The 42,952-nt window shown below is 69.5% G+C and carries 39 protein-coding genes and 1 pseudogene (1 of these 40 only partly in view); 9 read left to right on the plus strand and 31 right to left on the minus strand.

Translation table 11 applies throughout. The annotated features are described in order from the left end of the window. From AB0915_RS07745 to AB0915_RS07760, 4 genes are all read right to left on the minus strand, one after another. A protein-coding gene (locus AB0915_RS07745; protein WP_366690212.1) for an amino acid ABC transporter permease crosses the window boundary here: on the minus strand, nucleotides 1-506 show its 5' portion. It extends 139 nt beyond the left edge of the window; only the first 506 of its 645 coding nucleotides appear in the window; it begins with the start codon at nucleotides 504-506; its stop codon lies off the left edge, out of view. Nucleotides 507-523: 17 nt separating this feature from the next. Beyond that, nucleotides 524-1,435: a glutamate ABC transporter substrate-binding protein gene (locus AB0915_RS07750; RefSeq protein WP_366690213.1), complete on the minus strand. Its 912-nt coding sequence runs from the start codon at nucleotides 1,433-1,435 to the stop codon at nucleotides 524-526. Nucleotides 1,436-1,449: 14 nt separating this feature from the next. After that, complete coding sequence (locus AB0915_RS07755) at nucleotides 1,450-2,193, minus strand: amino acid ABC transporter ATP-binding protein (RefSeq protein ID WP_366690214.1); 744 nt, start codon at nucleotides 2,191-2,193, stop codon at nucleotides 1,450-1,452. Nucleotides 2,194-2,480: 287 nt separating this feature from the next. Next, nucleotides 2,481-2,921 carry a DUF6278 family protein gene (locus tag AB0915_RS07760; RefSeq protein ID WP_366690215.1) on the minus strand — a complete coding sequence of 147 codons (441 nt, stop codon included), beginning with the start codon at nucleotides 2,919-2,921 and terminating at the stop codon, nucleotides 2,481-2,483. 566 nt (nucleotides 2,922-3,487) lie between these two features. On the opposite strand from AB0915_RS07760, the gene AB0915_RS07765 reads away from it, so the two are divergent. Further along, a complete protein-coding gene (locus AB0915_RS07765) occupies nucleotides 3,488-4,720 on the plus strand; it encodes a Cmx/CmrA family chloramphenicol efflux MFS transporter (protein ID WP_366690216.1) in 1,233 nt (410 codons plus the stop codon). 61 nt (nucleotides 4,721-4,781) lie between these two features. After that, nucleotides 4,782-5,054 carry a mycoredoxin gene (locus tag AB0915_RS07770; RefSeq protein ID WP_366690217.1) on the plus strand — a complete coding sequence of 91 codons (273 nt, stop codon included), beginning with the start codon at nucleotides 4,782-4,784 and terminating at the stop codon, nucleotides 5,052-5,054. A gap of 85 nt (nucleotides 5,055-5,139) precedes the next feature. Here the strand turns inward: AB0915_RS07770 and AB0915_RS07775 are convergent, their stop codons facing one another. From AB0915_RS07775 to AB0915_RS07800, 6 genes are all read right to left on the minus strand, one after another. Beyond that, nucleotides 5,140-5,919, minus strand: a complete 780-nt coding sequence (locus AB0915_RS07775) for an exodeoxyribonuclease III (RefSeq protein ID WP_366690218.1) — start codon at nucleotides 5,917-5,919, stop codon at nucleotides 5,140-5,142. Nucleotides 5,920-5,967: 48 nt separating this feature from the next. Then, entirely contained in the window at nucleotides 5,968-6,624 is a 657-nt protein-coding gene (locus AB0915_RS07780) for an MBL fold metallo-hydrolase (protein WP_366690219.1), read from the minus strand. 13 nt (nucleotides 6,625-6,637) lie between these two features. Next, nucleotides 6,638-7,900, minus strand: a complete 1,263-nt coding sequence (locus AB0915_RS07785) for an alpha/beta fold hydrolase (protein WP_366690253.1) — start codon at nucleotides 7,898-7,900, stop codon at nucleotides 6,638-6,640. A 426-nt stretch (nucleotides 7,901-8,326) separates the two neighbouring features. Further along, a complete protein-coding gene (locus AB0915_RS07790) occupies nucleotides 8,327-8,863 on the minus strand; it encodes a hypothetical protein (RefSeq protein WP_366690254.1) in 537 nt (178 codons plus the stop codon). Between the two features lie 55 nt (nucleotides 8,864-8,918). After that, the gene (locus tag AB0915_RS07795; protein ID WP_366690220.1) at nucleotides 8,919-12,308 is read right to left on the minus strand and encodes a S8 family serine peptidase; all 3,390 of its coding nucleotides are present in this window, start codon (nucleotides 12,306-12,308) and stop codon (nucleotides 8,919-8,921) included. Between the two features lie 592 nt (nucleotides 12,309-12,900). After that, nucleotides 12,901-13,929 (minus strand): helix-turn-helix domain-containing protein, encoded by a 1,029-nt coding sequence (locus AB0915_RS07800; protein ID WP_366690221.1) that lies wholly within the window; start codon nucleotides 13,927-13,929, stop codon nucleotides 12,901-12,903. Between the two features lie 277 nt (nucleotides 13,930-14,206). Here AB0915_RS07800 and AB0915_RS07805 point away from each other — a divergent pair, with 277 nt between their 5' ends. Then, the gene (locus AB0915_RS07805) at nucleotides 14,207-15,328 is read left to right on the plus strand and encodes a PP2C family protein-serine/threonine phosphatase (RefSeq protein ID WP_366690222.1); all 1,122 of its coding nucleotides are present in this window, start codon (nucleotides 14,207-14,209) and stop codon (nucleotides 15,326-15,328) included. A 222-nt stretch (nucleotides 15,329-15,550) separates the two neighbouring features. On the opposite strand, the gene AB0915_RS07810 is transcribed toward AB0915_RS07805, so the two are convergent. The 6 genes from AB0915_RS07810 to AB0915_RS07835 form a co-directional block, all read right to left on the minus strand. Next, a complete protein-coding gene (locus AB0915_RS07810) occupies nucleotides 15,551-16,111 on the minus strand; it encodes an alpha/beta hydrolase (RefSeq protein WP_366690223.1) in 561 nt (186 codons plus the stop codon). Further along, complete coding sequence (locus tag AB0915_RS07815; RefSeq protein ID WP_366690224.1) at nucleotides 16,108-17,358, minus strand: MFS transporter; 1,251 nt, start codon at nucleotides 17,356-17,358, stop codon at nucleotides 16,108-16,110. Before AB0915_RS07815 ends, AB0915_RS07810 begins: the two co-directional genes overlap by 4 nt. 111 nt (nucleotides 17,359-17,469) lie before the next feature. Next, nucleotides 17,470-18,387: a TauD/TfdA family dioxygenase gene (locus tag AB0915_RS07820; protein WP_366690225.1), complete on the minus strand. Its 918-nt coding sequence runs from the start codon at nucleotides 18,385-18,387 to the stop codon at nucleotides 17,470-17,472. 86 nt (nucleotides 18,388-18,473) lie between these two features. After that, nucleotides 18,474-19,445, minus strand: coding sequence for a quinone oxidoreductase (locus AB0915_RS07825; protein WP_366690226.1), 972 nt, complete (start codon nucleotides 19,443-19,445; stop codon nucleotides 18,474-18,476). A 105-nt stretch (nucleotides 19,446-19,550) separates the two neighbouring features. Next, nucleotides 19,551-20,609, minus strand: a complete 1,059-nt coding sequence (locus tag AB0915_RS07830) for a 3-keto-5-aminohexanoate cleavage protein (RefSeq protein WP_366690227.1) — start codon at nucleotides 20,607-20,609, stop codon at nucleotides 19,551-19,553. Between the two features lie 374 nt (nucleotides 20,610-20,983). Then, nucleotides 20,984-22,006, minus strand: a complete 1,023-nt coding sequence (locus AB0915_RS07835; RefSeq protein WP_366690228.1) for an AraC family transcriptional regulator — start codon at nucleotides 22,004-22,006, stop codon at nucleotides 20,984-20,986. A gap of 473 nt (nucleotides 22,007-22,479) precedes the next feature. Between AB0915_RS07835 and AB0915_RS07840 the strand changes: the two genes are divergently transcribed. After that, nucleotides 22,480-23,985 carry a long-chain fatty acid--CoA ligase gene (locus AB0915_RS07840; RefSeq protein ID WP_366690229.1) on the plus strand — a complete coding sequence of 502 codons (1,506 nt, stop codon included), beginning with the start codon at nucleotides 22,480-22,482 and terminating at the stop codon, nucleotides 23,983-23,985. A 21-nt stretch (nucleotides 23,986-24,006) separates the two neighbouring features. On the opposite strand, the gene AB0915_RS07845 is transcribed toward AB0915_RS07840, so the two are convergent. The 7 genes from AB0915_RS07845 to AB0915_RS07875 form a co-directional block, all read right to left on the minus strand. Beyond that, entirely contained in the window at nucleotides 24,007-24,603 is a 597-nt protein-coding gene (locus tag AB0915_RS07845; protein WP_366690230.1) for a hypothetical protein, read from the minus strand. 13 nt (nucleotides 24,604-24,616) lie between these two features. Next, the gene (locus AB0915_RS07850; RefSeq protein WP_366690231.1) at nucleotides 24,617-25,780 is read right to left on the minus strand and encodes an ROK family glucokinase; all 1,164 of its coding nucleotides are present in this window, start codon (nucleotides 25,778-25,780) and stop codon (nucleotides 24,617-24,619) included. Between the two features lie 213 nt (nucleotides 25,781-25,993). Continuing rightward, a complete protein-coding gene (locus AB0915_RS07855) occupies nucleotides 25,994-26,848 on the minus strand; it encodes an ATP-binding cassette domain-containing protein (protein ID WP_366690232.1) in 855 nt (284 codons plus the stop codon). Continuing rightward, nucleotides 26,815-27,867, minus strand: coding sequence for an ABC transporter permease (locus AB0915_RS07860; protein WP_366690233.1), 1,053 nt, complete (start codon nucleotides 27,865-27,867; stop codon nucleotides 26,815-26,817). The genes AB0915_RS07855 and AB0915_RS07860 overlap by 34 nt, the downstream gene beginning before the upstream one ends. Next, nucleotides 27,864-28,847 (minus strand): sugar ABC transporter substrate-binding protein, encoded by a 984-nt coding sequence (locus AB0915_RS07865; protein ID WP_366690234.1) that lies wholly within the window; start codon nucleotides 28,845-28,847, stop codon nucleotides 27,864-27,866. The genes AB0915_RS07860 and AB0915_RS07865 overlap by 4 nt, the downstream gene beginning before the upstream one ends. Nucleotides 28,848-29,041: 194 nt before the next feature. Beyond that, nucleotides 29,042-30,058 (minus strand): substrate-binding domain-containing protein, encoded by a 1,017-nt coding sequence (locus AB0915_RS07870; protein WP_366690235.1) that lies wholly within the window; start codon nucleotides 30,056-30,058, stop codon nucleotides 29,042-29,044. Between the two features lie 92 nt (nucleotides 30,059-30,150). After that, nucleotides 30,151-30,909 (minus strand): GntR family transcriptional regulator, encoded by a 759-nt coding sequence (locus tag AB0915_RS07875; protein WP_366690236.1) that lies wholly within the window; start codon nucleotides 30,907-30,909, stop codon nucleotides 30,151-30,153. A gap of 218 nt (nucleotides 30,910-31,127) precedes the next feature. Here AB0915_RS07875 and AB0915_RS07880 point away from each other — a divergent pair, with 218 nt between their 5' ends. Next, nucleotides 31,128-32,135, plus strand: a complete 1,008-nt coding sequence (locus AB0915_RS07880; protein WP_366690237.1) for a Gfo/Idh/MocA family oxidoreductase — start codon at nucleotides 31,128-31,130, stop codon at nucleotides 32,133-32,135. Between the two features lie 141 nt (nucleotides 32,136-32,276). Here AB0915_RS07880 and AB0915_RS07885 read toward each other — a convergent pair whose 3' ends face one another. Genes AB0915_RS07885 through AB0915_RS07900 form a run of 4 tightly spaced genes read right to left on the minus strand, consistent with a single transcriptional unit; the run spans nucleotide 32,277 to nucleotide 35,894 of the window. Continuing rightward, entirely contained in the window at nucleotides 32,277-32,696 is a 420-nt protein-coding gene (locus AB0915_RS07885) for a PaaI family thioesterase (RefSeq protein ID WP_366690238.1), read from the minus strand. A 16-nt stretch (nucleotides 32,697-32,712) separates the two neighbouring features. Further along, nucleotides 32,713-33,891: a cytochrome P450 gene (locus AB0915_RS07890; RefSeq protein ID WP_366690239.1), complete on the minus strand. Its 1,179-nt coding sequence runs from the start codon at nucleotides 33,889-33,891 to the stop codon at nucleotides 32,713-32,715. 51 nt (nucleotides 33,892-33,942) lie between these two features. Then, nucleotides 33,943-34,677, minus strand: coding sequence for a response regulator transcription factor (locus AB0915_RS07895; RefSeq protein WP_366690240.1), 735 nt, complete (start codon nucleotides 34,675-34,677; stop codon nucleotides 33,943-33,945). Continuing rightward, nucleotides 34,674-35,894, minus strand: coding sequence for a histidine kinase (locus tag AB0915_RS07900; RefSeq protein ID WP_366690241.1), 1,221 nt, complete (start codon nucleotides 35,892-35,894; stop codon nucleotides 34,674-34,676). Before AB0915_RS07900 ends, AB0915_RS07895 begins: the two co-directional genes overlap by 4 nt. Nucleotides 35,895-36,039: 145 nt before the next feature. On the opposite strand from AB0915_RS07900, the gene AB0915_RS07905 reads away from it, so the two are divergent. Next, entirely contained in the window at nucleotides 36,040-36,243 is a 204-nt protein-coding gene (locus tag AB0915_RS07905) for a hypothetical protein (RefSeq protein WP_366690242.1), read from the plus strand. 18 nt (nucleotides 36,244-36,261) lie between these two features. On the opposite strand, the gene AB0915_RS07910 is transcribed toward AB0915_RS07905, so the two are convergent. After that, complete coding sequence (locus AB0915_RS07910; RefSeq protein ID WP_366690243.1) at nucleotides 36,262-37,179, minus strand: DMT family transporter; 918 nt, start codon at nucleotides 37,177-37,179, stop codon at nucleotides 36,262-36,264. 303 nt (nucleotides 37,180-37,482) lie between these two features. On the opposite strand from AB0915_RS07910, the pseudogene AB0915_RS07915 reads away from it, so the two are divergent. Then, nucleotides 37,483-37,770, plus strand: a pseudogene (locus AB0915_RS07915) (SDR family oxidoreductase); the annotation flags it as partial. Between the two features lie 88 nt (nucleotides 37,771-37,858). After that, nucleotides 37,859-38,689 carry an aldo/keto reductase gene (locus AB0915_RS07920; protein WP_366690244.1) on the plus strand — a complete coding sequence of 277 codons (831 nt, stop codon included), beginning with the start codon at nucleotides 37,859-37,861 and terminating at the stop codon, nucleotides 38,687-38,689. Between the two features lie 18 nt (nucleotides 38,690-38,707). On the opposite strand, the gene AB0915_RS07925 is transcribed toward AB0915_RS07920, so the two are convergent. The 3 genes from AB0915_RS07925 to allB all read right to left on the minus strand — a co-directional run bounded on the left by AB0915_RS07925 (nucleotide 38,708) and on the right by allB (nucleotide 41,654). After that, nucleotides 38,708-39,037, minus strand: coding sequence for a putative quinol monooxygenase (locus AB0915_RS07925; protein WP_366690245.1), 330 nt, complete (start codon nucleotides 39,035-39,037; stop codon nucleotides 38,708-38,710). 155 nt (nucleotides 39,038-39,192) lie between these two features. After that, nucleotides 39,193-40,308, minus strand: coding sequence for an allantoicase (gene alc, locus AB0915_RS07930; protein WP_366690246.1), 1,116 nt, complete (start codon nucleotides 40,306-40,308; stop codon nucleotides 39,193-39,195). 2 nt (nucleotides 40,309-40,310) lie between these two features. Then, nucleotides 40,311-41,654, minus strand: coding sequence for an allantoinase AllB (gene allB / locus AB0915_RS07935; RefSeq protein ID WP_366690247.1), 1,344 nt, complete (start codon nucleotides 41,652-41,654; stop codon nucleotides 40,311-40,313). Nucleotides 41,655-42,008: 354 nt separating this feature from the next. Here allB and AB0915_RS07940 point away from each other — a divergent pair, with 354 nt between their 5' ends. Beyond that, complete coding sequence (locus AB0915_RS07940) at nucleotides 42,009-42,809, plus strand: IclR family transcriptional regulator (RefSeq protein ID WP_366690248.1); 801 nt, start codon at nucleotides 42,009-42,011, stop codon at nucleotides 42,807-42,809. The last annotated feature ends 143 nt before the right edge of the window (nucleotides 42,810-42,952 follow it).

The following is a 42,952-nucleotide window of genomic DNA, read 5'->3' on the forward strand; positions in this document are numbered from 1 at the left end:
CCGAGCAGTTCGGTGACGCTGAACGCCCCCGCGATCGCCGAGTTCTTGGCGAGGGCGATGAGCGTCGAACCGACCGGGGGGATCACCGAGCGGAACGCCTGCGGCAGCACCACGTTGCCCAGCGTCTGTCCGAAGGTCATTCCGAGACTACGGGCCGCCTCGCCCTGCCCCTGCGGCACGGTGTTGATGCCGGAGCGGATCACCTCGCAGATGAACGCGGAGGTGTAGCAGCCCAGTGCGAGGATCGCGAAGATCTTGAACGGCAGGACCAGACCGAAGCGCGGCAGACCGAGCAGGACGGCGAAGAAGAGCAGGGTCAGAGGGGTGTTGCGCAGCACCGTCACCCAGACGGTGCCGAACACTCGCAGCGAGCCGACGGGCGCCACTCGGAACGAGGCCATGACGAGGCCGAGGAGCAACGCCAGGATCGAGGCGTAGACGGTGAGTTCGAGGGTGCCGAGGAAGCCTTTGGCGTAGAGTGAGAAGTTTTGTGTGAGTACGTCCATGGTCGTGGCCCGTCCCCTCAGGTCGCCGGGTAGCGGTCGATGGGCGGCGGAGTCGGCGCCGGCACTCCGGACAGGCCGAGCGTGGCCTCGAACGCCTTCTTCCAGTTGCCGTTCTTCTGGTTGGCCTCAAGGGCGTCGTTGAGCGCGAACCGGAGCGCGTTGTCACTGCGCGGGACGCCGATGCCGTACGGCTCCTCGGAGAACGGCTTGCCGACCACCTTCAGTTCCTTGGGCGCCTTGGCCGCGAAGCCCAGCAGGATGGCGTCGTCGGTGGTGACGGCGTCGACCTGGTACGTCAGCAGGTTGTCGACGCAGATCGAGTACGTGTCGTACGCGACCAGGATCGCCTTCGGGTAGTCGGCCGCGATGCGCTGGTACGGGGTCGAGCCCGCGGCCGAACAGACGGTCCTGCCGGCCAGGTCCTGCGGGCCGTTGATGTTGTGCTCGTCCGTGCGGACGAGCAGGGACTGGCCCGCCATGAAATACGGCCCGGCGAACCCGACGAGCTTCTTGCGCATGGCGTTGATGGTGTAGGTGCCGACGTAGTAGTCGATCTGCCCGTTCTGCAGCGCGGTCTCGCGGTTGGCGGAGGCGATCGTCCTGAAGCGGATCGTCTTCGGGTCGAAGCCGAGCGAGGCCGACATCATCCGGGCGATCTCGATGTCGAAACCGGAGTAGATGCCCGTGGCCGGGTCCTTCTCGCCCAGATAGGGCTGGTCCTCCTTGGCCCCGACCTGGAGATAACCGCGCTTCCTGGCCTTGGTCCAGGTCTTCGACTGGGGCAGCCGGAAAGCGGTGTCGACCTTGTAGACCGGCAACTGGCCGGGCTTGGGCCCCTTCACCGGGGGGCTGCCCTCCTTCCCGCAGCCGACGGCGAGGACGGCCAGCAGAAGGCCCGCGCAGGCGGCCAGAATTCTTCTCGTACGCAACAGGGAGCCTCCCGTCAGTGCTTGAGGATCTTGGACAGGAAGTCCTTGGCCCGGTCGGTCTCCGGGGCGGTGAAGAAGGCCTCCGGGGTGCGGTCCTCGATGATGCGGCCGTCGGCCATGAAGACCACGCGGTTGGCCGCGGACCGGGCGAACCCCATCTCGTGGGTGACGACGACCATGGTCATGCCGTCCCGGGCCAGCTGCTGCATGACCTCCAGCACCTCGTTGATCATCTCCGGGTCGAGCGCCGAGGTGGGCTCATCGAAGAGGAGGGCCTTGGGGTCCATGGCGAGGGCGCGGGCGATGGCCACCCGCTGCTGCTGACCGCCGGAGAGCTGGGCGGGGTACTTGTCAGCCTGGGAGGCGAGTCCGACCCGCTCCAGCAGCTCCCGGGACCGCAGGTCGCACTGGTCCTTCTTGCGCTTGCGGACCTTGAGCTGGGCGAGCGAGACATTGGCCAGCACGGTCTTGTGTGCGAAGAGATTGAAGGACTGGAAGACCATCCCGACTTCAGCCCGCAGCTCCGCGAGTCCCTTGCCCTCCTCCGGGAGGGGCCTGCCGTCGATGGCGATGTAGCCCGACTCGATCGTCTCGAGCCTGTTGATGGTCCGGCAGAGCGTCGATTTGCCCGAGCCGGAGGGGCCGATGACCACCACCACCTCCCCGCGGCCGACGGAGAGATTGATGTCCTGCAGTACGTGCAACTTTCCGTAGTACTTATTGACGTTCCGCAGCTCGATCAACGGATCGACGGCCATACGCTGCCCTACCCACTTATCGCTGTGTCGAGGTCAGCGCAAACTATCCATCCCGGCAAGGGGCTTCGTACCCGACACGCACAAATGGGGTATAAGGCGTTTTATTACGTTTCGGAGTTGGCCCTTACGGTCTCCCCCGCGGTAGGGAGTGGATGAGCGAGCGGCGTCGTGCGGCTTCGATGGCAAGGCGGAGGACGGAGTCGACGCGGAGCGTCGGTGACCGACGACAACGCGGCCAGCGGAGTCGCAGGGCGTCGGGAGCCCGCTCCCCATCGCGGGGGAGACCGTTAGCCTTCGGCTGACTCCGCGTACACCTGCGAGAGCTCAGGGCTGCCGGACATCGCCCAGTCGAGCCCGGCTTCGACGACATCGATCTCGCGCCCGGAGCCGAGCCGCACCACCGGCTGCCCGCTGGGCCAGATGTGCCAGACGGCGCCGGGGACGTTCCGCACCAGGACGGTGCCGAGGTACAGCCCGGCGTCGTTACCCAGCCAGGGCAGCTCCTCCGGGTCGTCCCGCCAGCGGGGTGGCAGTTGGTCGAGCGCCGTCAACGAGGCCGGAGTGTCGTCGAGTTCGAGCCCTCGCTGCCCTGCTCGGACACGCAGCAGCTCGCACTCGGCGAGCAGCTCGGCCACGCCGTCCGGGTCGGCCTCGACGGCAGCCGCGAGGCCCGCTCCGTGCCTACCGTCGTGACGCTTACGCCAGTTGTCCAAGAAGGGGATGTTCATACCACTCAGGGTCGCATCCCGGCCCGGTTACGCACCACAGGCGCGCGGCCTGTCGTTCGAGTGCTGAACCAGGTGCGCGCGCCCACCGGTGCGCCGTCGCGCGCGCCGTCGCCACGGCCGGGCAGGCCGTCACACCCGCCCGTCGTGATCGCGCAGCCCAGGGGTTGTCCCGTAACCAGGTACGTGTGCGGGCCATTCTCCGTGAACGGGTGGAGGCGGAGTGATCCGGACTGGTACGTTCGCCATCATGTCCAGCCCCGAGGCGAACAGACTCTAGCCACCGGTCCCGCCGGTGGCTGACCCGCTGTCGAGTCGATCCCGCACGGCCGATCAGGCCGGAGGATCGCTTCTGTCCGGCTGCCGCCGCAGGACCACCGCAGTGTGGGCTGCGCTTCCCCCTATGCGCTCGTGCGCAGATTCCCGACCACGACGGCTGCCTGCCGCGTTGTCGCGTCACGTCCGTGAACAGACCTGACGTTCTTCCGCGTTGCCGCTCGACCTGTCGGGCGGGCGCGGCCCACACCCCCTGCCTGGTCCGTCCATCAGTCTGCCCATGGGGTTTCTTCATGCCATTTGCTGTCTACGCGCTCGGGCTCGCCGTCTTCGCCCAGGGCACTTCCGAGTTCATGCTGTCCGGTCTGGTCTCGGACATCGCCGACGACCTGCACGTATCCATCCCTGCCGCCGGCCTGCTGACGTCGGCGTTCGCGGTCGGGATGGTGGTCGGCGCGCCCGCGATGGCGCTCCTCAGCCGGAACTGGCCCCGGCGTCGCGCGCTGCTGTTCTTCCTCTCCGTCTTCACCGCCGTCCATGTCATGGGCGCGGTCACACCCGGATACGGCGTGCTGCTGGCGACACGAGTCGTCGGAGCGCTGGCGAACGCGGGTTTCTGGGCCGTGGCGCTGGTGACCGCGGTCTCGGTGGCCGGACCCGGCGCCCGGGCTCGCGCCACGTCGGTCGTGGTCGGCGGTGTCACCGTCGCCTGTGTCGTGGGGGTGCCCGCCGGCGCGGTGCTGGGCGGGCACTGGGGGTGGCGCGCCGCGTTCTGGGCCGTCGCCCTCGTCTCCGTACCGGCCCTTGCGGTGATCGCCAGGACGATCCCCGGCGAGCGGGCCGAGTCCCACGCGGTGGGCGGGCGTGCCGAACTGCGGTCCCTGACCGAGCCGCGGCTCGCTCTCACCCTGCTGACGAGCGCGCTCGTGCAGGGCGCGACCTTCTGCGCGTTCTCCTATCTGGAGCCGCTGGTCACCCGGGTCACGGGGGTCGGCGCCGGGTGGGTGCCCGCCGTGCTCGCACTGTTCGGGGTCGGCTCGTTCCTGGGTGTCACCGTCGCGGGCCGGATCGTCGATGCGCGACCGGTCGCCGTCACCACCGCCGGGCTGGTGGCGCTCACCGCCGGCTGGGCCGGGCTCGCACTGACCGCGGGGAGCCCGGTCGCGGTCGTCGCGCTCGTCCTCGTCCAGGGCATGCTCGCGTTCGGCACCGGAACAGCGCTGATCTCGCGGGTGCTCCAGTCGGCGTCCGGTGCGCCGACGCTGGCAGGCTCGTTCTCCACGGCCGCCTTCAACGTGGGCGGTGCGCTGGGGCCTTGGCTCGGCGGCATCACGATCGGTGCGGGGTTCGGCTTCCGGTCGCCGCTGTGGGTGAGTGCGCTGCTGATGGTCCTGGCGCTCGGCGCGACCGCCGCGTGGTCCGCATACGACGCCCCGTCCGGCGCTGAACGGGCGGTGCGGTCCAAGCCTTCGCGAGCAGCCGGCAAGCGGGACAATGACAGGGATCACCGTATCGGCAACCACTGACAATCGGCCCGGGCCGATCTGAGATGCTCGCCCTCGTACGTGGGCGAACAGGGGGAAGCGCATGACCGAGGACCGCGACGGCATGGTTGTCTACTGGCGGCCCGGCTGCCCGTACTGCATGAAGCTCCGCCTGCGGCTCCGGTTCACCCGCCTCAGGTACACCGAGGTGAACATCTGGCGGGATCCCGAGGCCGCGGCGTTCGTCCGCTCGGTCGCCGACGGGAACGAGACCGTTCCGACGGTGTCCGTGGCGGGGCACGCGATGGTCAACCCGTCCAAGCGGCAGGTGCTCGACGCGGTCCGGGCCCATGCGCCGCAACTGGAGGCGTCGTAGGGTACGGGTCTGAATGGTCCCCCAGGACGTCGCTGATCAAGGCGCTGTTGTGCGCCGGGATCAGCGGGACGTCACCGGGCGGCGGTCACAGGTCCAGATCGACGACCACCGGCGCATGGTCGGACGCGCCCTTGCCCTTGCGCTCCTCGCGGTCCACGTAGCTGTCCTTGACCGCCGCCGTGAAGGGGGCGTTGCCGTAGACCAGGTCGATCCGCATGCCCTTGTTCTTCGGGAAGCGCAGCTCGCGGTAGTCCCAGAAGGTGTACGGGCGGTCGTACTTGAGCGGGCGCGGCATCACGTCCGAGAGGCCCTCCGCGCGGAGGGTGGCGAGGGCGGCGCGCTCGGCGGGGGTGACATGCGTGGCGCCCTCGAACAGGGCGGGGTCCCAGACGTCCTCGTCGGTCGGCGCCACGTTGAAGTCGCCGAGGACCGCGAACGGCTGGGAGCCCGCAGCGTCGGGGGCGACCGCTTTCTGCAGGGCCTCGAACCAGCGCAGCTTGTAGGCGTAGTGCTCGTGGGCGACCTCGCGGCCGTTCGGCACGTACACCGACCAGAGACGGACCGGGCCGCAGGTCGCCGAGATCGCCCGGGGTTCCTGCACGCCCTCGTAATCCGGGCCGCCGGGCAGCCCCGTGACGACGTCGGCCAGGCCGGCCCGGGAGACCAGCGCGACCCCGTTCCACCGGCCCGTGGCGTTGACCGCGGACTCGTAGCCGAGCTCGCGCAGCTCGTCCGCCGGGAACTGCTCGGCCGCGCATTTGGTCTCCTGGATGCAGAGCACGTCCGTGCCGGTGCTCTCCAGCCAGGCAAGCAGCCGCGGGAGGCGGGCAGTGATCGAATTGACGTTCCACGTGGCGATGCGCATGTACGTAAACCTAGCGGCTCCCACTGACAGTCGCCGGACCGGCGCCGGTCACAGGCCGGTCGAGTCACCCGGGGTCAGCCGGCCGTGGTCGGTGCCACCGAGGCTGCCGATCTGCCGGTCGTAGATCGGGCGGGCGAGATCGGTGAGCAGCGCGTCGTGGATGTCGATGGCGCGCCTCGGCTTGACCTCGCGTACGTAGTCGATGACCTCGGAGATCTTGTTCCAAGGGGCCATCACCGGGAGCATCAGGGTGTCGACGGGGTGGTCGGGCACGGTGAGCGCGTCGCCGGGGTGGAAGAGCGAGCCGTCCACCAGGAAGCCGATGTTGGTGATCCGCGGGATGTCGGGGTGGATCACCGCGTGCAGTTCGCCGTGTACCTGTACGTCGAAGCCGGCCGCGGAGAACGTGTCCCCGTGCCCGACGGTGTGGACGCGCCCGGGGAACGCCGCGGAGAGCTGGTCGGCGACGCTGCGCAGGGTCCAGATCTGCGCGGCCGGGTTGGCCTCCATACCGGCCCGCAGCCGGTTCTCGTCGAAGTGGTCGGCGTGCTCGTGCGTCACCAGCAGTGCGTCGGCGCCGAGTGCCGCGTCCTCCTCGGAGAAGCCGCCCGGGTCGATGACGAGCGTCCGCCCGTCCTTCTCCAGGCGGATGCAGGAGTGCGTCTTCTTCGTCAGGGTCAGGTGCCCGGGATTCGCAGCGTTCATGGTCCCCATCCTGCTACGGGCGGGGCCGCGTTTCTTCCTGAATCACGGTCTGGGCGATCGTGAACGCGGCGCCCGCGGCCGGTATGCCGCAGTAGACGGCGGTCTGCAGCAGCACCTCCTTGATCTCCGCAGGGGTCAGCCCGTTGCGCAGGGCGGCCCTGATATGCGCGGCCAGGCTTTCCAGATGGCCTGAGGTGACCAGCGCGGTGAGCGTGATGCAGCTGCGGGTGCGGCGGTCCAGGACCTCGCGGGTCCAGGTCTCCCCCCAGGCGTAGCGCGTGACGAGCTCCTGGAACTCGCCGGTGAACTCGTCGGAGGCGGCCATGACCCGGTCGACATGGGCGTCGCCGAGCACCTCGCGGCGTACCCTCATGCCCCGTTCGTACGGGTCGGCGCGGCCGCTGGTCACGGCCTCCGGCTGATCCATGGCGGGGGCGATCTCCGCGATGGGCAGTACGGGGGTGGAGAGCGCGGGACCGGTGCTCGGGACGGGGATGCCGAGAAGGGTGTCCTGCCAGCTCGTCGAGAAGTGGGTGACGAGCAGGTCGGTGACGGCGGCGGGCTGCTCGACCGGGGCGAGGTGCGAGGCTCCGGGCACGAGGGCGAGCCGGGCGTCCGGTATGCCCGCGACCAGGGTCCGGGCCTCGGCGGGCCCGGTGACCCGGTCCTCGGCACCGACCAGCACGAGAGTCGGGACGCCGATGCGGCTGAGCTCGGTACGGATGTCGAAGGCGGCGAGCGCTTCGCAGGCGGCGATGTAACAGCCGGGGTCGGTGGTGCGGACCATCTGGACGGCCCACTCGACGATCGCGGCCTGGGCGGCGGCGAAGCCCGGGGTGAACCAGTGTTCGGGCGCGCTGCGGGCGATCGGATCCAGGCCGTTGGTGCGGACGACCACCCCGCGCTGCCGGAACTCGTCGGCACTGCCGAACCGGGGCGAGGCGGCGATCAGGGCCAGTGAGGCGACCCGGTGCGGATGGCGCAGCGCGAGGTCGGCGCCGATCGCGCCGCCGATGGAGCAGCCCGCGTACCCGAAGCGCTGGACACCGAGACCGTCGAGGGTGGCCAGCAGCCGGTCGGAGAGCTCACCGACGGCGGTGGCCGGGTGGGCGGGGGCGCCGCCGTGGCCCGGCAGGTCGAAGCGGAAGATCCGCCAGTGCTGGGAGAGCTCCGGTATCTGCCGGTCCCACATGTGCCAGGTGGTGCCGAGGGAGGGGCCGATGACGAGGACGGGAGCGTCCTGCGGCCCGTCGAACCGGTACTGCAGGGTGTGCACCGACTGCGCGTGGGAGGCCTGCGTCGGCGGAACGGGCTGCCCCGGCGGAACGGGCTGCATGGGCGGCACCTGCTGGGCCGGCGGCACCGGCTGCGCGTGGGGGGCCTGCGGCGGCACCGGCTGCAGGTGTGCGGCCTGGAACGGGGTGTACTCGGACTGTGCGTGCGACGGCGGCGCCGGTGTGGTCTGCGGTCCGTGGAACGGATCCACCGGCTGGAGGTGCAGCCCGGGCTGCGTGCCCTGCGCGGAGACGTACGAATCCACGGGCTGCAGGCCCGGGTACGGCTCCACCGTCTGCGGCCCCTGGAACGGCTGCGCCGGTGGTGCGGACTGCGGCCCCGGGAAGGACTGCGCGGACTGCGGGGTCTTCGTGTCACTCACATCGCTCACTTGCTCCAGGTTAGTGAGCGCCCTGTAGGCCTCCGGTCAGGGGGTGGCCGCGGACACGACATATACGACAGGGGATGCCGGATCGGTCATGTCGACGGTGATGCTCTCGGTGGGACGCGGGTCCTTGTTGGTGTGCGTGGTGCCCGCCCAGTCGGCGCCGGGGCCGAAGGACCAGCCGGTGATCTCGGCGTCGCGGGCGCCGATGGTGACCTCGCCGTCCGTCAGGGCGGCGCGACCGCTGCCGAGACGGCTCAGGAACCGGTGGAGCCCGGCGGACGACGTGCGGAACTGCACGTACATCCGGCTGGCCTTCCAGTTGTTGGTCTCGTAGTACTGGACGTCCGGGGCGTTGCCGGGAATCGGCAGTTCGAAGATCCTGCGCTGCACCTTGGACGGCCAGCCCTCATGCATCCCCTGCGCGGCGGCCTCGGCCTCCTTGTCCTGACCGGAGCGGCGGCTCTGCCCTGCGGAGATCAGCAGATAGCCGGCCGGGACGCCGATCAGCAGCACGATGGAAGATCGTGCGCGCGGCCCGGCAGAGTTCTTCGTGGGCCTGGTGTGTGGGAACAGCAGGTGGCCAGCCGGGCGGCCCGCCCGTTGCGGGAGGCCGCCCGGCCGGACTGTGTGGTTACCGAACGTCGTAGGCGCGGGTGATGGTCTGGGTGACCGCGTTGCCGTTGGCGTCGGTGAAGGTGGCCTTCAGCTTGACCTGCTTGCCGGCGGCGCCGGTGTGGTCGAGGACGGCCGTCCACTTGCCGTCCTGCTGCTCGGTCGGCGCCTGGGTCCAGGTGGTGCCGCCGTCGTACGAGTAGGACAGCGAGGCCGCCGTGATCGCGGGCGGGGTGTACCCGGCGTGGCCCTCGACCGACAGGCCGACCTTGATGCCGCTCTGCGCGGGCAGGGTGTTCATGCCGTCCACCGGCAGGTCGTACGCCGGGTGGAGGATCGGCAGGCCGCGGGAGTAGACGTCGGACTCCAGGTGGGAGCGGAAGCTCCAGGTGGTGTCGGCAGCGGTGGAACGCAGCCAGTTCTTGTCCCCGGTGTAGATCTTCTCCAGGTGCTGGGTGAGCTCGTACGCGGAGTCCTCGTCCGGCACCTCGAACACACCGTACGGGTAGGTGAGCCGGCCGATCTCTTCGCCGTTGCGCTTCAGCTTCAGGTTGCCGATGTCGCCGAACGACCCACCGTAGGTCCAGTGGTCGCCGGAGCCGTCGACCCAGAGCGCGTTCTGGATACCCATCAGGTTGCCCTGCCGCTCGGCGGCCAGCATCAGGTTGCCGTCGGCGTCGCGCGCCGCGGCGGGCCGCAGGGGGCCGCGGTACCACTCCTCGGCGCTCCGCTGTCCGGCCTGGTAGGTGCGGTCCTGGTCGCCCATGAACGCAGCGAACGGGAAGCTGGTCATCGCGCCGTGGAACCAGGCGTCGTCGCCGGTCGTGTAGTAGGCGGTGCGGGTACCAGGCGCGTGGACCGTCTGGTACAGACTCAGGGGGATCAGGGTGTTGTTGCTCCCGGAGGGACGGAGGAACAGCGCGTCGATGTAGTCGGCCTCCTTGCCCATGGCATGCCACGTCTCGGTGACCTGGGCCAGCTTGGAGTCATGCGGCTGGTAGGCCTGGTCGGAGTGCAGCGGCCCCTCGGTCGGGAACGACAGGTTGTAGACGTAGGGCGCGCCGTCCTCGGAGCCGGTCGCGCGCCAGGTGGGCCGGAACTCGAAGGTGCCCGTCTGAGCGCGCCCGTCGACGTCTGCGTAGAACTTCTGCACGGCGCCGGTCGCCGCGAGTGATCCGCTGAGCTGCCAGGTGTCGTCCCACGTGCGGGCGTAGCTGAACGTGGTGTTGCTCAGCGTCGAGGGGCGGTCGGTGTGCAGGCTCAGCTGGTGGGCCTTGCGGGCGTCGAGGACAACGGTGGTGTCCTCGGTGATCCGCATCTGTGGGTGGGCGAGATAGCTGATCGATTCGGGCGCGTTGTTCGCGTCGGGCGTCGTCACGAAGCTGCTGATGAGGTAGTCGCCCGGGCGCACGCGGTAGGTCTGCTCGGGCGCACCCGCGTTGCTGCGGCGCTCGCCCTTGTCGGCGTCGATGCTGGCGACGTCCAGGGAGGAGGGGCCGGTCGCGGACTTGCCGTTGCGGTCGATGACCTTGACCCGGAGGGTGACCGTTTCCGGCTGGACGTAGAGCGTGACGGGCACGGAGACGTGCACATCGCCGCCGGTGGCCAGGATCCGGCCGGTGACAGCGCCGTACTGGGCGGGCTTCAGATGGGCGGTGGGGTCGATCTGCAGCGGCACCTGAGCGGTGGCCCCCGCCGGGACCGTCACCTTGTTCTCCTCCGGCCTGATGATTCCGGAGGTGACGTCGCTGCCGTCGTTGCCGTGCACACCGCTGACCTTCAGATGGAGCGTCAGGTCGCTGTCGCTGGTGTTGGTGAAGGGCACCTGCACGGTGGTGCGGTCCGACGGGTCCTGCGGCCAGTTGTAGCTGCCGGCCTGGACAGCCGGCGCGGAGAGCGCCTTCTGGTTCACCGCGCCGAACACGTCAAGCACCCCACCGCCGGTCTGGTCGGCACCGGCGACCTTGCCGCCGGTGCGGGCAGAGGAGACCAGGGCGGCCTTGATCTGCTGCGCGGTCCAGTCCGGGTGCGCCTGGCGGACGACGGCCGCAGCGCCCGCGACGTGCGGGGTGGCCATGGAGGTGCCCGACATCGTCCGGTAGGCATAGACGCCACGGCCGCCCGCACTGGCCGCCGAGATGTCGACGCCGGGGGCGGCGATCTCGGGCTTGAGGGAGTGAGTGACGGCCACCGGGCCGCGGCTGGAGAACGGCGCGGTGGTGTCGTCGCGGTCGACGGCGCCCACGGTCAGCACGCTGGGCACACACCCGGGCGAGGAAACGGTCTCGATGCCCGGGCCGGAGTTGCCGGCGGCGACGACGAACAGGGTGTGCTTGCTCTTCGACAGCTCCTTCGTGGCCTGGGCCATCGGGTCGGTGCAGTCACCGATCCTGGGGTTGCCCAGGCTCATGGAGACGACGTCGGCCTGCTGGTCGACGGCCCACTGCATACCCGCGATGATCCAGGAGTCCTGCCCGTAGCCGCCGTCGTTGAGGACCTTGCCGACGAGCAGGGAGGAACCGGGGGCGACGCCCTTCTTGCGGCCGTCACTGGCCGCTCCGGACCCTCCGACCGTGGAGGCGGTGTGGGTGCCGTGGCCCACCCGGTCGTCGGTGTTCTTGGAATCCGTGAAGTTCTTGGACGCGGCGACCCGGTTCACCAGGTCCGGGTGCTCGGCGTCCGCACCCGTGTCCAGCACGGCGACCTTGGTGCCCTTGCCGTCGAAGCCGGCCGCCCAGGCCTCCGGCGCGTGCACCTGCGCGGTGGACCGGTCCAGCGTGGCCTCGACCTTGCCGTCCAGCCACAGCTTCTTCAGCGTCGAGCCAGAACGTGAACGCGGGTTGGTGACGTCCTGCCAGAAGGCGGCGGCGGTATCCTTGCCGGCCCTGAGCGCGACGCCGTCCACAGCCGGGAGACTCAGGCCCCGCTCGGCTCCGCGCGGAGCCGCCGGCGCGCTGTCGGCGACATTCACACTGTCCCGATAGGTGGCGATGAGCGGCAGCGTGTCGGTGTGTGTGTCGTCGTATCCCTGGCGGATGAGCCCAGTGACGTTGAACAGCTGCTCGTCGACCTTGCCCTCGGCGATCGCCTGGGAGGCGCCCTCGGGGTAGACGTAGAGGTCCTTGCCCATCTGATAGGTCTGGACTATCGGCTGCGTGCCGTCCTCACGGGGCAGCACGGCCGCAGAGCTGTGACCCGACGTGTCCGTGGTCACCAGCACCTTGTCGCCGGTGACGAGGGTGACCGTCACCTGCTTGCCACCCGTTGCTGCGGTCCCGCCGCCGACAACGGGCCTCTTCCCCGAGGAACCGTCAGGCGGTGTGTCCGCCGCCCCGGAAGGCGTGACCGCCGTGACGGCCAGGACGGCGGCGGTCGCCGTGCCCAAGGCCATACGCGTTATGGAACGCATGAATCTCCCTATTTGAGCCATGAACGTCTACCAAACTGCGGCTGCAGCCTGGCAGACGAGTGGATTGAGTGGGGATGCCGCGCGTGACGGGTTTCCCGCATGGCGGATTTCCGTCACGCGGTCACTTCCATCGGCTCGGTGGGACTTCGGACCTGACCGATGGGGTAACGGCCTGGTGCACGATAGCGAGCGGGCTCCCGGCGTCATGCGACTCCGCCTCCGGCGTTGTCGTCGGTCGGCGACGCTCCGCGTCGCCTCCCTCCTCCGCCTTGGATTCGAAGCCCCATGACGCCGCTCGCTGATCCACTCTCTATCGCGCACCCGGCCGTAAGCCCGGCCGGGACGGCGATCCCGGTCGGGGACGGCCGGCCCGCCCGCGCCCTGCACCCCGTCGAGGTCACCGCCAACCGGTCGCCGGCGTCGTCAGCGGGCCCGCCATCGGCGTACGCGCGGCGCCGCACCGGTGCATGCCTTCAGCCAGGATCACGGTCCCACCGGCGGTGAAGCAGTAACCCGCCAGGAGTTGGCGGCCGCCCTCGCTCGGCGACCATCAAGTGACGGAGGCTCCTCGGCCCTCAGGTCGAGGAGGAGGTCAAAGCCAGCCCGCGCGTGCGGCGTGCCATCCGAGTTGCAGGCGCGAATCCGCTCCGGCCAGATCCATCAGACGGCGTGTCCGCCGCTCCACGGTACGTATGGACAGGCCGAGTTGGGAGGCCGCCCGCCGGTCGGAGATCCCTGCCAGCAGCAGGGCGAGAACCTCCAGTTCCCCCTCGGTCGGCTGCTGATCGGCTGTCGCCTCAGCGCGCACGCCCGTGGCGGTGGTGTACAGCGGCCGGGCCTGAGCCCATTCCTTCTCGAACAGATGGACCAGGGCCGTCAGCAGGCCGCTGCGGTGCACCACGATCGCGCTCGGCTCGCCGCCGGAGTCCGCCATGTCCAGTGGCACCATGGCGTGCTCCCGATCCGACACGATCATCTTCAGCGGCAGCGAGTCGACCAGGCGAAGCTCGAGGCCCGCCGTGATGCCCGCCCGTGCGTCCTTCGCCATGCCGGGACCGTCGAGATAGTCCTTGGCAGCCACGACCCGGAAGTCGACTCCGCGGTCCAGCGCGGAACTCTCCGACATGTCGGCATCCTCGCGCGGCACCGCTATGGGCTCACCGACGAGGAAGACCAGCAACTCCCGCTGGGCGCCGCGCTGCAGTTGGTGGAAGCGGTGTGCCACCTGCTCCACGCCGACGACCGCCTCCACGACGCTGCCCGCCGGGTGCGCGGCGGTGCTGCGGTACTGCTCGGTCAGCATCGAGAACGCCGTCTCGGCCCGGTGCAGTGCGTTGCGCTGCTCGACGAGGAACGGGGCCAGGGCCACTGAGGGGGGTGTGAGCCGGTAGCGGGCGGGCCGGCGACCGGCCCCACAGTCAGCCGAGTCAGGTGTCCCGCTCTCGGCCTCGCTGGCGACCGCCACCAGGCCACGTGTCGTCAGGTCAAGCAGGATGCGGGTGGTCTCGGCTTTCTCGAGTCCGGTCTGCCGGGCGAGGTCCTGCGCAGAGGCTGTTGGGCGGGCCAGCAGTGCAGTGTAGATGGCCTCTTCAGCCGGTCCCAATCCCAATGCCTGCAGCATCCAGCTCCCCCTCGGGCGGCCTCCGTGTCTGGACCTTGGCGCAGCTCGGGTGGACCGAGCAGGTTCTTCCCGGCCGAACCGTATCCCACTCTCGGGATGTCGCCATTGGCTGCTGCCTGTTGTGCACGTCACCCGGGACGCCCGGACCGGCTTCCCGGGTGTGAGACACCTCGCAACGAGGGCTCCGCGACACGGAACATCGTCCGGCGGGGCGCAGCTCACCCACGGCCGGGCCTGCCTAACGTACGGGGAGTACACCACCTGCCCAGAAGGTCCCATGCCCCATAAACGTCCGAAGACAGTCACGCGTCCCTTCGAGGCCATCGAGACACCGCGCAATGCCGAAGTAATGATCGGCGTGGCGTCAGTGACCTTCCTGGTACTGCTCCTCGGTGCCCTGTCCGAGTCCCCGGTGTGGCTTCTCGGGCTCCTTGTATTCCTGCCGGGGACGGCGTCCGCGCTGTGCACCGTACGCCAGACGAAGTTCGTGTCTGCATGGACCACGCTTGTGGTCACCGTCACCGTGCTGGTCCGGCACGGTGACGGGCGGTCATGGCTCGACAGGATCCTCATGATGCTGCTCACCCTCGCCCTGGGCGCGGCCTCCGTCTACGCCTGCCGCCGTCGTATCCACCGCGAGCACGAGATGCTGCGGCTGCGCTCCACCGCTGCAGCAATGCAGCGCCACATCCTGCGCCCTCTGCCTCTGCTCACCGACGACGTCCTGGTCGACGGCGTGTACGAGCCCGTGCAGGAGGACCGGCTCGTTGGCGGCGACATCTACGACGTCGTCGTCTCTCCGTGGGGAACCCGGGTTCTGATCGGCGATGTCCAGGGCAAGGGCCTCCCCGCGGTCGGCGCCGCGTTCGCCGTCATCGGCGCCTTCCGTGAGGCGGCCCACCGAGAGCCCACCCTGACCGCGCTCGTCGATGCCCTCGATGCCTCTGTCGTACGGCACAACTCCTACGCCGCGCAGACCGGCGACGACGAACGGTTCGTCACAGCGCTCGTCATCAACATCGACGCGCACGACGAGGTACAAGTCATCAACTGCGGGCACATTCCTCCGCAGTTGCTGCACAACACCACCGTCATCACGCCGGCCCTCGGCTCCGGCGTCCCCCTCGGTCTCGCCGAGCTCGCCGCCGAACCCGCGACCGTCGACTGGTTCACCTTCCCACCCGGCGCGACGCTGCTGCTGACCACCGATGGGCTCACCGAGACCCGCGACGCCGACGGCACGTTCTACCCCGTCACCGAACGCCTCACCGAGCGCGTATCCCTCTCCCCCACCGACCTGCCGCACGCCCTCTACGACGACGCGCGCGCGTTCGCCGGAGAGGGCGGCCAGCACGACGACGTCGCGATCCTGTCCGTCCGACGGTCACCGTTCCGCTGAGTACATCACGGCGCGCATCACGCCATAGACCGTTACGCCCGCCACCTGCGGGAGGCGCTGCGAACCAGGCCAACATTTCAGGATGGGTGATGGCGCCCTCGGCGCTCACATCATCGACATGATCCCCCTGGAGTGGGAGCACGGCTCCTCCCGCCCAGGAGCGGGCAGGAGGGAGTGCGAGGAGGGCGCAGCCGGGCGTCAGACCGACACGTCGGACAGAACTCAGCTGAGCTCGCGGATGAACTCTTCCGCCCGAGGCCATTCGCCGTAGCCGGATGCAGGGTTGAGGTGTCCGACCGGGCCGAGATCCACGAGACGGCTCCCCCATGCCCGGGCGAGATCGGCGGCGCGATTGAAATCGGCCAAGGGATCGTTCGTGCTCGCCGCGACGATGCTGGGGAAGGGCAGGGTTGTCCGCGGCGCAGGCAACCAGCCGTTTTCACGCAGGGCCTCCGGAGTGGGGTAGCCCTCGGGCAGCGGCGTGCCGAAGTCCGGCGGCGCCGCCAGCAGCGCGCCCTTGACCGGGCGCTGGTGTCGTTGTGCCCAGTGCGCGGTGGTCATCACTCCGGCGCTGTGGGCGATCAGAACGACCGGGCCGGAGATGGCCGACAGCACCTCGTCCAGGGCTGCGACCTGCGCGTCGCAGTTCATCCTGTCGCTTTCCAACGGCGGAACGGTACGGGCATCGGCGAGCTTGTTGGCAAGGATGGTCTGCCAGTGATCCGACATGTGATCGCGCAGTCCGGGGACGATCACGACGGTCGGCGGTGCGGTGAGGGTCATGTCTGCGGCTCCGGGTTCCTGAGCGCCACGTCGGACAGCAGGCCCAAGCGGCGCAGATCTCTTTCGTAGTAGAGCTTGCCCAAGGCGAAGGCCACGCTGCTCAGGACCGCGGCAAGCGGGATCACCTGCAGCGCGCCGAGCAGGCCCATGCGGTCCGCGAGCATGCCCGTCACCGCGGTTCCCGGGGCAATCCCCAACAGATTGTTGGCCAGGGTGAGTGTGGCCATGGCCGTCGCCGCGACGGCGGCAGGGGTCAAATTCGCCACCATGGCGGCCGCCGGGCCAGCCGTGGCGTTGGACAGCAGGGCCCCGGCGCCGATCACTAGGAGCTGCAGCGGGCCGGTCGGCAGTTGGAATCCGGTCATCAGCAGCACGAGCGACCCGAGACTGCAGACGATCGCGACGGTCCACTTCCGGGCGCTGATCCTCTGGCTGAGGCGGTCGGCGACCATCCCGCAGAGGATCATGCCCACCCCTATGATCAACGCGAAGCCCCCGGCAACCAGGCCGGCCTTCGCGGGAGGCATGGCGTAATAACGGTTGAAGAAGCTGGGCATCCAGACGAGCAGGGCCGTCGCGATGAACATCTGCAGCCCGCTGCCGATGTAGGCGCAGAGCACGGAGACCGATGAGAACAGCCGTGGCAGCAAGGTCCGGGTCGGGACTTTTTCGCCGGATGTACCGCTGTTACCCCGGATACCTGAACCCAGCCTCTTTTCCCTGACCACAATGCCGAAGGCCCCCGCAAGGACCAGTCCGAAGATCCCCATGGCACCGAACGCCCAGCGCCAGCCGTGTGCTTGGGCGATGACGCCGCCGATCGACACGCCCAGCACAGATCCGAAGGCGCCTCCCGCGATGAACGCGGCGGAGAGCGTGGCCCGCAAACCGATGGGGAAGACGCTGAGGACCACCGCGATGCCAACGCTCCCGTAGGCCGCCTCGCCGACACCGACCAAGAACCGCCCCAGGAACATCTGGCCGTAGCTCGCCGACACCGCGCAGCCCAGCGTCGCCAGACTCCACACCGTCGCGGCGATGACCAGGCTCTTGACCCTGCCCCAGCGGTCCGCCACGAGCGACAGGGGGAAGGTGAGCACACCCACCATCAAGGCCACGATGCCGCTGAGCGAACCCAACTGGGCATCGGAGAGCAACCACTCCGCCTTCAGCAGAGGAAAGACCGCGTTGAGGACCTGCCTGGACATGTAGTCGGACAGCAGGAGCCCAAAGCTCAGCGCGAACACCAGCCGGGCATACCCGCGAGATACAGTCGGCATGGCGTGAGACGTGGCCGGCACGACCGTGCCGGCAGTGTGAACTCCCATTGGCGTCACCTTCTCGTCTCCGGTCAGGGCTCAGAAGGGCCTGTCGCCGACGATTCCGGCGCGCTCCATCTTGCGGACGGCGGGCCAGTAGTCCTGGACCGCGTAGTGCTGTGTGGAACGGTTGTCCCAGATGGCGAAGCTGTTCTTCTGCCAGCGCCAGCGCACCTGGTACTCGGGGACGGCCGCCTGACTGATCAGGTAGTTCAGGAGGTTGTTCGCCCCGGGCGCGTGGTCCTGGCCGAAGCGCACGTTCTCGGGCGTATGGAAGTTGACGAAGTGCGTGGTGAAAGCGTTGACGAAGAGGACCTGCTCGCCCGTCTCCGGGTGGGCGCGCACCACCGGGTGCTCCGGGTCCGAGTACCGGGCCTTCAGCTGGTGGCGCTGTTCCACAGGCATGACCGCGCCGAAGGTCGCCTCGATGCTGTGCCGCGCGCGCAGACCCGCGATCTGCGTCTTGATGTGCTCCGGCAGCCTGCGGTAGGCCTCGGCCATGTTGACCCAGACCGTGTCTCCGCCGACCTCAGGCGTTTCCACGCAGCGCAGCACGGCCCCCATGGGCGGGCACTCGCGCCAGGTCCCGTCGCAGTGGAGCGCGTTCTCGTAGTGCTCGGGCTTGCTGTCCAGGTCCTTGTAAATGCGGACCAGCCCCGGGTGGTCCGGGTCGCTGCCGACCACAGGGTGGTCCTCCAGCGGGCCGAAGCGCGAGGCGATGGCGACGTGCTCGGCGCGCGTGATGTCCTGGTCCCGCAGGAAAAGGACCTTGTACTTCAGCAGCAGTTCCTTGAACTCGGCGAACAGGTCGTCGTCGCGCGAGGCGTCGCCGAGGTTCACTCCGAAGAGTTCGGCGCCGATGGTGCAGGTCAGCGGCTCAACCTTGATCGATGTGTGGAGGACGCCCGGGCGCACCAGGGCGGGCGTGGCTTCCTTCGGGTGGACTGTCTGCGGCATGTGCTCACTCCTGGGGTGATGTGCGAGGCACGGCGTGTTCGAAGGTGCCGGGCTCGGCGTGTTCGAAGGTGCGTGGCACGGAGTGTTCAGAGGACGAAGACGGAAGATCCCGTGGTCCGTCCCGCTTCCAGATCGCGGTGTGCCTGTACCGCGTCCTGGAGGGAGTAGCGCTGATTGATCTGGATCTTGATACGTCCGGACGCGACATGCCCGAACAGCTCGCCCGCCAGGGCGTCCCGCTCGGCGGCTTCGGCGATGTAGTCGGCCAGCGCGGGCCGGGTCACGAACAGCGAGCCGTGGATGGCGAGCTGCATGGCGTCGAGGGGTGGCACACCGGAGGCCGTGCCGAAGCACACCAGCAGACCGCGACGCTGCAGCGAGGCCATGGATCCGGCGACGGTGTCCTTGCCGACGCTGTCGAAGACGACGGGAACTCCGGCGCCTGCAGTCAGCTCTCGCACCCGCTCGGCCACGTCTTCGCGCCGGTAGTAGATGATGTGTTCGCAGCCGTGTGCGCGGGCGATCTCGGCCTTCTCCTCGCTGGAGACTGTGCCGATCACGGTGATTCCGAGCAGCTTCGCCCACTGGCAGACGATCAGGCCGACGCCCCCCGCCGCCGCATGGAGCAGCACGGTGTCGCCGGCCTTCAGCGGATGGATCCGGCGCATCAGATAGGCGGAGGTGAGGCCGCGCATGGTCATCGCGGCGGCGGTCTCGCAGCTGATCCCGTCCGGCAGCTTGATCAGCGACCCGGCGGGCATGACCCGCTCGGTGCTGTAGGCCCCCAGCGGACTGCCGGTGTAGGTGACACGGTCGCCCTCGGCGACATGCGTCACTCCCTCTCCCACAGCCTCGACCACACCGGAGGCCTCGACACCGAGCCCCGCAGGCAGCGGAGCCGGGTACAGACCGGAGCGGAAATAGGTGTCGGCGAAGTTGAGTCCGACGGCGACGTGCCGGATCCGTACTTCGCCCGGGCCCGGGCTGCCGACGCTGACCTCCTCCCAGCGCATGACGTCGGGGCCGCCGGTCTCATGGAAGCGAATGGCGTGTGCCACAAGTTGCTCCGTCTGCTCGTGTATGGGTACGGCGGTCGCGGGCCGACCCGGATCAGCGGGGGCGGATGCAGGATCGGCCCCGAGACCGCCACTGGTGGGGGTGGGTCAGCTCGTGACGTCGCGCAGCATGAAGCCGCGCCGGCCGGGGCGGCGGTTGGGCACCATGCCGAGCTGGGCCAGGGTCTCGTCAGCGTCCGCGTACCACTCGCCGATCTTGTAGATGTTCTTCGCTTCCTGCCCGGTGGCGATCTCACGGCCGAGCGCATCGGCGACCTGAACCATCTGCTCGACCTGCTTCACGGAGGACATCCGCTCGCCCTTGCGCCGCCACAGGTTGTCCTCGTTGCCCACCCGCACGTGCGTGCCCAGGGCGATGCCGATCGCGTTCATCGGCGCCACCGCGCGCATGGAGGCCTCGATGGTGAGCACGGCGCCGTCCGGGACGCGTCGGATGAACTCGATCAGGTCGGCCGGATGCCGGCCGGCGAACCCGCCGCCGATGGCAACGTAGTTGAGCACCAGCGGCCCGTTGTAGATTCCCTTGCGGATAAGCCGCTCCACGGTCTCCAGCTGTGCCATGTTGGCGAGTTGGAAGTGCGGCTGGATGCCGTTGACGCGGAGCCGCTCGAGATGCTCCAGGTAGAAGTCCGGTCCTGCCTCGACCACCATGTCCCGGTAGGCCTTGTAGTACGCCGGCTTGGCCATCGAGGTGCCGTCGATGTCCTCGTCGTCGAAGAGCTCGACGATGTTCATCTGGTTGGTGTTGATCGCGATCGTCACCTGGTCCGGCCTGGGGGTGATCTCTGCCAGCATGTGGCGCGTGTCGTAGCTCAGCCACTTGGCATCGGAGCCCTCGTCCTCGGGGGCGAAGGAGATCGACCCACCGATCTGGAGGACCATGTCCGGCACGGCTTCGCGCAGCCGGGCCATCAGCTCGTTGAACATGGACATGCGCTTGGAGCCATGACCGTTCAGCTCGCGCACATGAATGTGCAGCACCGTGGCGCCGGCGTTGTAACAGTCGACCGCCGCCTGCACGTGCTCATCCATGGTGAGCGGGAGGTCGTCGGCGTCACCGGGCAGCCACTCCGGCCCGTAAGGGGCCGCCTGGATCACCAACTTCTCCTGGTTCTCCGGATACAGGGAGTCGTCGAGGAAGTGCACGGTCCATCTCCTTTGTCGGACGGGTCTTCACTCGCCGCGCGCATCGCTGCCCGCAATGCGAGGCGTGAACGGCTTGGCGAGGCGCGGAGTGCGCTCGCTGACCGGGCTCCCGGGCCCGCTGGGCGGCTCAGATACGATCAGCGAGTCCCCGGAGGGAGCACGCGGCTGCAGCAGGGTCCTGCTCGTCCTTGTGGGGCTCGGTGTCCCCTGCGGTAATGCAACGTTAAGGGCCGGTTACGCGCCACGCTTGCCCCTGGGTGACAACTGACTTATCACTTGGGGACAGGCTTTGCCTCCGTCGGCGTCGCCTCAGCCCAGGAAGGCCCAGGGCGAGGCGGCGGGCGCTCCGACCTCCGGCTCTTGATCGCCGGTGATCACTCCTCGCCGGAGTGCTGCTGCCTGACCCTCCCGATGCGCCACTCCCTCGGGCTGCTGCCGAACTGCTCACGGAACCAGCGTGAGAAGCCGCTCGGTCCGGAGAATCCCAGCAGCCCGGAGATCTCCGTCAACGAGCGGCGCGGGTTCGCCACGAGCTGCTCCGCGAGCTCGGTACGCGTCGCGTTGAGGAGGGAGGAGAACGTCTCGCCCGAACCTGCCAGGTGTCGGTGGACGGTTCTCCGGTCGACGCCGAGGCTGGATGCGACCTGCTCGATCGAACAGCGCCCGCTCGGCAGCAGGACTTCGATCAACTCGCGCACACGGTCCAGTACGGTCGTGTCCCTGGAAACTGCGATGGACTCGAAATACTGTCGCGCGTAGTTCCGGAGCAGCGGGTCCGACATCGGATTGGGAGTGTTGAGATCGCTTGTGCAGAAAACGATCCCGGTGAATTCCCGGTCGAATTCCACTACCGGGCCGAAGATGTGCCGGTGGGTACCGAGATCTTTGGGAGCGCTGTGCGTGAAACACACGGAGACCGGCTGCCACCGGGCACCGAGGAAAGTGCGGAGAACTCCATGGAAGGCGCCCACGGCGAGCTCCGTGGCCTGCCGGGTTTCCATTGCCTCACCCAACCCCAGGCCCACCTTGAGGGTGGCCAGGCCGCTTGCCTCGGAGAGTCGACTACGGAGCATTTCGTTGTACATGTAGTCATGTCGCATAAGTAGCCCGAGTGCGCTGCGGACATCGGGCTCCTCACGGATGACCAAGCTGATGGGGCCGAGATTGGCGAAGCGTCGGCGCTCAGCGAGGAGCAGGCCGAAGTCCTCGCGGTGCGAGGCCACCGCCGAGAGTTCAAGCAGCTGAGTCACGGCCACGCCAGAGATCCATCTGTCCTGGACCGCGAGACCCACGGGGTCCAGACCCACGCTCTTCATCAGCGCCCGCGGGTCGATACCGAGGGACTGGCTGAGCTCGACGTAGCTGTTCAGCGCTGCGTTGCGGACCAGTGGCTTCAAGGGCGCACTCCAAGGCTCTGTCCCCAAATGGTAAGTAAGGTGTCCCGTCAAGTAAAGCGATGCGCCAGGCCGTGACCTAGCGTTGCACCACTCCGATGGAGCTCGCCTCCCGGATTCGGCGTCCCGGCCGACCGGAAATCCTGCGGAGGACACCATGGCAAATACTCCAACCGTTGACCAGCCCCTGGAAAAGTGGCACGGACTCCTATGCAGATCGATAGCCCCGGGCGGAATGGTCCGGTTCACATCCACAGGATTCCTCCGCGCGGAAAGGAAAAGGGTCGTGCACGCGATTTCCGGTCCCCCAGCCAGGGAAAAGCCGCACACGATGGGGACCGGACGGATGCACGATCCGAGTGAGGCCATCATGACGAGCGTGATCAACGTGCGGCGCCGGCCCTGCGCCGGGCCGGCCTCTGCGGCTCCCGCAGCCATGGGTGACCGCAACCAGCTCCGATCGAAGGGGAAGCCGAATGAACAACCTCGCCTCACTCCTGGCGGAATCCACCTCGGCCGATGGCGGCCGCATCGCCATTCGCCAGGACGAGATCGTCCTCACCTACGCCCAACTGAACGATGCCAGCGCCCGGGTCGCCACCCTGTTGCAGGCCAAGGGCATCCGGCCGGGCGATCGCGTGGCGTTGGTCATGCCCAACGTCACCTACTTCCCCATCGCGTACTACGGCATCCTCCGTGCAGGCGCCGTAGTGGTACCGATGAATCCGCTGTTGAAAGCCCGTGAAATAGAATTCACCCTCCGGGATTCCGGATCCCGCCTCGTGGTGACGTTCCCGCTGTTCGCGGACGAGGTCGCGACGGCTGCCGCAGAGGTCGGAGCCCTATGCCTGGTCACGGACCCAGCGGCATTCAATATCCTGCTGCAGGCCACCGAACCGATGCCCGAGATCGTCGACCGGGCAGAGGACGACACCGCCGTGATCCTCTACACCTCGGGAACAACAGGGACCCCGAAGGGCGCCGAACTGACCCACCGCAACCTGATGACCAACGCGGTCACCACGGTCGAGACGCTGCTCCACGTCGGGCCGAACGACGTACTCTTCGGCGGCCTGCCACTCTTCCACGCGTTCGGGCAGACCTGCGCCCTCAACACAGCTGTCGCTGCGGGCGCCACCCTGAGTTTGCTGCCACGATTCGAGCCGACGAAGGCGCTGGAGATCATTCACCGGGATGGGGCCACCGTCTTTCTGGGCGTCCCCACGATGTACACAGCCCTGCTCCACGCCGGGATCCCCGACGGCTACGACCTCTCACGGCTGCATCTGGCCGTTTCCGGCGGCGCTTCCTTGCCGGTCGAAGTCCTCCACGGCTTCGAGCGGAAATTCGGCGTCACCGTGCTGGAGGGCTACGGACTCTCGGAGACTTCTCCGGTCGCCTCATTCAATCCTCCGGACCGGCCACGCAAGGCCGGCTCGATCGGGCTGCCCATCCGCGGGGTCGAACTGAGGCTCGTAGCGGACGACGGCACCACGGCCGGACCGGGCGAAGTCGGTGAGATCACGATCCGCGGCGAGAACATCATGAAGGGCTACTGGAACCGTCCCGGTGCGACCACGGAAGCCATCCGGGACGGGTGGTTCCACAGCGGTGATCTCGCCCGAGTCGACGAGGACGGCTACTACTTCATCGTCGACCGGAAGAAAGACCTCATCATCCGCGGCGGGTACAACGTCTACCCGCGCGAGATCGAGGAGGTGCTCTACGAACACCCTGCCGTCGCCGAGGCGGCAGTGGTCGGCGTGCCACACCAGATGCACGGGGAGGAGGTAGCCGCCGTGGTAACACTCCGGGACGGTGCACGGACCACTGCCGATCAGCTGCGCGACTACGTCAAACAGCGGGTGGCTGCCTACAAATACCCACGGATCGTCACGTTCGCCAACGGGCTCCCCAAGGGAGCCACGGGCAAGATCCTCAAGCGTGAAATCGTCCTCCAGCACCAGGCGTTCGAGGGCTGAGAGCGCCCTGCGGACCTCCGGTCAGGGCGTGGCCGCGGACACGACATATACGACGGGGAACGCCGGATCGGTCATGTCGACGGTGATGTTCTGGGTGGGACGGGGGTCCTTGTTGGTGTGCGTGGTGCCCGCCCAGTCGGTGCCGGGGCCGAAGGACCAGCCGGCGATCTCGGCGTCGCGGGCGCCGACGGTGACCTCGCCGTCCTGCAGGGCGGCGCGACCGCTGCCGAGATGGCTCAGGAAACGGTCGAGCCCGGCGGACGACGTGCGGAACTGCACGTACATCCGGCTGGCCTTCCAGTTGTTGGTCTCGTAGTACTGGACGTCCTGGGCGTTGCCGGGAATCGGCAGTTCGAAGATCCTGCGCTGCGTCCGGGACGGCCAGCCCTCGCGCATCCCCTGTGCGGCGGCCTCGGCCGCCTTGTCCTGACCGGAGCTGCGGCTCTGCTCCGCGGAGATCAGCAGATAGCCGGCCGGGACGCCGATCAACAGCACGATGATGGTCGCCGTGATCAGGCGCCGGCGGATCGTCCGGCGCCGGTCCTGCGGGGGCCTGCCGCCGTCCTCGCCGGGCGGCGAGGACTGGCGCGGCACAACGGGGTGCTCGGCTGTGGTCATGTTCGGGGAATCCCTAGGAGGTGCGGGTGTTGCGCGTGGAGCGGATGGTGCTCGCGGCCTGGTCGTAGATCTGCGCATACCGCTCGTACCGCTCGACGCGACGGCGGTTGGTACGGCGGAACCTCCGCGCGACCAGCCGGGCCAGGTCGGCGGCGCCGACCATGCCTGCCTCCGGGCCGAGCTGCGCCTTGGCGATCCGGGCCTCGGGACGGTAGCCGCGGCCGGTGAGATGGCGTTTGAAGGCGTCCCTGGCGGGGCCGATCAGCAGATCGTCCGCGGCGCTCACACCGCCGCCGATGACGAAGCAGGAGGGGTCGAGCGCGGCAGCCAGATTGGCGATGCCGACGCCGAGCCACTGGCCGATGTCCTGGAGGAGCTCGATGCACATCGCATCGCCCTCCCGGGCCAGTTCGGTGATGAGCGGCCCGGTGATCTCGGGGATGTTCCCCTTGACGCGCTCGATGATGCCGTGGGCGACCGGGGAGTCCGCGGCGGCCAGCTCCCGGGCCTCGCGGACCAGGGCGTTGCCGGAGCTGTACTGCTCCCAGCAGCCGCGGTTCCCGCAGGGGCAGCGGTGCCCGCCGGGCACCACCTGCATGTGGCCGAACTCACCGGCGACGCCGTACTTGCCGCGCTTGACCTGACCGTCCTCCAGGATCGCGCCGCCGATGCCGGTGCCGAGCGTGATCATGACCAGATGGTCCTCGCCGCGCCCGGCGCCGAAGCGCCATTCCGCCCAGGCGGCGGTGTTCGCGTCGTTGTCGACCATGACGGGGACGACGAGGCGGGAGGCCAGTGCGTCCCTGAGGGGTTCGTCGCGCCAGGCGAGGTGCGGGGCGAACAGCACCCTGGAGCGGTCCGCGTCGACCCAGCCCGCCGCGCCGATACCGACGGCGTGCACATCGTGCCGGTCGGAGAGATCGAGGACCAGCTCGACGATGGTGTCCTCGACGACCTTGGGGCTCTTGGACTTGTCGGGCGTCTCGGTGCGCAGCTGCTCCAGGATGTTGCCGTCGGCGTCGACGACGCCGGCCATCACCTTCGTACCCCCGATGTCGATGCCGACGGTGGGCACCCGGGGCGCGGTGAGGTGCGAGCGCCGCTCACGGGTGCCGACGGTCCGCAGGACGGTGGCGCGGGCGGAGCCGCGGTGTGTGAAGTCGCGGTACGTGCTCATCGTCCCTGCGCGGTCTGGGGGGGGCCGGGTGGTGGTGCTCCCGGCGACGGACGGCGCCCGTCAGACTCGATTCTGCCACTGCCGGGGCGCCGGGCGGGCGGACCGGGTCCGCGGCGCCCCGGTGGCGACCCGCCCCGGGGGTGTCCGGCGGATCAGGGTCGATCCCGGCCGTGACCCGCCGGACATCCCCCGGCCATGATCTGCCGGACACCCCTAAGGGGTGTCGTCGGTGTCCGGGCGCCCCGGTGACGTGGCCCGCCGCAGCTCGTGGCTGAGCTCGTCGAGCTCGCTGCCGCCCGCCATCTGGCGGGTCAGCTCGTCCAGCGTGATGCCGTCCTTGGCGTGGCTGCCGGACATGGCACCTCGCTTGAGCAGCACGAAACGGTCACCGACCAGATACGCATGGTGCGGGTTGTGCGTGATGAGAACCACGCCGAGTCCGGCGTCCCGGGCGGCCGCGACGTACTTGAGCACCACCCCGGACTGCTTGACGCCGAGCGCCGCGGTGGGCTCGTCCAGCACGAGCACCTTGGCACCGAAGTAGACGGCGCGGGCGATGGCGACGCACTGGCGCTCGCCGCCGGACAGGGTGCCGATCGGCTGGTCGACGTCGCGCAGGTCGATGCCCATGCGCAGCAGTTCGGAGCGGGTGGTCTCGCGCATCTGCCGGACGTCGAGCGTCTTGAACGGGCCGACACCCTTCGTCGGCTCGGAGCCGAGGAAGAAGTTCCGCCAGACGGGCATCAGCGGGACGACGGCCAGGTCCTGGTAGACCGTGGCGATGCCCCGGTCGAGGGCGTCGCGCGGATTGGCGAGCGTGGTCTCCTCACCGTCGATGAGAAACGTGCCGGCGTCGTGCCGGTGCAGGCCCGCGATGATCTTGATGAGGGTGGACTTGCCCGCGCCGTTGTCGCCCAGTACGCAGGAGATCTCGCCCGCGTGGACCACCAGCGAGACATCCTGGAGCGCCTTGATGTTGCCGTAGAACTTGCTGACGTGGTCCAGCTCGATCAGCGCCGGGGGGGCCGGGGTCGTCATGTCGTCGCCTCCGCGCGCTTGCGTACCCATGCGTTGAGCAGGGTGGCCAGGAGCAGCATGGCTCCGAGGAAGAACTTGAACCAGTCCGGGTTCCACTCCGCGTAGACGATGCCCTTGCTGGTCATACCGAAGATGAACGCGCCAACCGCCGAGCCGATGGCGGAGCCGTAACCTCCGGTGATCAGGCAGCCGCCGATGACGGCCGCAATGATGTACGTCAGCTCGTTGCCGACGCCCTCACCGGACTGCACCACGTCGTACGAGAACAGCAGATGCTGCCCGGAGACCCAGGCGGCGAAGGCGACCCCGAGGTACAGCCCGACCTTGGTACGGATCACCGGGACGCCGACCGCGCGGGCCGCGTCGGCCTCGCCGCCGACCGCGAAGATCCAGTTCCCGAAGCGGGTACGGAGCAGGATCACGGTGGCGATCGCCACGAGCGCCGCCCACCACAGAATGGTCACCTTGAACTCGACCCCGCCGACGGTCCACTCCGAGGCGAAGACCTTGCGGGCCGAGCCGAAGCCCTCCATGTCGCCGATGGACTTCGTCGACACGGTGCCGCTGATCAGCTTGGTGAAGCCGAGGTTGAGACCGGTGAGCATCAGGAACGTGCCGAGCGTGATGATGAAGCTCGGCAGTTTGGTGCGGGTCAGCATGAGCCCGTTGAACGCGCCGATGGCCAGGGTCACCAGCAGCGACACGAAGACGCCGACCCAGACGTTGGCCGTCATCTGATAGCTGAACATCGACGAGACCAGCGCGGAGCTGGTGACCAGCACACCGGCGGAGAGGTCGAACTCGCCGCCGATCATCAACAGGGCGACCGGCGCCGCCATGATCCCGATGGTGGACGCCGCATACAGCACCGTGCCCAGGCTGGACGCGCGCAGGAAGCTGTCGGCGACGATCGAGAAGAAGAGGAAGACGGCCGCGGCGCCGACGACCGATCCGAGTTCGGGGCGGCCCAGGAGCCTGCGCAGCGGTGAGGTGCGCAGCAGCCGCTCGTCAGCCCCGGACAGGGCGGGTGGTTGCTCCGTCGTGGTCATCGGGTCCCCCGCTTCGTGTACTCCGCCAGCTCGGCGGCGTCCTTCGAGGTGATGATCTGCGGGCCGGTGAGGACGGGGCGGCCGCCGCCGAGCGCATTGCGGTTGTAGCGGTAGAGCCAGAGCAGGTCGACGGCCTCGTACCCCTGGAGGTAAGGCTGCTGGTCCACGGCGAAGCCCAGGGTCTTGTCCTGAAGTCCGGCGGCGACCTTGGCGTTCAGGTCGAAGGTGTCGATCTCGGCCGTGGAGCCCGCGGTCTGCTTCGCCTTCACAGCGGCGTCGGCGAACGGCGCACCGAGGGTGACGACCGCGTCGATGCTCTTGTCTGCCTGGAGCTTCGCCTCGATGGACGCCTGGACGTCGGGCATGTTGGTGCCCTCGACGTACAGGTTCTGCATCTGCCCGTCGAAGGTCTTCTTCGCCCCGGCGCAGCGCTGCTCGTGCCCGACGTTGCCCTGCTCGTGCAGGATGCACAGGGCCTTCTTGCGGCCGCGTGCGTTGAGCTCGTCACCGACGGCCTCTCCCGCGATGGACTCGTCCTGGCCGACGTGAGTGAGCGCGCCGAACGCCTTGGACTCCGCGGAGCCCGAGTTCACCGTGATCACCGGGATCCCGGCCCGGGTCGCCTTGGCGACGACGTCCTTCAACGCGTCGGGCTTGGCGAGCGTGACGATCAGCCCGTCGACCTTCTGGTCGATGGCGGCCTGGACGAGCTGGGCCTGCTGCTGCGCCTCGTCGTTGTGCGAGTACAGGAACTTGATGTTGTCCTTGACGGCCGCCTGCTTCGCACCGTTCTGGACGATGTCCCAGAAGGTGTCGCCATCGCCGGAGTGGGTGACCATGGCAAAGGTCCAGCGGGGCGTGTTCACCGCGGACCGGCCTTCGGCAGCAGCCTGGGCCGCGCGCTCCTCCGCCCGCTTGCCACCGGTGCTGCTGCATCCCACGAGGGAGGCCCCGAGCACCGCCGCAAGCACGGCGCCCATCGCACGTACCCCTGTCCGAACCCTTGCCACGACGTGGTGCCCTTCTTGTGCTGCTCGCTGTGCTGCTTGGTGCCGACCGGGGGTGTTTTCACCCGGTCCGGCTGCCCAAGTATCCCCGAGCCCGACTCGGCGCCGTCCGGCAGGGGCGGGCCGTGTGTGCCGGCACGGAGTGGCCACGGCGGTCCGCACGCGGGTCACCGGGTACCGCGCGCGGTGTACTTCTCCAGCTGCGGCACGTCGGCGGCGGTGACGATCGCCGGGCCGGTGAGCACGGGCTTTCCGCCGCCGATGACGTTTCCGTTCGTCCTGTCGAGCCACAGTTCGTCGACGGCGAGATAGCCCTGGAGGTAGGGCTGCTGGTCGACGGCGAAGCCGACCTCGGAGGCCTTCAGCCGCTTGACGACCTCGGCGTTGAGATCGAACGTGTCGACCTCGGCCGCGGAGCCGGAGCCCTCCTTGGCCTTGACGGAGGCGGCGGCGAACGGCGCGCCGAGACTGACGACCGTGTCGATGCCGTGGTCGGCCTGGAGCTTCGCCTCGATGGAGGACGTGGAGGCGGGCATGTTGGTGCCTTCGATGCTGAGGTTCTCGACGCTCCCCTTGAAGGTCTTCTTCACCCCGGCACAGCGCTCCTCCAGCGACACATTGCCCTGTTCGTGGATGACGCAGAGGGCCTTCTTGCGGCCCCGCTTGTTGAGCTCCTCACCGACGGCCTCGCCGGCGACCTTCTCGTCCTGCCCGATATGGCCGATCGCGCCGACGCCCTTGGAGAACTGCGCACCCGAGTTGATGGTGACGACGGGGATGCCTGCCTTCGCGGCCTTGGCGACGACGTCCGCCACGGCTTCCGGTTTGGCGAGGGTGACGACGATCCCGTCGACCTTCTGGTCGATGGCGGCCTGGACGAGCTGGGCCTGCTCCTTGCCCTCCTTGTTCGCGGAGTACAGGAACTCGACGTTGTCCTTGGCCGCCGCCTGCTTCGCACCGCTCTGGACGATGTCCCAGAACGTGTCGCCCTCCCCCGAGTGCGTGATCATCGCGATCTTCATCCGGGGTGTGGAGACGCCCTTGGCTCCCTGCCCGCTGCCGCTGCCGGACCTGTCCTCGGAGCTCTTGCCGCCGGAGCTGCTGCATCCGGCGACGACGACGGTGACGGCGAGGCTGATGGTGCAGATGGCGATCAGGGGTGCTGCCTTGCGAGGAGTACGCATGGTGGGTCCGCCTTCTCTCCCGGCCGCCCGAGTGCGGCTTCGGGAGTTGTAGCGAGGAGCGGGAACCCCGTCAACGGGCCGATATGCGGGCGTCAGCGGACAAGCAGCTGGAAATCGAAGGCGTAGCGCGACGCCCGGTAGAGGTGCGAGCCGAATTCGACCGGCCGCCCGGTGTCGTCGTACGTGGTGCGTTCCATGGTCAGCAGCGGCGCGCCCTCGGGTTCGGCGAGCTGTGCCGCCTCCTCGGCCGTGGCGAGGCGGGCGCCGACGGTCTGGCGGGCGCTGTGCAGAGTGACTCCGGCGGCCCGCAGCATCCGGTAGAGGCCGGTGGCCTCCAGTCGTTCGGTGGACAGGTCGACGAGGTCGGCCGGCAGGTGGTTGCGGAGCAGGGCCATCGGTTCGCCGTGCGCGGACCGCAGCCGTTCGACGAGATGGACCTCGGTGCCTTCCGGGACGCCGAGGGCGGCGGCGGTCGCGGCGGGGGCGGGCTCCACCGTGTTGCGCAGGACGCAGGTGGTGGGGTGCTGCCCGGCCGCCTCCAGGTCGTCGTACAGGCTGCTCAGTTCGAGCGGACGCCGGACCTGGCTGTGGACGACCTGGGTGCCCACCCCGCGGCGACGAACCATCAGCCCCTTGTCGACGAGCGACTGGATGGCCTGGCGGACGGTGGGGCGGGACAGGCCGAGCCGGGCCGCGAGCTCGATCTCGTTGCCGAGAAGACTGCCGGGGGCGAGCCGGCCCTTCTCGATGGCCGCCTCCAGCTGCTGGGCCAGCTGGTAGTAGAGCGGGACCGGGCTGCTGCGGTCCACGCCGAGTTCGAGGGCGGCGGGGTCGGCGGTGGGTTTGGACACGGCAGGAGAGTAGCTGTCACGTCCGGAACACCGGTAGTCAGGTCGTCCTGTTGTCCGGACAATCCAGGTGCCCGCGCCTCATCGCGTAGCTCCGCCCGTGAAACCGCTGTGGTGCCGGAGCCGTGCGGTGCGAGCGCCGCGGCTCGAGGCATCGAACACACCCCGGTATGTCAGGACATATAGTTGACAGCGCAGCTGGTGGGCGGCACGTTGGGTCCATGCGTATCGGACTCATCGGCACCGGCCGGATCGGTTCCTTCCATGCGGGCGCGCTGGCCCGCCACCCCGAGGTGGACACCCTGGTGGTGACGGACATCGACGGGGCGCGGGCGGCCGGGATCGCGGACCGCATCGGCCACGCCACAGCCGTCGGGTCCGTGGCCGAGGTGCTGGGCGCGGGGGTGGACGCCGTCGTGATCGCCTCGGCCACCTCGGCCCATGCGGAGCTGATCGGACTGGCCGCACGGGCGGGCCTGCCGGCGTTCTGCGAGAAGCCCATCGCACTGGATCTGGCGGGGACGCTGGGCGCTCTGCAGGAGGTCGAGCGGGCCGGGAGCGTGCTCCAACTGGGCTTCATGCGCCGCTTCGACGCCGGGTACGGTGCGGCGCGCACCGCCGTGCGGAGCGGGGCGCTGGGCAGGCTCCACACCGTACGGGCCATGACGTCCGATCCGGCGCCGCCGCCCGCCGCGTACCTGCCGCACTCCGGCGGCCTGTTCCGGGACTGTCTGGTCCACGACTTCGACATCCTGCGGTGGGTGACGGGCCGCGAGGTGGTGGAGGTGTACGCCACCGGTTCGGATGCCGGTCCCGCGATGTTCCGGGCGGCGGGCGACGTCGACACAGCGGCGGCGCTGCTGACCCTCGACGACTCCTCACTGGCGACGGCGACGGCGACCCGGTGCAACGGCGCCGGGTACGACGTACGGATGGAGCTGGCGGGCGAGCTCGACCAGGTCGCGGTCGGTCTGGACGACCGTACGCCGCTGACGTCGGTGGAACCCCAGGGACCCGCCGCCCCGGCCAAGCCGTGGCCCGGGTTCCTGGAGCGGTTCGCCGCGGCGTACGAGGCGGAACTCGACGCGTTCGTCCAGGTGGTGCGGGGCGAGGCGGCCAACCCGTGCGACGGCCGGGAGGCTCTGCACGCGCTGCGGATCGCGGAGGCGTGCGAGCTGTCCCGGCGCGAGCACCGGCCGGTGGCGATGGCGGAGATCCGCACCGACTGACGGTGCGGCCCCCGCTACGGGCGACCGGCAGCCGCTCGCGGCCCCGTATCGGCAGGCCTGTGTGGTCACCGAGCGCGGCGAGACCGACGACATCGGCGGCTTCGGTCGCCTCGGTCGCTCGACTGATCCAGGAGGGAACCTTCAGCGCGCCTCGGCGGCGAGCACGGTTCCCTGGGCGACCGCGCACAGGGCTTGTGCACCGTCGTCCGCCGCGGCGAACAGATCGCAGCGGACCACCGCCTGGCGACGGCCGGTGTGCACGACTGTGGCGCGGGCGATCAGGGTGCGACCGGTCGCCGGACGGATGTACTGGATCGAGAAGCCACCGGTCAGTACGGCCGGCCCGAGGGTCGTTCCGGCGGCGAAGGTGATCGAGTTGTCGGCGGCGTACGACAGGACGCCGCCGTGCACAAAGCCGTTCTGCTGCTGGAGTTCCTGCCGGATGTCCACTTCGAGGGTGGCGGCGCCGTCCCCGAAGGCGGTGATCCGTGCCCCGACGAGCCCGCTGAACGGCTGGCTGTCGAGGACCTTCTGCGCCATCTGTATGTCAAGTCCGCTCATGACGCACCTTCTTACCTCACCAGCGCACCGGCAGATGCCGGACCCCTCGGATCAGCATCCCGGGCAGCCAGTCCAGCTCCGCACCGGCCGGGTCGAGTGCGAGATCCGGGCACCGCTCCAGCAGCGTACGGATCGCGATCCGGCCCTCCATCCGGGCCAGAGGCGCCCCCATGCAGAAGTGCATGCCGTGGCCGAAGGCCAGGTGGCCCTGGGCGTCGCGGCGGATGTCGAACTGGTCCGGGTCCGGGTAGCGAGCGGGGTCGCGGTCGCCACCGGCCAGGGCGACCAGGACCGCCTCGCCCGCCGGAATGGTCCGGTTTCCGATCTCGACCGGCTCCCGGGCGAAGCGGAAGGTGGTGGTCTCCACCGGTCCGTCGTACCGGAGCATCTCCTCGACCGCGCCGTCGATCAGACCGAGGTCCGCACGGAGTGCGGCGAGTTGTCCGGGGTGGGCAAGCAGGGCCCGTACCCCGTTGGAGATCAGATTGACGGTGGTCTCATGTCCGGCGACGAGCAGCAGAAAGGCCATGCCGACGAGTTCGTCGTGCGACAGTCCGTCACCCTCCTCGTCCCGCACCCTGATCAGCGCGCTCATCAGGTCGTCGCCGGGCGCGCACCGCTTGTCCTCGATGAGCTCCACGAGATAGGCCCCCATCGCGCGGACCGCTTCGCCTCCGGTGTCCGCGGACGTCGGGGCGACGATGCCGTTCGACAGCAGGCGGAACCGGTCGCGGTCCAGGTCCGGCACGCCGATCAGCTCGCAGATGACGGTCATCGGCAGCGGGAAGGCGAGCGCGTCGACGAGGTCGCCGCGGCCGGCGGGCACCATCGCGTCGAGCAGTTCGTCGGTGATCTGCTGGACCCGTGGCCGCAGCGACTCGATCCTGCGGGAGGTGAACTCGCGGGCGACGAGTTTGCGCAGCCGGGTGTGGTGCGGCGCGTCCATCTCCAGCATGTTGGCGTTGATCGGATCGCCGTCACCGGTCCAGAGGTCCGAGGTCCGCCAGTCCTTGCTGAGCCGTTGGTCGGCGAGGGCCGCTCGGCCCTCCTCGTACCCGACGATCAGCCAGATCCGCTCGGCGTCATCGGTGCGGATGGTGTGCACCGGTCCCTCGGAGCGCAGCTTCGCGTACGTCGGATAGGGATTCGCGGTGAAGTCATGTACCCCGCGAAGATCGATGTCGACTGCGGACACGGTTCAGCCCCTCCCGGCCGGTTCGGTTCGATCGCCTCGGATCGAACCGTCTCAGCGTACGTGGCCCGGCCCGTCGTCCTCCTCGTCGAGCAGCCCCGCGTCGTGCACCAACAGCGCGATCTGGACACGGTTGTTGAAGTCGAGCTTCGCGAGAATGCGTGACACGTTCGTTTTCACGGTGGCCACGCTGAGATAGAGGCTCGCGGCGATCTCCGCGTTGGAACGGCCGCGCCCGACGGCGACCGCGACCGCGCGCTCCCGCTCGGCGAGACCGGCGATCCTCCGGCGTGCCTGCTCGGCCCGGCCCGCGCGGCCGTCGGCGCCGGTCCGCGCTGCGACGCCCGCGGCCCGGTCCATCAGCTGCCGGGTGACGGCGGGCGACAGCACGGGGTCACCGGCCGCGACCCGGCGCACCGAGTCGACGATCTGCGCGGGCGGCGTGTCCTTCAGGACAAATCCTGCGGCGCCGGCGCGGATGGCCCGCAGCACCTGCTCATCGGCATGGAAGGTGGTGAGGACGACGACCTCCGGGGCGTCGGGGCGGCTGCGCAGCGCCTCGGTCGCGGCCAGTCCGTCCACGGTCGGCATTCTGATGTCCATCAGCACCACGTCGGGGCGGAGCCGGTCGACGAGGCCCGCGACCTCGGAGCCGTCCGCTCCCTCCCCCACGATGACGATGTCGGCGGCGCCGCCCAGCATGAACGTCAGCCCGGCCCGCACAAGCGGATCGTCGTCGACGATGAGCAGCCGCACGGGCTGGGCCGGAGGTTCCAGGGGCGTGGTCATGAGGTCCACGGTAGCCAGGCCCGGATCCCGAATCCGCCGTCGGGTTCGGGCCCGTGGTCGAGGCGGCCCCCGGCGAGGGTGGCGCGCTCGGTCAGACCGATGAGGCCCTGGCCGGAGCCGGGGACCCGCTCGAACGGTTCGACGGGCGCCGGGTTGCGCACCTCGATGGTGAGTCCGTCACCCGGACCCCCGGTGACGGTGACGGTGACCTCGGCTCCGGGGGCGTGTTTGCGGGCGTTGGTCAGGCCCTCCTGCGCGATGCGGTAGACGGTGCGGCCGGTGGCGGCGGGGGCGGCGGCCGGGTCGGCGATGCGATTGTCGAGGGTGATCTTCATGCCGGCGAGACGGGACTCGGCGATCAGCGCGTCGAGGGTGGCGAGGGTGGGCTGCGGCCGGTTGCCGTCCCCGTTGTCGCCGGGGCTGCGGAGGACGCCGATGATCTCGCGGAGGTCCTGGAGCGCCTCGTGCGCGCTGTCCCGGATGACCCCGGCGGCCCGGCCGACCTCGGCGGGGGGCGCGTCGGGGCGGAATTCGAGGGCGCCCGCGTGGACGCTGAGGAGGGTGAGGCGGTGGGCGAGGACGTCATGCATCTCGCGGGCGATGGCCTCGCGGGCCAGCCGCTGCGCCTGCTCGGCGCGCAGCTCGGCCTCGGTCTCGGCCCGGTGTGCGCGCTCGCGCAGGGTGACGACGAGCTGGCGCCGGGACCGCACGACCATGCCGCAGCTCAGCACCAGCAGGACCAGCAGCACACCGATGATCGTGGAGCCGACGAACGAGGTGTTCGGGTCGGGGCGCAGATACGGCTGTACGGGGGCGACGGCCAGGGCCAGCGCACCGACGGCGGCCACCGGTTTGAACGGCCGGTGCACCGCCACGCTGAACAGCGCGACAAGCATCGCCCCGCCGGCGACCGGTTCGACGGTGGCGAGCAACGTCAGGGCCACGGCGAGTCCGACCGGCCACCGGCGCCGCGTCCACAGCGCGCAGCAGGCCGCGGCGCCGATCAGCGAGTCGGCGAGGACGACACCGCGGGGGGTGGTGTGGTCGGCGTCGATCGCGGCGGCCGCGAGCAGGCCGATGCCGGCCGCACAGAGGAAGGCCGTGATGTCGACGACCCAGTCCCGTAGTGTGCGGCGCGCCCGGCGGCCGTGGTCGCCGGGCAGCTCGGGATCGGCCATGGCCGAGGGCAGCAGCCAGCGGTACTCCGTGCGCGTCATATCGACAAAACTACTCAATTGACGGGCTCGTACCGGCCGTGCGGGAGCGGGAAGCCACCAAAGTCGCCGGACCGGATACTTTCGGCGCCGTGTCGCAGACCGGCGGCCGACGTCGCGGCCGGAACGGTCCCGCGAGGCTCTCCCTATGAAGAAACTCTGCGAGTCGGCCGGCTTCATCGTGTTCATCCAGGGCGTCGCCGGGCTGCTGCACGAATGGACGGGCTGGTTCCGGCTCTGGGCGGTGGTGCGGCGACTGGAGTTCCTCGGTGGCCACCCGGTCTTCGTCAACATCGTGCTGGTGGTGACGGGCGCCGCGGTGATGGTGGCGGCGGACCGGCTCAAGGAGTAACGGCCTCCCCCGCCCGGCTCAGGGCGCGGAGGCGGCGCGACGCCCCCAGCCCGTCCCGGCGAGGACGAGCCCCGCGCCCACCACGCCCAGGACGCCGAGCCGTTCTCCTCCGATGGCGATGCCCGCGGCAGCGGCCCACAGCGGTTCCGTACCGAGCAGCAGGCTGACCCGGGACGGCGAGGTGCGGCGCACCGACCACATCTGCACGAAGAACGCGAAGAGCGTGCAGAAGACGGAGAGGAAGAGCAGCCCGCCCCACTCCCGGACACCGAACTCCGAGGCCACCGCCCACGGCGACGCCCCGGTACCGGGCACGGCGGCGAGCAGGGCGAAGACGGCGACCGCGCTGCCGAGCTGCACGGTGGTGAGCGACAGCGAGTCGGCGTCCTGGACGGACTTGATGCGGGCCATCAGCAGCACGTGGAGGGTACGGGCGAGTGCGGCCACCAGCATCAGCAGATCGCCCACCGAGGGGCTGGTGAAACCGCCGCCCTGGGTCAGCAGCACCACACCGGCGACGGACAGCGCGGCGGCGGCGAGAAAGGCCCTGGACGGCCGGACCCGGGTCACCGCGGCCTCGGCGAGCGGTGTGAAGATCATGGTGAGGCTGATGATGAGGCCGGCGTTGGTCGCCGAGGTGTGCACGACGCCGTACGTCTCCACGAGGAAGATCCCGCTGAGGACCAGCCCCAGCAGCCCCGCGCCGCGCCACCGCGCCGCGCTGAGCGCCCGCAGCCTGCGCCACCCCGTAGCGGCCAGCACGGGCAGCACGATGACGAATCGCAGGACGAGGACCGCGATGACGGTCTGCGTGGTCGTGATGCCCTTGGCGGCGAGATAGCTGGTGCCCCAGACGACCGCGACGAGCAGCACGGGCAGATCGCTGAGCCAGGCCCGGCGCGGTGGTGCGAGGGCGGGCAGGGCGATCGCGGACACCTGGTTTCTCCTGGCACTCGTGGTTCTCGTGATGCATCACAGTGGGAACCACGGGGAGACCGCACCGGCTCGCCCGCGGAACGATCACGGTACCGGGAGGTCCACGGCACCGGGAACACCTGTTTCACCGTCATCGGTCCACCCGGCGGAGGCCGTGCGCCGCGTAGGCGTCCGTTTCCCGCCGGTCACCGCGCGGCGAACGGACTTTCCTTGTCCTTGTCGAAACAGCAGCCCCGACCGACAAGGAATCCATCATGACCAGCACCGACACCAGGACCGCACTCGTCACCGGCGGCAGCCGCGGCCACGCTCTATGCGATGAGCAAGTCGGCGCTCGCCGGTCTCACCAAACCGCTCGCCCATGAGCTCGGCCCGCGCTCCATCACGGTGAACCTGGTCCAGCCCGGCCCGATCGACACGGACCTGAACCCGGCCGACGGCCAGTACGCCGCCGGGCAGCGCGCCGGCACCGCCCTGGACCGCTTCGGTTCGACGGCCGAAGTGGCCTCCCTGATCTCCTACTTGGCCAGTGACGAAGCGGCGTACATCACCGGTACGGAGGTGGTGGTGGACGGCGGCCACGCGGCCTGACCCGTACTCCGCCCGGCCGTGCCCTCCGTGTCCCGTGCCTCTGCCCGCCCTACCCTGGCCAGGACGGTTTCGAACGACAAGGGAGATCATGACCGAGACCCCGGTTCACCCCCTCAACGACGGCCGCACCCTCCCCGCCGTCGGACTCGGCACCTGGCCGATGAAGGACGACGCGGCGGAGGAGGCCGTGGCCGGAGCGCTGGGCCTGGGATACCGGCTCGTCGACACCGCACTCAATTACCGCAACGAGACCGGCACCGGACGCGGGATCGCCCGCAGCGGTGTGGCGCGCGAGGAGATCGTCGTCACCACCAAGGTTCCGGGCAGGCATCAGGGTTACGAGCGGACCCTGGCGTCGTTCGACGAGTCCCGGCGCAACCTCGGGCTCGACTACGTGGATCTGTATCTCATCCACTGGCCCCTGCCCCGGGTGGATCTGTACGTCGACACCTGGAAGGCGATGATCCAGCTCCGCAAGGACGGGCTGGTGCGCTCGATCGGCGTCTCCAACTTCACCGCGTCCCAGCTCGACCGGCTGGAGCAGGAGACCGGAGTGCTGCCCGCCGTGAACCAGATCGAGATGCATCCGCGTTTCCCGCAGGAGGAGCTGCGGGCCGTGCACGCGGCCAAGGGCATCGTGACCGAGAGCTGGAGCCCGCTGGGCCGCGGCCGCTATCTCCTGACGGACCCCGGGCTCGTCGCCGTCGCCGCGGCACGCGGGGTGACGCCCGGTCAGGCCGCGCTGCGCTGGCACACCCAGCTGGGGGCGGTCCCGATCCCGAAGTCCGCCGATCCGGGGCGGCAGCGCCAGAATCTGGAGATCTTCGGCTTCGAGCTGACGGCGGACGAACTGGAAAGGATCTCCGCCGGTCCGCGGCGGCGGTACGGCGGAGATCCGGATGTCCACGAGGAGTTCTGAACCGCCAGGATTCACGGACTACTGACGGCTGGGCCTGAGCTCCGTCATCCGGGACCAGCCGTCGCCCGGGACCTCGACATTGATGATCTCCGGGGTCACCGCGACGAGGTCCGCCATCCGGTCCATCGCCGCCGCGAAGTGCTCGGACTTTACATGCGCCTCTCCGGCCTCGGGGGACGCGAAGGCCTCCAGGAGCACGAACTGGTCCGGGTTCTCGACGCTGTACGACCATTCGAAGAACACGTTGCCCGGCTCCTGACGGGTGGCGAGGGTAAAGGGCTCGACGGCGGGCAGCCAGTTGTCGCGCTCTTCGCTGTGGACGGTGAACTTGACGGCGATGAAGATCATGACAACTCCTGCTCGGGATGTGCGACGCACTCAGCGTCCCATAAGCCCTGAATGCAGACGCATCGGGCGCACCCGAGGGGGTGGCGGGAGCCGCCACGTCCGAAGGAGTGACAGGCGCCGCCGCCCGCGAGGGGTGGCGGGGCCGCCCGTCCTCGTCAGCCGCCCAGTTCGGGGTGGCGGGCGGCCAGTCGTGCGGCCCCCTCCTCCGTCAGCGAGCCGAACAGCCGCAGCCGTGAGATACCGCCGTCCGGGAAGATGTCGATCCGCACGTGCGTGGCACGCACGGCCTCCGGGAGGACGAAGCGGTGGTTCGTGTCGGGCTGCAGCCGGGTCCGCGGCAGGACTTCCGCCCAGTCACCGCTGCTCCCGTCCCGCACCGAAAGGCTCGCCCAGCCCGCCGAGTTGCCCTTGAGGCAGGCGGTGTCGATCTCGACGGCCCGGATCTCCGCCTGCTCGGCGAGCCGGTAGCGGATCCAGTCGTTGCCCTTGTCGCGGCGGCGTCGGGTCTCCCAGCCGTCGTCCATCGTGCGGGAGCGACCGGGCCGGATGGTGTTGGTGGCCGGGGAGTAGAAGCGGTCGGAGGCGTCCTCGACCTGGCCGCCGTTCTCCAGCGCGGCGAGGTCGAAGGTGGCGAGGGCGGCCAGCCAGGCGGGGTCGGGGGCGACCTCTCCGTAGACCCGGAGGCGGGCGATTCCGCCGTCGGGGTGCTGGTTGACCCGCAGATGGGTGACGCGCCGGCCGGCGTCGACCGCGAAGCCGTTGGCCGCGTGGCCGCCGACGGCCGTACGGGATATGAGGGTTGTCCATGTCACGTCCGGTGCGAGGAGTTCCTCGGGGGACGGGGAGCCGGGCACGGAGGCCGCTTCGACGGAGACGGCCTGCGGGTAGTTGCCGCGGAAGTGGGCGGTGTCGACGACGATGCCGCGTACGACGCCGGGCGCGCCGAGCCGTACCAGCGCCCAGTCGTGGTCCTCGTCCGAGGGGTGCGGCTGCGCGGCGCTGACGCCGCGGCGGCGGCGGGTCTCCCAGCCGTCCATGATCTTGCCCTTGTGCCCGAAGTGCTCCGGGTCGAACTCTGCAGGCTCCGGCTTCAGCAGGTTCTCGCGCTCGGCGAAGAACTCGTCGTTGGCTGCGATCACACCCGCGCCGAGCCGCCGGTCGGCGAGATCGACGAGGTGGGTGAAGGGGAAGTCGGCGGTGCGGTAGTCGGCATACGGGTCGCCGCCTCCGTACGGGTCGGCGTCACCGGTGAAGTGCGCTGTCGCCGTCATGGTCAGTGGTTCCTTTCGAGGAGGCGGCCGGTGGGCTCGGTGAGGACGCCGTCGGCTGCGATCCGCTGCCCGCGCAGCCAGGTCGACTTCACGACACCGTGCAGGGTCCTGCCGGCGTAGGCGGTGACCTGGTTGCGGTGAAAGAGCTCGACGGGGTCGACGGTGAAGGTCTCGTCGGGGGCGAGGACCGCGAAGTCGGCGTCGCGCCCGGCCTCGATGGCGCCCTTACGGGTCAGTCCGGCCAGCTCGGCGGGGGCGGCGGACATCCAGCGGACCACGTCGTCGAGCGAGTGGCCGCGCCGGCGCGCCTCGGTCCAGATGGCGGGCAGTCCGAGCTGGAGGGAGGAGATGCCGCCCCAGGCGGAGGCGAAGTCCGGCGTCTTGAGGTCCGCGGTGCAGGGCGAGTGGTCGGAGACGATGCAGTCGATCGTGCCGTCGGCGAGCCCGGCCCAGAGCGCATCCTGGTTGGCGGCTTCCCGGATCGGCGGGCAGCACTTGAACTCCGTCGCTCCGTCCGGGACTTCCTCTGCGGTGAGCGTGAGGAAGTGCGGGCAGGACTCGACGGTGACGCGTACCCCCTCCCGCTTGGCGGCGGCGATCAGCGGCAGCGCGTCGCTGGACGACAGGTGCAGGACATGGATGCGCGCGTTCAGCCGCCTGGCGTGCGCGATGAGGCTCTCGATGGCGGTGTTCTCGGCGTCGCGCGGCCGGGAGGCGAGAAAGTCGGCGTAGGCGGGTCCGCCGCGCTGCGGCGCGGCCGCCAGGTGGTGCGGGTCCTCGGCGTGCACGATCAGCAGCCCGTCGAAGCCGGCGATCTCGGCCAGGGAGCGGGCCAGCTGTTCCTGGTCCAGCTCCGGGAACTCCTCGACCCCGGAGGGCGACAGGAAGCACTTGAAGCCGAAGACCCCGGCCTCGTACAGCGGCCGCAGATCCTTCACGTTGGACGGGACCGCGCCGCCCCAGAAGCCGGTGTCGATGTGCGCCTTGGCGGCTGCCACCTGCTGCTTGGTACGCAGATGGCCGACGGTGGTGGTCGGCGGGAGGGAGTTGAGGGGCATGTCGAGCAGCGTGGTGATCCCACCGGCCGCGGCGGCGCGGGTGGCTGTCCAGAAGCCTTCCCATTCGGTGCGGCCGGGGTCGTTCACGTGGACATGGGTGTCGACGAGGCCGGGCAGCAGGACGTCGTCACCGAAGTCCTGGAGCCGGGCGCCGGCCGGCACCTCGGTGTCGTACGGCAGGACGGCGTCGATCGTGCCGCCGGCGACGGCCACCGCCGCGGGGCGCGTCCCCTCGGGGGTGACGACGCGCGTCGAGCGCAGTACCAGGTTCACGTCCGCACCGGACACCCGTGCTCCTCACTTCCGGATGGTCGGCGGCTCACGGCCACCGAAGAATTTCAACGAACTGTTGAAGGAGTCTTCACTCGGGATTCCAGCCCGTCAAGACCCCACCTTCCTCTCCGGACAGCCGGCGGACCACTCCGCACATCCGACTGGAGATTTCCACAAAGTAAAAGACCAATTTCGAAGGGCGGAACGTAGCATGGACCAGGTGCGGCATCGCATGACGGTCCGGCTGATCCCGGACACCCGGACAAACAGGCCCTGACCGGCCGGGACGCCGCACCGGGAGCAGTGGGCCGATGGGGAACCTCCCGGTAGGCTGCTGCCTTGCCCTTACGCCTCGAAAGGACCGTTGACGTGCCGCCGTCCCACGCCAGCACATCCGACTCCAAACCCGCCGGTTCCAGCGGCGGTGTGCAGTCACTTGAGCGCGCCTTCGATCTGCTGGAACGGATGGCCGACGCCGGGGGCGAGGTCGGGCTCAGCGAACTCTCCGCAAGCAGCGGACTCCCGTTGCCCACCATTCACCGGCTGATGCGCACCCTGGTCATCTGCGGCTACGTACGCCAGCAGTCCAACCGGCGCTACGCCCTCGGCCCCCGCCTGATCCGGCTCGGCGAGTCCGCGTCGCGGCTGCTCGGGACCTGGGCCCGCCCGTATCTCGCGCGGCTCGTCGAGGAGACCGGCGAGACCGCGAACATGGCGCTGCTCGACGGCGACGAGATCGTCTACGTCGCCCAGGTGCCGTCGAAGCACTCGATGCGGATGTTCACCGAGGTCGGCCGCCGGGTGCTCCCCCACTCCACCGGGGTGGGCAAGGCGCTGCTCGCACACACTCCGCCGGAGGAGGTACGGGCGCTGCTGGCCCGCACCGGAATGCCGGCCGCCACCGAGAAGACGATCACCACCCCGGACGGTTTCCTGGACGCGCTCGACCAGGTCCGCCGGGCGGGCTATGCGGTCGACGACAACGAGCAGGAGATAGGGGTCCGCTGCCTGGCGGTCTCCGTACCCGACTCCCCCACCTCGGCCGCGATCTCGATCTCGGGCCCGGCGGGACGGGTGACGGAGGCGGCGACGGAACGGATCGTGCCGATCCTTCAACAGGTCGCGAAGGAGCTGTCCGACGCGCTGGCCAGCAGCGGTCCGACCGGCTGAGACCACACGGACGCAGCGGTGCCCGCCGGGCAGGGACCCGGCGGGCAACATGTTCGTTCGGGGACACAAAGCGAGGCAGGGGCTTCCGCTCATTTGAGAAAGAGCCGGCGATGGCCGGAGCCGTGGGAACTCCAGTCCCGCCG

The sequence above is a fragment of the Streptomyces sp. NPDC048411 genome, assembly GCF_040704695.1.
Classification (GTDB): Bacteria; Actinomycetota; Actinomycetes; order Streptomycetales; family Streptomycetaceae; genus Streptomyces.

Bases quoted from the DNA above. Each gene is read 5' to 3' on its own strand.
- AB0915_RS07755 (WP_366690214.1), bottom strand. From the start codon at position 2,193: ATGGCCGTCGATCCGTTGATCGAGCTGCGGAACGTCAATAAGTACTAC.
- AB0915_RS07760 (WP_366690215.1), bottom strand. From the start codon at position 2,921: ATGAACATCCCCTTCTTGGACAACTGGCGTAAGCGTCACGACGGTAGG.
- AB0915_RS07765 (WP_366690216.1), top strand. From the start codon at position 3,488: ATGCCATTTGCTGTCTACGCGCTCGGGCTCGCCGTCTTCGCCCAGGGC.
- AB0915_RS07770 (WP_366690217.1), top strand. From the start codon at position 4,782: ATGACCGAGGACCGCGACGGCATGGTTGTCTACTGGCGGCCCGGCTGC.
- AB0915_RS07775 (WP_366690218.1), bottom strand. From the start codon at position 5,919: ATGCGCATCGCCACGTGGAACGTCAATTCGATCACTGCCCGCCTCCCG.
- AB0915_RS07780 (WP_366690219.1), bottom strand. From the start codon at position 6,624: ATGAACGCTGCGAATCCCGGGCACCTGACCCTGACGAAGAAGACGCAC.
- AB0915_RS07795 (WP_366690220.1), bottom strand. From the start codon at position 12,308: ATGCGTTCCATAACGCGTATGGCCTTGGGCACGGCGACCGCCGCCGTC.
- AB0915_RS07800 (WP_366690221.1), bottom strand. From the start codon at position 13,929: ATGCTGCAGGCATTGGGATTGGGACCGGCTGAAGAGGCCATCTACACT.
- AB0915_RS07805 (WP_366690222.1), top strand. From the start codon at position 14,207: ATGCCCCATAAACGTCCGAAGACAGTCACGCGTCCCTTCGAGGCCATC.
- AB0915_RS07810 (WP_366690223.1), bottom strand. From the start codon at position 16,111: ATGACCCTCACCGCACCGCCGACCGTCGTGATCGTCCCCGGACTGCGC.
- AB0915_RS07820 (WP_366690225.1), bottom strand. From the start codon at position 18,387: ATGCCGCAGACAGTCCACCCGAAGGAAGCCACGCCCGCCCTGGTGCGC.
- AB0915_RS07840 (WP_366690229.1), top strand. From the start codon at position 22,480: ATGAACAACCTCGCCTCACTCCTGGCGGAATCCACCTCGGCCGATGGC.
- AB0915_RS07845 (WP_366690230.1), bottom strand. From the start codon at position 24,603: ATGACCACAGCCGAGCACCCCGTTGTGCCGCGCCAGTCCTCGCCGCCC.
- AB0915_RS07850 (WP_366690231.1), bottom strand. From the start codon at position 25,780: ATGAGCACGTACCGCGACTTCACACACCGCGGCTCCGCCCGCGCCACC.
- AB0915_RS07855 (WP_366690232.1), bottom strand. From the start codon at position 26,848: ATGGGTACGCAAGCGCGCGGAGGCGACGACATGACGACCCCGGCCCCC.
- AB0915_RS07860 (WP_366690233.1), bottom strand. From the start codon at position 27,867: ATGACCACGACGGAGCAACCACCCGCCCTGTCCGGGGCTGACGAGCGG.
- AB0915_RS07865 (WP_366690234.1), bottom strand. From the start codon at position 28,847: ATGGGCGCCGTGCTTGCGGCGGTGCTCGGGGCCTCCCTCGTGGGATGC.
- AB0915_RS07870 (WP_366690235.1), bottom strand. From the start codon at position 30,058: ATGCGTACTCCTCGCAAGGCAGCACCCCTGATCGCCATCTGCACCATC.
- AB0915_RS07880 (WP_366690237.1), top strand. From the start codon at position 31,128: ATGCGTATCGGACTCATCGGCACCGGCCGGATCGGTTCCTTCCATGCG.
- AB0915_RS07885 (WP_366690238.1), bottom strand. From the start codon at position 32,696: ATGAGCGGACTTGACATACAGATGGCGCAGAAGGTCCTCGACAGCCAG.
- AB0915_RS07895 (WP_366690240.1), bottom strand. From the start codon at position 34,677: ATGACCACGCCCCTGGAACCTCCGGCCCAGCCCGTGCGGCTGCTCATC.
- AB0915_RS07900 (WP_366690241.1), bottom strand. From the start codon at position 35,894: ATGACGCGCACGGAGTACCGCTGGCTGCTGCCCTCGGCCATGGCCGAT.
- AB0915_RS07905 (WP_366690242.1), top strand. From the start codon at position 36,040: ATGAAGAAACTCTGCGAGTCGGCCGGCTTCATCGTGTTCATCCAGGGC.
- AB0915_RS07920 (WP_366690244.1), top strand. From the start codon at position 37,859: ATGACCGAGACCCCGGTTCACCCCCTCAACGACGGCCGCACCCTCCCC.
- AB0915_RS07925 (WP_366690245.1), bottom strand. From the start codon at position 39,037: ATGATCTTCATCGCCGTCAAGTTCACCGTCCACAGCGAAGAGCGCGAC.
- alc (WP_366690246.1), bottom strand. From the start codon at position 40,308: ATGACGGCGACAGCGCACTTCACCGGTGACGCCGACCCGTACGGAGGC.